At 48.8% G+C, this 57,671-nt stretch carries 53 protein-coding genes and 3 tRNA genes (1 of these 56 running past the window's edge); 14 read left to right on the forward strand and 42 right to left on the reverse strand.

Annotated elements, in window-relative coordinates; translation table 11 throughout:
* Nucleotides 1-256: 256 nt before the first annotated feature.
* The 3 genes from Q0698_RS04780 to Q0698_RS04790 all read right to left on the reverse strand — a co-directional run bounded on the left by Q0698_RS04780 (nucleotide 257) and on the right by Q0698_RS04790 (nucleotide 3,883).
* Nucleotides 257-754, reverse strand: coding sequence for a DUF6702 family protein (locus tag Q0698_RS04780; RefSeq protein WP_298634262.1), 498 nt, complete (start codon nucleotides 752-754; stop codon nucleotides 257-259).
* Between the two features lie 49 nt (nucleotides 755-803).
* The gene (locus tag Q0698_RS04785) at nucleotides 804-3,227 is read right to left on the reverse strand and encodes a M1 family metallopeptidase (protein WP_298634264.1); all 2,424 of its coding nucleotides are present in this window, start codon (nucleotides 3,225-3,227) and stop codon (nucleotides 804-806) included.
* A 92-nt stretch (nucleotides 3,228-3,319) separates the two neighbouring features.
* Nucleotides 3,320-3,883 carry a hypothetical protein gene (locus Q0698_RS04790; protein ID WP_298634266.1) on the reverse strand — a complete coding sequence of 188 codons (564 nt, stop codon included), beginning with the start codon at nucleotides 3,881-3,883 and terminating at the stop codon, nucleotides 3,320-3,322.
* Between the two features lie 238 nt (nucleotides 3,884-4,121).
* On the opposite strand from Q0698_RS04790, the gene Q0698_RS04795 reads away from it, so the two are divergent.
* From Q0698_RS04795 to dapE, 3 genes are read left to right on the forward strand one after another with little or no spacing between them, the layout of a single operon-like run.
* A complete protein-coding gene (locus Q0698_RS04795) occupies nucleotides 4,122-4,469 on the forward strand; it encodes an ArsC/Spx/MgsR family protein (RefSeq protein ID WP_298634267.1) in 348 nt (115 codons plus the stop codon).
* Between the two features lie 16 nt (nucleotides 4,470-4,485).
* Nucleotides 4,486-5,496: a DapH/DapD/GlmU-related protein gene (locus Q0698_RS04800; protein ID WP_298634269.1), complete on the forward strand. Its 1,011-nt coding sequence runs from the start codon at nucleotides 4,486-4,488 to the stop codon at nucleotides 5,494-5,496.
* Nucleotides 5,497-5,510: 14 nt separating this feature from the next.
* Nucleotides 5,511-6,638, forward strand: a complete 1,128-nt coding sequence (gene dapE, locus Q0698_RS04805) for a succinyl-diaminopimelate desuccinylase (RefSeq protein ID WP_298634270.1) — start codon at nucleotides 5,511-5,513, stop codon at nucleotides 6,636-6,638.
* Here the strand turns inward: dapE and Q0698_RS04810 are convergent.
* The 11 genes from Q0698_RS04810 to Q0698_RS04860 form a co-directional block, all read right to left on the reverse strand.
* Complete coding sequence (locus Q0698_RS04810) at nucleotides 6,616-7,395, reverse strand: class I SAM-dependent methyltransferase (protein WP_298634272.1); 780 nt, start codon at nucleotides 7,393-7,395, stop codon at nucleotides 6,616-6,618. The two genes, dapE and Q0698_RS04810, sit on opposite strands and share 23 nt — an antisense overlap.
* A 170-nt stretch (nucleotides 7,396-7,565) precedes the next feature.
* Nucleotides 7,566-8,330 carry an MBL fold metallo-hydrolase gene (locus tag Q0698_RS04815; RefSeq protein WP_298634274.1) on the reverse strand — a complete coding sequence of 255 codons (765 nt, stop codon included), beginning with the start codon at nucleotides 8,328-8,330 and terminating at the stop codon, nucleotides 7,566-7,568.
* Nucleotides 8,331-8,333: 3 nt separating this feature from the next.
* Nucleotides 8,334-9,386 (reverse strand): outer membrane protein assembly factor BamC, encoded by a 1,053-nt coding sequence (bamC, locus tag Q0698_RS04820; RefSeq protein ID WP_298634276.1) that lies wholly within the window; start codon nucleotides 9,384-9,386, stop codon nucleotides 8,334-8,336.
* Nucleotides 9,387-9,407: 21 nt separating this feature from the next.
* Nucleotides 9,408-10,286, reverse strand: a complete 879-nt coding sequence (gene dapA / locus Q0698_RS04825; protein WP_298634278.1) for a 4-hydroxy-tetrahydrodipicolinate synthase — start codon at nucleotides 10,284-10,286, stop codon at nucleotides 9,408-9,410.
* Nucleotides 10,287-10,364: 78 nt separating this feature from the next.
* Nucleotides 10,365-11,402 (reverse strand): aldo/keto reductase, encoded by a 1,038-nt coding sequence (locus Q0698_RS04830; protein WP_298634280.1) that lies wholly within the window; start codon nucleotides 11,400-11,402, stop codon nucleotides 10,365-10,367.
* Nucleotides 11,403-11,406: 4 nt separating this feature from the next.
* Nucleotides 11,407-11,814, reverse strand: coding sequence for a lactoylglutathione lyase (gene gloA / locus Q0698_RS04835; RefSeq protein ID WP_298634282.1), 408 nt, complete (start codon nucleotides 11,812-11,814; stop codon nucleotides 11,407-11,409).
* 9 nt (nucleotides 11,815-11,823) lie between these two features.
* Nucleotides 11,824-12,699 (reverse strand): MBL fold metallo-hydrolase, encoded by an 876-nt coding sequence (locus Q0698_RS04840; protein WP_298634284.1) that lies wholly within the window; start codon nucleotides 12,697-12,699, stop codon nucleotides 11,824-11,826.
* The gene (gene fabV, locus Q0698_RS04845) at nucleotides 12,659-13,846 is read right to left on the reverse strand and encodes an enoyl-ACP reductase FabV (RefSeq protein ID WP_298634286.1); all 1,188 of its coding nucleotides are present in this window, start codon (nucleotides 13,844-13,846) and stop codon (nucleotides 12,659-12,661) included. The genes Q0698_RS04840 and fabV overlap by 41 nt, the downstream gene beginning before the upstream one ends.
* A gap of 156 nt (nucleotides 13,847-14,002) precedes the next feature.
* Complete coding sequence (locus tag Q0698_RS04850) at nucleotides 14,003-15,676, reverse strand: dihydrolipoyllysine-residue acetyltransferase (protein ID WP_298634288.1); 1,674 nt, start codon at nucleotides 15,674-15,676, stop codon at nucleotides 14,003-14,005.
* A gap of 14 nt (nucleotides 15,677-15,690) precedes the next feature.
* Nucleotides 15,691-18,345, reverse strand: coding sequence for a pyruvate dehydrogenase (acetyl-transferring), homodimeric type (aceE, locus tag Q0698_RS04855; protein WP_298634782.1), 2,655 nt, complete (start codon nucleotides 18,343-18,345; stop codon nucleotides 15,691-15,693).
* A 262-nt stretch (nucleotides 18,346-18,607) separates the two neighbouring features.
* The gene (locus tag Q0698_RS04860) at nucleotides 18,608-19,687 is read right to left on the reverse strand and encodes an AI-2E family transporter (protein WP_298634290.1); all 1,080 of its coding nucleotides are present in this window, start codon (nucleotides 19,685-19,687) and stop codon (nucleotides 18,608-18,610) included.
* A 370-nt stretch (nucleotides 19,688-20,057) separates the two neighbouring features.
* On the opposite strand from Q0698_RS04860, the gene Q0698_RS04865 reads away from it, so the two are divergent.
* The gene (locus tag Q0698_RS04865; protein WP_298634292.1) at nucleotides 20,058-21,527 is read left to right on the forward strand and encodes a M48 family metalloprotease; all 1,470 of its coding nucleotides are present in this window, start codon (nucleotides 20,058-20,060) and stop codon (nucleotides 21,525-21,527) included.
* Nucleotides 21,528-21,635: 108 nt separating this feature from the next.
* Here the strand turns inward: Q0698_RS04865 and nadA are convergent, their stop codons facing one another.
* From nadA to aspS, 16 genes are all read right to left on the reverse strand, one after another.
* On the reverse strand, nucleotides 21,636-22,673 hold the full coding sequence (gene nadA, locus Q0698_RS04870; RefSeq protein WP_298634294.1) for a quinolinate synthase NadA: 1,038 nt from the start codon (nucleotides 22,671-22,673) through the stop codon (nucleotides 21,636-21,638).
* A gap of 105 nt (nucleotides 22,674-22,778) precedes the next feature.
* A tRNA-Lys gene (locus Q0698_RS04875) sits at nucleotides 22,779-22,854 on the reverse strand.
* Between the two features lie 31 nt (nucleotides 22,855-22,885).
* Nucleotides 22,886-22,961: transfer RNA gene (locus Q0698_RS04880), tRNA-Lys, on the reverse strand.
* A gap of 33 nt (nucleotides 22,962-22,994) precedes the next feature.
* A tRNA-Lys gene (locus Q0698_RS04885) sits at nucleotides 22,995-23,070 on the reverse strand.
* A 135-nt stretch (nucleotides 23,071-23,205) separates the two neighbouring features.
* Entirely contained in the window at nucleotides 23,206-23,988 is a 783-nt protein-coding gene (locus tag Q0698_RS04890) for a tetratricopeptide repeat protein (RefSeq protein ID WP_298634297.1), read from the reverse strand.
* Nucleotides 23,989-24,002: 14 nt separating this feature from the next.
* Nucleotides 24,003-24,533 (reverse strand): OmpA family protein, encoded by a 531-nt coding sequence (locus Q0698_RS04895; RefSeq protein WP_298634299.1) that lies wholly within the window; start codon nucleotides 24,531-24,533, stop codon nucleotides 24,003-24,005.
* Nucleotides 24,534-24,589: 56 nt separating this feature from the next.
* Entirely contained in the window at nucleotides 24,590-25,885 is a 1,296-nt protein-coding gene (gene tolB, locus Q0698_RS04900; protein ID WP_298634301.1) for a Tol-Pal system beta propeller repeat protein TolB, read from the reverse strand.
* Entirely contained in the window at nucleotides 25,882-26,607 is a 726-nt protein-coding gene (locus Q0698_RS04905; RefSeq protein WP_298634303.1) for an energy transducer TonB, read from the reverse strand. The genes tolB and Q0698_RS04905 overlap by 4 nt, the downstream gene beginning before the upstream one ends.
* A 1-nt stretch (nucleotide 26,608) precedes the next feature.
* The gene (tolR, locus tag Q0698_RS04910) at nucleotides 26,609-27,022 is read right to left on the reverse strand and encodes a protein TolR (protein WP_298634305.1); all 414 of its coding nucleotides are present in this window, start codon (nucleotides 27,020-27,022) and stop codon (nucleotides 26,609-26,611) included.
* Nucleotides 27,022-27,708: a protein TolQ gene (gene tolQ / locus Q0698_RS04915; RefSeq protein WP_298634306.1), complete on the reverse strand. Its 687-nt coding sequence runs from the start codon at nucleotides 27,706-27,708 to the stop codon at nucleotides 27,022-27,024. Before tolQ ends, tolR begins: the two co-directional genes overlap by 1 nt.
* 11 nt (nucleotides 27,709-27,719) lie before the next feature.
* Nucleotides 27,720-28,121: a tol-pal system-associated acyl-CoA thioesterase gene (gene ybgC / locus Q0698_RS04920; protein ID WP_298634308.1), complete on the reverse strand. Its 402-nt coding sequence runs from the start codon at nucleotides 28,119-28,121 to the stop codon at nucleotides 27,720-27,722.
* Nucleotides 28,114-29,127, reverse strand: coding sequence for a Holliday junction branch migration DNA helicase RuvB (ruvB, locus tag Q0698_RS04925; RefSeq protein ID WP_298634310.1), 1,014 nt, complete (start codon nucleotides 29,125-29,127; stop codon nucleotides 28,114-28,116). The genes ybgC and ruvB overlap by 8 nt, the downstream gene beginning before the upstream one ends.
* Before the next feature lie 7 nt (nucleotides 29,128-29,134).
* Nucleotides 29,135-29,752 (reverse strand): Holliday junction branch migration protein RuvA, encoded by a 618-nt coding sequence (gene ruvA / locus Q0698_RS04930; protein WP_298634312.1) that lies wholly within the window; start codon nucleotides 29,750-29,752, stop codon nucleotides 29,135-29,137.
* A gap of 9 nt (nucleotides 29,753-29,761) precedes the next feature.
* Nucleotides 29,762-30,286, reverse strand: a complete 525-nt coding sequence (gene ruvC, locus Q0698_RS04935) for a crossover junction endodeoxyribonuclease RuvC (protein WP_298634314.1) — start codon at nucleotides 30,284-30,286, stop codon at nucleotides 29,762-29,764.
* Between the two features lie 105 nt (nucleotides 30,287-30,391).
* Nucleotides 30,392-31,123 (reverse strand): YebC/PmpR family DNA-binding transcriptional regulator, encoded by a 732-nt coding sequence (locus Q0698_RS04940; RefSeq protein WP_298634316.1) that lies wholly within the window; start codon nucleotides 31,121-31,123, stop codon nucleotides 30,392-30,394.
* A gap of 12 nt (nucleotides 31,124-31,135) precedes the next feature.
* Nucleotides 31,136-32,905: an aspartate--tRNA ligase gene (gene aspS, locus Q0698_RS04945; RefSeq protein ID WP_298634318.1), complete on the reverse strand. Its 1,770-nt coding sequence runs from the start codon at nucleotides 32,903-32,905 to the stop codon at nucleotides 31,136-31,138.
* A gap of 389 nt (nucleotides 32,906-33,294) precedes the next feature.
* Here aspS and Q0698_RS04950 point away from each other — a divergent pair, with 389 nt between their 5' ends.
* The 3 genes from Q0698_RS04950 (at nucleotide 33,295) to Q0698_RS04960 (ending at nucleotide 36,069) form a co-directional block, all read left to right on the forward strand.
* Nucleotides 33,295-35,019, forward strand: a complete 1,725-nt coding sequence (locus Q0698_RS04950; RefSeq protein WP_298634319.1) for a proline--tRNA ligase — start codon at nucleotides 33,295-33,297, stop codon at nucleotides 35,017-35,019.
* Nucleotides 35,020-35,113: 94 nt separating this feature from the next.
* Nucleotides 35,114-35,602, forward strand: coding sequence for a lytic transglycosylase domain-containing protein (locus Q0698_RS04955; RefSeq protein WP_298634321.1), 489 nt, complete (start codon nucleotides 35,114-35,116; stop codon nucleotides 35,600-35,602).
* Between the two features lie 80 nt (nucleotides 35,603-35,682).
* On the forward strand, nucleotides 35,683-36,069 hold the full coding sequence (locus Q0698_RS04960; protein WP_298634323.1) for a glutathione S-transferase N-terminal domain-containing protein: 387 nt from the start codon (nucleotides 35,683-35,685) through the stop codon (nucleotides 36,067-36,069).
* Between the two features lie 125 nt (nucleotides 36,070-36,194).
* Here the strand turns inward: Q0698_RS04960 and Q0698_RS04965 are convergent, their stop codons facing one another.
* Together Q0698_RS04965 and Q0698_RS04970 are read right to left on the reverse strand one after the other, a co-directional pair.
* Entirely contained in the window at nucleotides 36,195-37,055 is an 861-nt protein-coding gene (locus Q0698_RS04965; protein WP_298634325.1) for a universal stress protein, read from the reverse strand.
* Complete coding sequence (locus tag Q0698_RS04970) at nucleotides 37,055-38,545, reverse strand: SulP family inorganic anion transporter (protein WP_366140283.1); 1,491 nt, start codon at nucleotides 38,543-38,545, stop codon at nucleotides 37,055-37,057. Before Q0698_RS04970 ends, Q0698_RS04965 begins: the two co-directional genes overlap by 1 nt.
* A gap of 718 nt (nucleotides 38,546-39,263) precedes the next feature.
* Between Q0698_RS04970 and nrdA the strand changes: the two genes are divergently transcribed.
* Both nrdA and nrdB read left to right on the forward strand, forming a co-directional pair.
* Nucleotides 39,264-41,558, forward strand: a complete 2,295-nt coding sequence (gene nrdA / locus Q0698_RS04975; protein WP_298634329.1) for a class 1a ribonucleoside-diphosphate reductase subunit alpha — start codon at nucleotides 39,264-39,266, stop codon at nucleotides 41,556-41,558.
* A 36-nt stretch (nucleotides 41,559-41,594) separates the two neighbouring features.
* Nucleotides 41,595-42,725: a class Ia ribonucleoside-diphosphate reductase subunit beta gene (gene nrdB, locus Q0698_RS04980; protein WP_298634331.1), complete on the forward strand. Its 1,131-nt coding sequence runs from the start codon at nucleotides 41,595-41,597 to the stop codon at nucleotides 42,723-42,725.
* 87 nt (nucleotides 42,726-42,812) lie between these two features.
* On the opposite strand, the gene Q0698_RS04985 is transcribed toward nrdB, so the two are convergent.
* Genes Q0698_RS04985 through Q0698_RS05005 form a run of 5 tightly spaced genes read right to left on the reverse strand, consistent with a single transcriptional unit; the run spans nucleotide 42,813 to nucleotide 47,247 of the window.
* On the reverse strand, nucleotides 42,813-43,604 hold the full coding sequence (locus tag Q0698_RS04985; RefSeq protein WP_298634334.1) for a MetQ/NlpA family ABC transporter substrate-binding protein: 792 nt from the start codon (nucleotides 43,602-43,604) through the stop codon (nucleotides 42,813-42,815).
* 8 nt (nucleotides 43,605-43,612) lie between these two features.
* Complete coding sequence (locus tag Q0698_RS04990) at nucleotides 43,613-44,266, reverse strand: methionine ABC transporter permease (protein ID WP_298634336.1); 654 nt, start codon at nucleotides 44,264-44,266, stop codon at nucleotides 43,613-43,615.
* Nucleotides 44,256-45,293, reverse strand: coding sequence for a methionine ABC transporter ATP-binding protein (locus Q0698_RS04995; RefSeq protein ID WP_298634337.1), 1,038 nt, complete (start codon nucleotides 45,291-45,293; stop codon nucleotides 44,256-44,258). Before Q0698_RS04995 ends, Q0698_RS04990 begins: the two co-directional genes overlap by 11 nt.
* 57 nt (nucleotides 45,294-45,350) lie before the next feature.
* Nucleotides 45,351-46,553 carry an NAD(P)/FAD-dependent oxidoreductase gene (locus Q0698_RS05000; RefSeq protein ID WP_298634339.1) on the reverse strand — a complete coding sequence of 401 codons (1,203 nt, stop codon included), beginning with the start codon at nucleotides 46,551-46,553 and terminating at the stop codon, nucleotides 45,351-45,353.
* Nucleotides 46,554-46,593: 40 nt separating this feature from the next.
* Nucleotides 46,594-47,247 (reverse strand): Crp/Fnr family transcriptional regulator, encoded by a 654-nt coding sequence (locus tag Q0698_RS05005; RefSeq protein ID WP_298634341.1) that lies wholly within the window; start codon nucleotides 47,245-47,247, stop codon nucleotides 46,594-46,596.
* Nucleotides 47,248-47,327: 80 nt separating this feature from the next.
* Between Q0698_RS05005 and Q0698_RS05010 the strand changes: the two genes are divergently transcribed.
* The 5 genes from Q0698_RS05010 to Q0698_RS05030 all read left to right on the forward strand — a co-directional run bounded on the left by Q0698_RS05010 (nucleotide 47,328) and on the right by Q0698_RS05030 (nucleotide 50,973).
* On the forward strand, nucleotides 47,328-48,671 hold the full coding sequence (locus tag Q0698_RS05010) for an adenylate/guanylate cyclase domain-containing protein (RefSeq protein ID WP_298634343.1): 1,344 nt from the start codon (nucleotides 47,328-47,330) through the stop codon (nucleotides 48,669-48,671).
* 156 nt (nucleotides 48,672-48,827) lie between these two features.
* On the forward strand, nucleotides 48,828-49,835 hold the full coding sequence (locus Q0698_RS05015; RefSeq protein WP_298634345.1) for a tryptophan--tRNA ligase: 1,008 nt from the start codon (nucleotides 48,828-48,830) through the stop codon (nucleotides 49,833-49,835).
* 171 nt (nucleotides 49,836-50,006) lie between these two features.
* Nucleotides 50,007-50,420 carry a DUF4870 domain-containing protein gene (locus Q0698_RS05020; protein ID WP_298634347.1) on the forward strand — a complete coding sequence of 138 codons (414 nt, stop codon included), beginning with the start codon at nucleotides 50,007-50,009 and terminating at the stop codon, nucleotides 50,418-50,420.
* A 14-nt stretch (nucleotides 50,421-50,434) separates the two neighbouring features.
* Entirely contained in the window at nucleotides 50,435-50,647 is a 213-nt protein-coding gene (locus Q0698_RS05025) for a hypothetical protein (RefSeq protein WP_121877045.1), read from the forward strand.
* 2 nt (nucleotides 50,648-50,649) lie between these two features.
* The gene (locus Q0698_RS05030) at nucleotides 50,650-50,973 is read left to right on the forward strand and encodes a YbjQ family protein (RefSeq protein WP_298634351.1); all 324 of its coding nucleotides are present in this window, start codon (nucleotides 50,650-50,652) and stop codon (nucleotides 50,971-50,973) included.
* Here the strand turns inward: Q0698_RS05030 and Q0698_RS05035 are convergent.
* The 5 genes from Q0698_RS05035 to Q0698_RS05055 all read right to left on the reverse strand — a co-directional run.
* Nucleotides 50,951-51,952 carry an esterase-like activity of phytase family protein gene (locus Q0698_RS05035; protein ID WP_298634352.1) on the reverse strand — a complete coding sequence of 334 codons (1,002 nt, stop codon included), beginning with the start codon at nucleotides 51,950-51,952 and terminating at the stop codon, nucleotides 50,951-50,953. The two genes, Q0698_RS05030 and Q0698_RS05035, sit on opposite strands and share 23 nt — an antisense overlap.
* Before the next feature lie 137 nt (nucleotides 51,953-52,089).
* Complete coding sequence (rapA, locus tag Q0698_RS05040; RefSeq protein WP_298634354.1) at nucleotides 52,090-54,879, reverse strand: RNA polymerase-associated protein RapA; 2,790 nt, start codon at nucleotides 54,877-54,879, stop codon at nucleotides 52,090-52,092.
* 184 nt (nucleotides 54,880-55,063) lie between these two features.
* Entirely contained in the window at nucleotides 55,064-56,128 is a 1,065-nt protein-coding gene (locus Q0698_RS05045) for a DUF3524 domain-containing protein (protein WP_298634356.1), read from the reverse strand.
* Between the two features lie 4 nt (nucleotides 56,129-56,132).
* A complete protein-coding gene (locus tag Q0698_RS05050; protein WP_298634358.1) occupies nucleotides 56,133-57,440 on the reverse strand; it encodes a M18 family aminopeptidase in 1,308 nt (435 codons plus the stop codon).
* Nucleotides 57,441-57,459: 19 nt separating this feature from the next.
* Nucleotides 57,460-57,671, reverse strand: the 3' portion of a protein-coding gene (locus Q0698_RS05055; protein ID WP_298634360.1) for an alpha/beta hydrolase. 673 nt of this gene lie beyond the right edge of the window; only the last 212 of its 885 coding nucleotides appear in the window; its start codon lies off the right edge, out of view; it ends in the stop codon at nucleotides 57,460-57,462.

The following is a 57,671-nucleotide window of genomic DNA, read 5'->3' on the forward strand; positions in this document are numbered from 1 at the left end:
GCGACTATCTCTACAAGTACCCACACGTATTGTCTGATTGATTGTTAAAGAGCGTTGCTTCTCGTTCGAAGCGGATGTGAATTATACACATCTAAACTTCACTGTAAACCCTTGTTTTTAAAGTATTTTAAAATAACTAAAAAAAGGGTTTTAAGGCCGGCAATTGATTGCCTGTCTCCGTGAAAGTTGGCGCAGTATAACGACTCCTGAAACAATGTAAAGCACAGAAGAATAGTTAGTTTTGCCTACGTTAAACTTAATCTGCTTGGAGCTTTAACACAGCACGCTGCGTTTCCCGATTTAGGGTAGCGCTACTAAGTACTTTTTGCGCTTCAAGCGTGGTTACGGTATTCACTTGATCTGATTCGATCTCGATAAGCACCATCTGCTCTACGATCAATTCTTTCGGAGACAGCTCGGCTAAGCTAAATTGCTGATAGATCCAAACATAACGAATATCCGTTTCTGCACCCACCCATTCTAACTCCACCGTACCAAGCTCAGGTATCGCCACTCTAAAATTCGAATCGAGGTAGGCCTTTAACTCGGCATCGCTCACTGCAATATCAGTTCCACCATTAATGGCCACAGCAATATCGCGAATAAAGTACTTATGCACTACCTCTAGAACGCGTTCATTTTCATTCACACTAATCTCGGTCAGACCGAAGTGATATTGGTGCGCCTGCACATTAAGTGCTAGCAATAAAAAAGTTATGGCAATGATTAGGTTCTTCAATTTTAATTCTTCCATTAAAAAGGGAGCCTAAGCTCCCTTATAATCTAAATAGAGCACAACGACTTTATTCTTCGTTTGTGGTCTCTTCTTCGGACTCATCTTCATCAGTCTTCAATTCGGTAGCCCAATTCTCCATCATGTTGGGACTACGCTCGCGCTTGAAGAGCTGCAGACGCGATTCAACGATTTGACGGGGGTAGTGGTTATTCGCCACATCAATATCAGCGGTTTCCCAATGCGGATCAAGGACAACCTGAGTTAGGACTTTATCTGCTGGACGAACAAACATCTTAGAGACATTATTCGTATTACGTCGCCAAATTTCGGCCGGGATACGAACCTCTTCCTTCGAGCCGTCGTCATACTGCATTTCGATGATAAGCGGCATGACTAGCCCACCGACGTTACTAAAATCGATAACATAGACATTGTTATCGACCAACAGTAGATCGCGCTCCCAATCCTCTAGGCCTTCAACCAAGGAATTGTAGGAGTTACGATCAGCATTGGTAGTCGTAAAGCGATCATGCTCATTATAGAAGTCTAAAAGTTGATCCTGTTCTTCAACTTTACGCGGCATTCCATCATTACGCTGACGCGTAATCGACAGTGGTTCCTGCGCAAACTTAGCGCGAGAAAACTCTTCTTCTATATCTGGGTTACGCGTATCGATAGAAAAAGCACGGACGTTATCAACAGAGATATCTACCGCATCAGTAGTATAGAACCAACCGCGCCAGAACCAATCCAAATCAATTCCGGAAGCGTCTTCCATGGTACGGAAGAAGTCAGCAGGCATTGGGCGTTTGAACTTCCAACGCTCCGAATACTCGCGGAATGCGAAGTCGAACAACTCACGCCCCATGATGGTTTCGCGCAGAATATTCAACGCCGTAGCTGGCTTACCGTAAGCATTGTTACCAAACTGAAGAATTGACTCTGAGTTGGTCATAATTGGCACTTGGTTCGGCGAGCGCATGTAGTCAACGATCTGTCGGGCTTCACCACGTTGCTCATTCGCATCAATGGTATCTTCCCATGCCTGAAGGGCAAGGAATTCAACGTAGGTATTTAAGCCTTCGTCCATCCAAGTCCACTGACGTTCATCCGAGTTAACAATCATTGGATAGTAGTTGTGCCCAACCTCATGGATCACTACGCCAATCAAGAACCACTTAACACCTCGACTGTAGGTACGAGCCATAATTTCTTCCGGCGTGACAACGCCATCTTCCATCTCAGCTTCTTCGTCAATGACTGGACGAGGACCATTGAAGGTCATCATCGGGTATTCCATTCCGCCAACTGGGCCATTCACTGAGATCGAAACCGGATACGGGTAGTCGAAGGCGTACTTGTTATAGTGTTCCATGGTATGAATAATCGCTGCCGTTGAGTAACGATCAAAAATAGGCATACCTTCTTGCGGATAGTAGGACATAGCCATGGTATCGGTACCACCGCTCTTGTAGCCCTGCGCATCCCATACGAATTTACGGCTAGAGGCCCAAGCGAAGTCGCGAACATTCTCCGCTTCAAACTCCCAGGTTTTCGTATCCGTAGCACGAGAAGACTCATTCTCTAGCGCTTCTTCGAGGGTAACGATAAATACCGGACGATCTGCTGACTTCGCCTCAGTCAAACGACTGCGCTGCTCTGAAGTTAAGACATCCCGTGGATTCTGAAGCACTCCTGTGGAGGCAACAATGTGATCGGCGGGGGCCGTGATTTTCACATTGTAGTCGCCAAACTCGACCGCGAATTCGCCCGAACCTAGAAACTCTTTATTCTGCCAACCACTAACGTCGTTATAGGCCGCCATACGTGGGTACCATTGAGCGATTTCGTAGAGGTAGTTGTCATCGCGCTCAAAATATTCGTAACCACTGCGCCCGCCCAGAACTTTCTGTTCGAAGACGTTATAACTCCAGTCAATGCTGAACTCGATCTTTGACCCACTCTCCAACGGCGAATCCAGATCAATACGCATCATTGTGCCTACAATCGTATGTGACAGCGGATTGCCACGACGATCAGCGACCTTGGTTATCTTATAACCGCCATCAAAGGACTCTGACGCAAGGATATTACGCAGGCCATAATAGGAAAAGGTGTTGGGACCATCGCCCTCAGTATTCGTTGTGCGCACAAGGTTGGCGTTCGAATTTGGCTCAAAGCGATTTTGATCTAACTGTACCCATAGGTAAGCAAGGTCGTCCGGAGAGTTATTGCTATAGGTGATTGTTTCAGAACCAATGACTCTTTGGTTCTCATCATCTAAGGTCACCTCGATCGCATAGTCAGCCTGTTGCTGCCAGTATTCGTGCCCCGGTGCACCCGCTGCATTACGGTAGCTGTTGGGCGTAGGGAGCAATTCATCTAGTTGGCGAAATTTATCGCCGGTAACGCCTAGATTATCAGCGGCGAACAATTGCAATGGCAGCACCAGAGCGCCAATTACAATTGGAATTAAAGTCATTTTTTTCATACAAGTCTCGTAGAAATAGTTATTTACCGGCAATCGGCGACCACAATTTAGGGGGAGATTATGACGGTTTTACAGCCAAATAGGAAGTTGGCTTAGGAAATCGCGAGATACGAAAAAATACGGACTAATAGCGGAGTTTGAATAGACGAAGACTCAATTAACCAAAGGTCGGTATCCCAAAGCGATGGAGATAATGATAGCGCAGTTGTCGACATAGGATTAGCATCCGAACTAGAGGGAACCAACATAAACGCCCTACTGCTGTCCGAATCTTGGTGGCAGCTCGTGTCGAGATCAAAAATACCCTGTTGACCGCAGAGTACGTTAAGGTGACTAAGCGAACGCAAACTCTCAAAAGTATTGAATATCTGTGTTCGCAGAGCACTATCACTGCTTATCATCCAAATGTATCTCGCTTTAGACGAACGCTGCTGTGCAAGCTCCGATGGTGTTCGGTCCGTCAACACCACAACGCGCAATCTTGGCGTGTAATCCCCACATCTTTGAGACAGGCCACTCAATAACCCCTCAATAAAGGGCTGGGAAACGGCGTGAATAAGAAGATCGCTTTGACAGAGACTCCCCACTACGGCTTTTGCCAACCTTCTACCATCTAACGCACTCGCGTTGCTGCACATCTCCACCACAGTAGCCACTTTAGGCCCCGAGTGGAAAATTGAACCATTAATATTGGATATTTTGAATTGGTTATGCGGCACGCTTTAAACTTCTCAAATAAAGACATAATTTATATAAGTTAAACACCGTACAGAAAGTCTGTAAACTATTTTTAGCCCTATAGCCAAAACGACTAACGTTACAAACTTTCAGTCAATGTAAGCCAAACCAATCTACGATATAATTTCGACTTTTATTAAGGTAGCGAGATCATCCATGAAGCTTTGGGGAATTAAAAACTGCGATAGCGTAAGAAAAGCATTGAAGCGGCTTACGGAACTTGAACAGCCTACCACCTTTATTTGCCTTCGCAGTGAGGGTATCAACCGCGATACACTCAAACTGGCCATTGACCAGCTTGGAATTGAGAAAGTTGTTAATAAACGCTCAACCACCTGGAAGCAGCGCAGCGAGGAACAAAAAGCACGGCTATTAGCGGCCGACCTTGATGAAATTCTCGCGGAGCCTACAATTATCAAACGTCCATTGATTGAGTACCAAGGCAAATTTTACATCGGCACTGATGAATCACTAATCAATCAGATAACCAGCGCAACAGCTTAACTTTAAGAGATTAGATATGAATACGATATACGCTTACGGAATTGGCATCGCCACCAAAAACCAAGCTGGTGAGATTATTGAAGTTTTCTACCCACAACCGGTATTAACGCCTTGTCAGGAGGAACTTGACGAAATCAACGCGATCGGGCTTGCCGGTGGCACTAGCGTACTCAATGAATTTCAGTTGACCAGCCTCGCCGCTAGCGATTATTTGCCTATTGCTAGTCTAATTGAGAGTTTAAAAGACGCCCGTAGAACCATCGTATTAAGTATCGCTCAGCAAGATGTTGCTCCAACCGATGTTGGCACGGCATTTCTGAAGCTTCATCTCCTATCTCACCGTTTAGTAAAGCCACACGAAACCATTCTTGATGGTGTGTTCGGTATACTACATAACCTAGCATGGACTTCTGAGGGGCCCATTGAATTAAATGAGCTTCCAGCGCGACAGCTTCAAGCGCGCCTAGAGGGCCGAGCACTAAGCGTTAACTGTATCGACAAATTTCCGAAGATGACCGATTACGTCGTACCGAGCGGTGTTCGTATCGCGGACACCTCGCGCATTCGTCTTGGCGCTTATATCGGTGAGGGCACTACGGTTATGCACGAAGGCTTTGTTAACTTTAACGCCGGAACCGCCGGCCCTGCAATGATTGAAGGTCGAATTTCCGCCGGCGTATGGGTTGGCAGCCACTCTGATCTTGGCGGTGGTAGCTCAACGATGGGAACCCTATCGGGCGGCGGCAACATCGTCATCTCAGTTGGCGAGCACTGTCTTATTGGCGCTAACGCCGGCACGGGTATCCCTCTTGGCAATCATTGTACTATCGAAAGCGGGCTCTACATTACTGCTGGCACCAAGGTTCAACTCGTTAATGATGCTGGCAACCAGAGTGAAGTCATTAAAGCTAAGGAATTGGCTGGCAAAGATCATTTACTCTTCCGCCGCAATTCGCAGAGCGGTGCAGTGGAGTGCCACACCAATCTCAGTTCGATTGAACTCAACGATATGCTGCACAGCAATTAAACCTAGGGGTACCTATGACACCGACTATTGAGCTGTGCAAGCAGTTGATTGAACGTCCATCGGTTACGCCCGATGATGCAGGCTGCTTTCCACTAATCCTTGAGCGCCTTAAGGACTTCGACATCCAAGTGACTCGCCTGGACTGTGAGGACGTGGAAAATATTCTAATCACCATCGGCGACGAGGGCCCATTGCTTATATTTCTTGGTCATACGGATGTCGTCCCTACCGGGCCTGAATCCCAATGGCGCTACCCGCCCTTTGAACCAACGGAAGAAGGCGACCTATTATACGGTCGCGGTACCGCGGACATGAAAGGTAGTATTGCTGCATTCATCACCGCCACCGAACGATTCTTAATCGCTAAGCCGTCACTAAAGGCTCGCTTTGGCATCCTGCTGACTAGTGACGAGGAAGGTGCGGCTGACTATGGAATTCGTTATGTAGCACCAGAGCTCCAGCGCAGAGGTATCGATATTGACTACTGCTTAGTTGGCGAGCCTTCAAGTACCAATAAGCTTGGAGACATTATCAAAAACGGTCGTCGTGGCTCGCTCGGTGCCACCTTAAGAGTCATCGGCAAACAGGGCCATGTTGCCTATCCGCAACTTGCCGACAACCCTATTCACCGAGCAATGCAAGCATTGAGTGATCTCGTTGCTACTGAATGGGACCAGGGGAATGATTTCTTTCCACCAACCAGCTTTCAGATTTCTAATATTAACTCGGGCACGGGAGCGACAAACGTAATTCCGGGCGATTTAGAAGTGATTTGTAACTTCCGTTACTCAACAGAAACTACGGCTAATGAGCTTAAGACGCGTTTTGAAGCAGTCCTGAACGCAGCGCATTTGACCTACGAAATCACTTGGAAGTTGAATGGTGAGCCATTTTTAACCGCCGAAGGTGAATTAGTAGAGGCATGTATTAAAGGCGTTGAACGAGTTACCGGAAGTACACCCACACTATCTACCTCGGGCGGCACTTCTGACGGTCGATTTATTGCGCCTTTGGGTGCACAGGTGGTTGAATTAGGCCCATTAAATGCCACGATTCATCAGGTTGATGAGCATGTCAGCATGTCCGATCTCAACCAGCTAAGCGAGGTTTACGAAGATATTATTCGTCAACTGACGACTTGAACTTATCGGCTGCCATGGATCTCAGAGCATAAATATCGAAACGCCCAGATTTACCCGTTAGCGATTGACTGGGCTTTCGATCCGCTAAAAATGGCGCACCTTTAGGACGCTTTACCACAACTCGGTGTGTTGCAAATTCTAGGGCTTTAGCTAGGAGTAAGTCAGCATCTTCATCGGTACCAACCAACTGATGAAACGCTGCCATTTCCTTTTTTACCGCGGCAGATTTCTTCCGCTCAGGAAACATTGGATCAACATAAACCACTTCATATTGCTGCCCCACTAGTTCGGACGAATCTCCTCGGCGAAGACTAATTCTTCTGACTATGTTGCGACTATCAAGGCTGCTCTCCGCCCGCCTTAAACCATCAGCCAACAGGGCGTGAACAATGGGTTGACGCTCAACTAGCGTAACATCACAGCCGAGTGAAGCTAATACGAAACCATCCCTCCCTAGTCCTGCCGTCATATCTAACACACTGGGCAACACACGTGGCGACAGCGCACAGGCCTTAGCAACTGCCTGTCCAAATCCCCCACCGTGCTTAACCCGGTATTGCATGGCTCCGTTGTCGAAGTCGACTAAGACGTCGCCCTGTTGCTGGTTTGGAAAGTGCAGACTCAGTTGTCCGCTAGACCAACGAAGTGCGAGCTCATCATTACTTTCAGTGACCACTTGTAAATCGAGTTCGACTGCGAGTGAAGATATATCAGATTCTTCACCCGAGACACTAATCAAATGTCGAAGTACACTCACGCTGCCCCCAAGGTTACATATCCAAGTTATCTGTGTGAAAGCTTGTGGATAACTAGTCTCAACGGGAAACAAGACCAGTAACCAAGCCGATTCAACTGCAGTGTTTAATCCTCAACCACCTCGTCTCTCAGTTTGAGTGAATAAAAACAGCACCCGCCATTGAGGAAAATTTACGATGCTATTTCCCGCCAAGAAAAACCCTGCTTCTGACAGGCGACCTCTACCCTATTAATATTCGAAGTGAATGGTTCCAATAATGTCGTGACCAATTCAGGACAGTTGTTTTGTTCACTAATATGGCCTGCTACTAATAATTGTAATCGCTGATGATCCAACTGTTGTACAAATTCCAATGCCTGGTAGTTATTCAAGTGACCGAAGTCACCGCCGACGCGTCGCTTTAATGACGGTGGGTAGGAGCCTACATGAAGTCTCTCTGAACAGTGATTAAATTCAATGAGGAGGCCATCCAAATCACTTACAACCTGGGCGACATGAGCGGAAATACTGCCTAAGTCCGTAAGTACACCAAGTCTAAGCCCTAAGTACTCGAACACGAACTGAATAGGCTCTCGAGCGTCATGAGGAACGGCGACGGGATGAACTAACACATCGCCTATCGTGAGCGACGAATGACTACAGAGAAAATTTAATTGCGGTACATCGGCTTGCGGTTTTGCATACCACGTTCCTACCGAAGTGTAGACCGGCAGCTTATATCGTCTAGCAAGCTTAGAAACTCCACCAATATGATCGGAGTGTTCGTGAGTGACAAGAATGGCGGTAAGCGACGATAGTTCAAATGCCGCCTCGGCGGCACGGGCTTCGATGGTTTTAAGATTAAATCCGCAGTCAATCAAAAGCCGAGTTGTGCCGCACTCTACAATCGTGGCATTTCCTCGGCTTCCACTGCCCAACGAAGCTATTCGAATCACGGCTTAACGTAATTGGTTACGAGTTTTTTCGAGCACTTGACGTGCTAAATCCGATGCGATATCTGAACTTGAATTGGTGACCGAAATACTGACTACACTATCTGATTCTTGAACCACCAACTGAAGGTCAGTAACTGGAATAGTATCGCTGGAGCTAAACATGCTCGCAAAAAAACCACTTTCATGAACCGCACCATCAGGCTGCGGGTGGTATTGGATACTGATCGTTCCATCTTCACGGCTACGACTTACCACGGTCATATCTACCCCAGGAATCGATCCAAGTAGAGAGGCCCAAGCGCGATCGAAATCAACATCAAGCACTAACGCAGGCGGTGAAGCATTTGGTAACATCTTTGATTTCGGCTCACCACCGATTTGTTGGGCCAAGAGCGACACGGTTTCTGCATCGCTTTGAGATGCTAAAGCATTAGCAATTTCATCAACCATCCAAGATTCACGCGCATCATCGTCCGACAAGGTTGGCCACTGAACTAAAGACTCGTCCGCGTCTACTGCTTGACTACTATGTAACACACGTACCTCACTGGTCGACGCATGGTAGCCAGGCTCTACAAAGATCTTGAAACGATCTTTATTAGCTTCGTCATCATTGAATTTCAGCCAAACTGTTTCAATCTCTCCAGATTCTGGATTAGCCTCCACCACATCAATACCAGAGCTATTCATCCAAGCTCTGAGACGAGGCCAGACTGCTGAAGCTGAAACATTAATATTAATCCAACGACGATCGCCAAGACGCTGAATCTTGACCTTTTGAAGGTCTCGCTCAACGTTCAATGGTATCGGAGCTGGAATAATAAAGTCACCGTCTTCGTCTACTAAATCGACCTGTTTAGGAACTTCAGGCACTACAAATAGATCTCTAACACGCTCATCGCTATAGCCCTGAGGAACCTTGAGCGGCTCAATCGCGTTAGCAGTTTGATAATCTTCTCCCTTGTCACGGAAGTCATTTTCATAACCAAAGAAACTACAGCCAGACAGCAGAATAAGTGAACCTGCTAATGCGGAAGTTGATACTACTTTTATCATTATTTTTTAACTCCGAGCAGCTTAGTCAGTGCTTACTGCTTCTTTTAGTGCGCAGTTAACCGCGCCATGAAATTTTGAATCGAGAGTTGTAAGCGGCAAACGCATTGTAGCTTCGCAGCGCCCCAACTGACTTAAGGCCCATTTTACGGGAATTGGATTAGCTTCAACAAATAGATCGCGATGCAAGGACGACAACTTAGCGTCGACGGCCTTCGCCCCCTTGGCATCTCCTGCGAGTGCTAACTCACAGGCCTTAGACATTAATTTTGGTACAACGTTCGCTGTAACTGAAATATCACCCTTAGCACCCGCCAAGATCAAATCTATCGCCGTAGCGTCGTCACCAGAATAGACAGCAAAGCCCTCCGGCACCGCCTTGACGAGCTGAGTACCACGGATCAAATCACCCGTGGCATCCTTGATGCCCACAATATTTTTGATAGCCGCTAAGCGCAGGGTGGTTTCGTTAGTCATGTCCACCGCTGTTCTGCCTGGAACATTATAAAGAATTAAATCGCCTGGGCAGGCCGCTGCGATGGCTTCATAATGTTGAAACAAGCCTTCCTGAGTTGGTTTGTTGTAGTAAGGAGTTACCAACAGACACGCAGCGACACCAAATTCCTGAGCACGCGAAGTGAGGTGGATCGCCTCGCGAGTGGAATTTGCACCCGTACCGGCAATAATAGGAATTCGAGCGCCAATACGATCTTGGCAAAAACGAATCACCTCAAGGTGCTCAGTCACGGCAAGCGTTGCTGATTCTCCTGTTGTGCCGGCAACCACCAAACAATGAGTGCCTTCGGCCTCATGCCAGTCTACCAGCGCTGCGAGTGCTTTATAATCTACATCTCCGCTTGCTGTCATTGGGGTTACTAGGGCAACCATACTGCCACTAATCATCAAGAAGCTCCTACACTACTTTCATTCAACGAGACATCATAATTTTAAGCTCGACTAATAACAAGGTACGAACGGTTATTAAGGTGATGGATTTGGATTATTCATGTGGATACTTTCGATAGCTTGAAGCTGCTCAGGGCTAAGTGTCAACTCGCAGGCTTTAAGATTATCTTCTAACTGCGACAGTGTTGTTGCGCCAATGATATTACTCGTTAGGAATGGGCGAGACATTACGAACGCCTGAGCGAGCTCTAAAAGACTCATCCCCCAACTGCTAGCGAGCTGATAATACGCTTCAATAGCCTTTAAACCTCGCTCGCTTTCATAGCGACCCATCCTGCCAAACAGCTCCTTTCGGGAATTTTTGGGGAGCTCACCGTTACGATATTTACCTGTTAAGTAGCCTTGCGCTAACGGCGAGTATGCTAACAGGCCAACCTTCGACCTCATTGAAAATTCCGCCAATCCCTGCTCAAAGGTCCGATTGACCAAGCTATAGGCGTTCTGGATCGACACGATAGGTTGGCGATTACTGAGCCCTGCGAGTCGAAGTGCCTCGTGGACTCCCCAGGCTGTTTCGTTAGAAACACCAATATGACGAACCTTTCCTTCATCGACCAATTCGTATAGTGCTGATAACGTTTCAGCAAGCGCTACCTCATCACTCTTCACTTCACTAAAACGATTCGCAGAGCCGAAGAGAGGTACTCTCCTATCCGGCCAGTGTAATTGATAAAGATCAACGTAGTCCGTTTGTAATCGAGCAAGGCTACCCGCTATTGCTTGGCGAATATGGTTCCGACTCAGTCGGCTTTCCTCTCCACGAAACCAATCCATGCTACTTCGGCCAACAACTTTGGTCGCTAGTACGATCTTCTCACGGCACCCACGCGATTTTATCCAATTACCGATGATCGTCTCAGTGGAGCCCTGAGTCTCAGCTTTTGGGGGAATGGAATAGAGCTCGGCCGTATCAAAGAAATTAACCTGTGCAGCCCGTGCAGCATCCATTTGCTCGAACGCTTCAGCTTCGGAATTTTGCTCGCCGAAGGTCATCGTACCCAGACAAACCTTTGACACCTTCAGGTCCGTTACACCAAGTTGGTTGTAATGCATAATATTATCCGATGGAGTTCGCCATTTGATCGCGCTGAATAAGCTCAATCTTATACCCGTCAGGGTCCTCAACAAATGCAATGTGGGTGGTCCCGCCCAATACGGGTCCAGGCTCTCGAACAACATTGGCGCCAGCAGTTTTGAGCTCACCAGCTAATGCATAGATATCAGGATGAGCAATCGCTAAGTGGCCAAAGGCTGTGCCCAATTCGTATTCTTCAACACCCCAGTTATAGGTCAGTTCGATGACCGCTGCGCCTTCAGATTCCTCCCCGTAGCCAACAAATGCCAACGTATACTTGTAAGCTTCATTATCGCTTTTTCGCAATAGCTTCATCCCAAGCACTTCCGTATAGAAAGCGATTGATCGATCTAAGTTGCCCACGCGAATCATGGTGTGAAGTAACTGCATAGTTTTCTCCTAATTTAAGCGCCAAGTATCCGAACCTAACAGCCAATGTTCACCGTCTTGCTTACGGGCCCGACCATCCTCACACAATTTAATAAGATGTGCCTCAAGGGATAGTTTAGCAATAGGTAAAAGCATTGGATTAATATCATCATAGACCCGATCAAGAATCTGGTCGAGCGTAGACCACTGTTCAGACAACGTACTCAGTACCTTTCGCTCTCGTGTCATTCGATGACTGATTAAACGTTCTATCTCGAGTTTTGGTTCAATGATGACATCGCCGTGACCAGGCCCAATAGCTTCCATAGGATATTGCAGCAAGGCACTTAAACTCGCCATATAACTGCCCATATGACCAGCAGGCGGAATGATGACCACCGTTGAGCCATTCATCATGTGATCACCAACAAACATCATTTGTGATTCCAGATGATAGAAGCAGAGATGATTCGCGACATGCCCAGGGGTTGCGACCGCAGTCAGCGTAACTCCTGGCACTTCGAAATCACTTAACTTGGTAACGGGAATTAACGGTAAGGCACTTAGCTCTTGATGACCGTCGTCTGGGGTGAGTGTCATGCCTAAAACGGGGGCGCCACTAAGCTCTCTCAGCGCAGCAGCACCCGCTGCGTGATCACGATGAGTGTGAGTCAGGGCAATGAATGCGATCTGTTTATTACAAGCAAGGTAAAGCGATTCGAGATGCCCTGGATGATTTGGACCGGGGTCAATAACAACAAAGGGTCCTTTTCCAAGGACCCATGTATTCGTGCCAGGCCCTGTCATGGGACCTGGATTAGGCGCGGTGAAACACCGCACCCATTCGCCGTGCTGCGGTTGCGGTTTAACCAAGGCGGATATCCGCAAGTGGGCTGACGTCGGCATCGTAATCAACACCGTCAACTTCAAAACCGAAGAGGCGGAGGAACTCGGCCTTATAACCTAGATAATCACTAATTTCCTTGAGGTTATCGGTGGTTACCTTCGCCCAAAGCGCTTCAACCTCCTGCTGAACATGAGGGGTCAATTCCAATTCATCAACGCGATAGCGGTCTTCATCGTCTGTACGCGGGGCTTCGTTATAAAGACACTCAGTGAAGAGGCGATAAACCTGCTCTATACAGCCCTCATGAGTACCTTCTTCTTTCATAATCTTGAACAACAGGGCCAGATAAAGCGGCATAATTGGAATTGCCGAGCTCGCTTGAGTAACCACCGCTTTCAACACGCTGACGTGCGCTGTTGCGCCGATGTTACTATGCTGTTCCGTGATTTCTTTTGCTGCTCGGTCCAAATCTTTTTTCGCCGCGCCAATGGTGCCATGCCAATAAATATCCCAGGTGACACGTTCACCAAGGTAGGTATACGCAGTGGTCTTCGCATTGTCAGCCAGCACACCCGCGTCAGCTAATTCCGTCATCCAGCGCTGCCAATCATCGCCACCCATTACCGCAACGGTCTGATCAATTTCTTCCTGTGACGCTTCGTCTAGCGAAAATTCAGTGATTAGATCCTTATTGGTATCGACACCTTGCTTAGTCACGGACTGGCCAATTGGCTTTAGTACCGAATTAAATATCTCGCCGGTGTCTGGATGTTGGCGGCGCGGCGCGGCGAGCGAATAGACGACTAGATCGACTTGGCCGAAGTCCTCTTTAATGGCTGCGATAACATCAGCCTTCATTTGATTAGAGAAAGCGTCACCATTAAAAGAGCGAGCGTATAGGCCCTCTTCTTCTGCAACTTTATGGAATGCCGCGGTGTTATACCACCCTGCTGTTGCCGTGCGTTTTTCCGATGGTTCCTTCTCAAAGAAAACCCCCATCGTTTTCGCTCCAGCACCGAACGCCGCACTAATTCGCGATGCCATTCCATAGCCAGTCGATGAGCCCAGAACTAGAACGCGCTTTGGCATATCGTCGATAGAACCCTGAGTTTTTACATAGGCAATTTGATCACGGATGTTTTTTTCGCAGCCCGCAGGATGAGCATTGGTGCAGATAAAACCGCGAGTCTTAGCTTTAATAATCATAATTTGAATCTCTCGTACTAATACATAATGAGCGCATTATACACAAAGCATTGCGCACGTGACTAGCAAGTCACTCATACTTACCACGCAATAAAAAAGCGAGGTGCAATCGCAACCTCGCTTCTTAGCTAACTCGTTGGACCTAAACCGCGTTAATTAGTTCAAGATCAAACGTCTTACATCACTGAGTTCAGCGACGATGGTAGTCATAAATCGCCCGGCATCACCACCATTGATAGCACAGTGATCATAACTGAGCGCCAACGGTAACATCTGACGAGGAATGAACTCTGAACCATTCCAAACCGGCTTAATCTGCGCCTTCGACACCCCGAGGATGCCCACTTCCGGCGTGTTTACGATAGGTGTGAACCCAGTTCCACCCATCGCTCCCAAGCTTGATACCGTGAAGCAACCGCCCTGCATTTCGTTCGGTTTAAGCTTGCCATCGCGCGCTTTAATCGACAATTCAATTACATCCGCTGCAATCTCCCAAAGACCCTTTTTATCGGCATCTTTGATAACTGGAACAACGAGACCACGGGGTGTATCAACCGCCATACCTACGTTTACATAGCTCTTAGTGATACGATTTTCCATCGCGGCATCGAGAGACGAATTAAACTTAGGATTTTGCGACAGTGCTGAGGCAACCGCTTTGATCAAGAAGGCCACTGGAGTGACCTTCACACCGCGCTTTTCACCTTCAGCTTTCAGCGACTTACGGAATTCTTCTAAATCCGTAATATCAGCATCATCGAATTGAGTGACGTGCGGTACGTTCAACCAAGAACGCTGCATGTTGAGTGCCGTCAGCCGATCAATCTTGCTAAGCGGCTCCACGGCAACGTCACCAAACTTGGCAAAATCAACAGTTGGGCGCGGTGGAATACCGGTAGCCCCTTCCGTTAACGATGCTCCCGCTGAACCACCTTGAGAGATTTGCTTCATGGCATTCTTCACGAAGTCATGGAGATCATCTTTTAAAATTCGACCGCGCGGCCCTGTTGGCGAGATCAAAGTAAGATCAACACCTAATTCACGAGCAAGCTTTCGGACGGCTGGTCCAGCATGAGAATCTCGATTTGACGTGCCGGCGCCAGTTGCTGCGGGCGGTAATTTAGCCGCTACGGGTGCAGGAACATTACGCACTTCTTTAGTTGCCGAGCTCGCAGCCACAGGAGTTACTGCAGTGGCTTCAGGTTCCTCTACAGATTCTTCCGCAGCAGCGCCACCCTCTACCTGCAGGGAGCCAATGACCTCGCCTTCATTAACCTTGCCTCCTTCGGTCACAGAAAAGGCAATGATCTTACCTGAGTGCTCCGCGGGAATCTCCATTGAGGCCTTGTCAGTTTCAAGGACGATTAACGAATCACCTTCGCTAACTTCATCACCCACGGCAACACAAACTTCAATAACGTCAACGCCGTCGGCTCCGCCTAGATCAGGCACTACGATATCAAGGGTTGCGCTAGCTGAGGCGCTAGCGGGAGCTGTCGCTGCTACTGGCGCCACCTCGACCTCCGCAGGAGCTTCCTCAACCGCTGAAGCGACTTCTGCTTCTGCTTCAGGTGCAGATTGGGTTGCTTCGGCTGAGGTTTCGATGTCAACGCAGATATCGCCCTCGTTCACCTTCGCGCCTTCAGCAACGTGGATAGCTTTAATCACCCCTGCCACCGTGGAAGGAACATCAAGCGACGCCTTGTCGGTTTCAACGACGATAAGTGAATCTTCAATTTCTACGGTATCACCTACTGCTACGCAGAGTTCGATAACGTCGACGCTATCAGCGCCACCTAAGTCAGGGATTAGAACCTGTTCAATTGCCATTGATATGCCCTCCCTTAAACCGTAGTTGGATCAATTTTGTCGGCGTCAATGCCGTAACGCTTCATTGCATCTTTCACAACAGAAGCCTTGATGTCGCCTTGCTTCGCTAGACGATCAAGCGCAGCAACTACGATAAACCAACGATCAACTTCAAAGAACTTACGCAATTTAGCGCGCGTATCAGAGCGACCAAAGCCATCGGTACCTAAGGCGGTGAATTCACGTGGAATAAACTGCCCTAACTGATCGCTGTAGAGTTTCATATAGTCCGTTGCCGCAACCACTGGGCCACGCTCAGAATCAAGTTGCTGAGTAATCCACGGCTGCTGTTGCTTCTTAGCAGTTGGATGTAATCGATTATGACGTTCACATGCCAAACCATCACGACGCAGTTCGTTTGCCGAAGTCATTGACCAAACCGTGACGTCAACATCAAATTCGCTACGCAGTAGGATAGCGGCTTCACGAACTTCGCGAAGAATAGCGCCGGAACCCATTAACTGAACAGCAAGTTTCTGCTTTCCTGTTTCCTGCTCAAGACGATACAAACCTTTGATAATACCTTCTTCACAGTCAGCTGGCATCTCAGGCTGTGCCCAGTTCTCGTTCATCGTAGTGATGTAGTAGAACTTACTTTCCTGCAACTCGTACATGCGATGCATACCGTCACGAATAATTACCGCTAATTCGTAAGCATAGGTTGGATCATAGCTAATGCAGTTAGGAATCGTCGCGGCTTGCAAATGACTGTGTCCATCTTGATGCTGCAGACCCTCACCATTCAATGTTGTTCGGCCCGATGTTGCACCGATCAGGAATCCACGTGCTTGCGAATCACCCGCTGCCCACGCCAAGTCGCCGATGCGCTGGAAGCCGAACATTGAGTAGTAAATGTAGAACGGCACCATTGGGTAACCGTGAGTAGAGTAGCTCGTAGCGGCTGCCAGCCATGCTGACATAGCACCTGCTTCGTTAATACCTTCCTCTAGAATCTGACCCTTTTCATCTTCTTTGTAGAACATGATTTGATCTTTATCATGCGGGGTATAGCGCTGACCGACCGACGAATAAATCCCGACCTGGCGGAATAAACCTTCCATTCCAAAGGTACGAGCTTCATCCGGCACAATTGGCACAATTCGCTTACCAATGGCCTTGTCCTTTATCAAGGTAGATAAAGCACGCACAAACGCCATCGTGGTGGAAATTTCGCGCTCTCCACTTCCCTTAGTTAGATTGCTAAAGGCTGACAATTCAGGGGTTGGGAGCGTTTCGACCTTATGTAGACGCTGAGGCAGCGTACCGCCAAGCTCTTCACGACGCTTATTCATATAGACCATTTCTGGGCTATCAGGCGCTGGGCGATAATAAGGAACGGACTCAATCTCTGCATCGCTTAGTGGGATGTCGAAACGATCACGGAAGTTACGAAGATCTTCGATAGAAAGCTTCTTAACCGAGTGGGTATCATTCATCGACTCACCACTACCACCCATGCCGTAACCTTTCACGGTTTGAGCAAGGATCACCGTTGGTTGATCCTTAGTTGCCACGGCTTGTGCATACGCAGCGTATACTTTGTAAGGATCGTGACCACCACGGTTTAAATACATAATATCTTTATCAGATAGATGCTCAACCATCTCTAGGAGTTCAGGGTACTTACCAAAGAAGTGCTCACGAGTGTACGCGCCACCATTGTTTTTGTAGTTCTGTAACTCACCGTCACAAACCTCATCCATACGCTTCTGCAGAAGACCTTTATCATCAGCTGCTAGAAGTGGATCCCAGTGGCGACCCCATACGACTTTGATAACGTTCCAGCCTGCTCCACGGAACACACCTTCAAGTTCTTGAATGATCTTGCCGTTACCGCGAACCGGGCCATCTAGGCGCTGCAGGTTACAGTTGATAACAAAGTTCAAGTTATCTAGCTTCTCGCGACCAGCCAGTGAAATACAACCCAACGTTTCTGGCTCATCACACTCACCATCACCAAGATACGCCCAAACCTGGCGATCACCGTGATCAACTAATCCGCGCTTGGATTGGTATTTCATTAGGTGCGCTTGATAGATAGCCTGAAGTGGCCCCAAGCCCATAGAAACGGTAGGGAACTGCCAATAGTCAGGCATCAACCAAGGGTGCGGGTACGACGATAGACCATTGCCATCCACCTCACGGCGGAAGTTATCTAACTGAGATTCGTCCAAGCGCCCTTCAAGGAAAGAACGTGCATACATGCCCGGCGAACTATGACCCTGAACGAAGATCAGATCGCCCATGCGCTCACCTTCATTACCACGGAAGAAATAGTTGAAGCCCACATCGTAAAGTGTTGCCGCCGATGAGAACGACGCAATGTGGCCACCAAGCCCTTCATCATTGTCGTTCGAACGCATTACCATCGCCAAAGCATTCCAGCGAATGAGCGAGCGGATTCGACGTTCGATGAACACATCACCAGGCATCTTAAGCTCTTCGTCCAAAGGAATAGAGTTACGGTAAGGCGTTGTAACCGCCTGAGGCATCTTGATGCCCTGGCCAAAAGCACGATTTGAGAGCTGCTTTAGGACATATGCTGCTCGGCCACGGCCGCTACTTTGCAGCATTGAATCAAATGCATCCAACCACTCTTGGGTTTCGATTGGATCTAGGTCTTCTTGAATTGACATTCAGATGTCTCCTTGAAACGAAACGACTAGCAATGAAGCATAGTCACGACAACTAGCTTTCTCTCAGAAATTGAGGAAATTGCTATCAATTTATTATTGGTAGTATTTTTTCACAGAATAGTGAATATGCAAAATTAGATATCAAACAAAGTGGCTACAGCCCAGTAAATACGTATCATGGCTTTTTCGACTACCGTATATGACCGGGCATTCATGTAAGTTTTCTACAAAAATTCACGAAACGCGTGAATTAAAGTTAGCTGGATTCTTTCGTTGTCTGCTTTGCCATAGACGGCCACGAGTTGATCAACGCTTTAATAAGGGTGGCTAGAGGTATGGCAAAAAACACCCCCCAGACTCCCCAAAGACCACCGAAAATCAGAACGGCGGCGATAATGCCGACAGGGTGAATCTTGACGGCCTCGGAAAACAAAAGCGGTACAAGAACATTACCATCTAAAAACTGAATAATGGAATAGGAAACGAAAAGAACAAGGAGCTCTGTTGACACACCCCATTGGAAATAGCCCACTAACATCACGGGAAGTGTCACTACAGCAGCTCCTAAGAACGGAATAATGACCGAAACTCCTACTAAGAATCCCAGTAGCGCAGCATAACTCAACCCAAGTACGCTAAAGGTTATAAAACTAACCATTCCGACTACAACAATTTCAACGACCTTGCCGCGAGCGTAATTACCACATTGAGCAATAAACTCACCCCAAATACTGGTAAGACGAGAACGTCGGCTAGGGAGAAACCCCTCGAACCATGTTCCGATAGCACTTTGATCTCGCAACATGAAAAACACTAATATTGGCACCAACACGAGATAAATTGCTACCGTCATCACCCCTTGCAACCCACTGACGCTATAGGCGAGCGCCTTCTGAGTCAACTTCCCTACTTCTCCTGATGCCGATGAAAACATCTCATCAAGATGTGTTCTCGATAGATATTGAGGGTATTGCTCACTCAGGTGAATTGCCCCGGTCTGTAACTCACCCACTATGGCGGGCGCAGCATTAAACAGCGAGCTCAACTGCCGCCAGATTTCAGGAAAGAGGACGAAGACCAAGCTAACCATAACACCCACAAAAGCCGCATAGACGATGTAGACTGCGTATCCTCTAGCGAGACCCAGTTTGGTTAAGAGCTTAACAAAGCTATCTAACAGAAAGCTAATAACGACCGCCGCTAACAACGGCGCGATGAAGGAGCCTAGATAGGACATGATGACAATAGCTAGCAAAAGCAGCGCCACAATAGTCAATGCTTCTTCTTCAGCAAAAACACGATCGAACCAGGATTTTATATGGCCTACGAATGACATGAGTTATTTTCCGTCTTTAGAGTTAAATGTAGCGTCAACGCTACTCTTTCAATAGTCGTTATCTGTTCTAGGGCAAGACAATAACGGTAGGCATCAGAACACGATGCATCATCACCGAACTCGAATTCAACAGCAAGCTCTGTTTGCAGAGACTGTAGCCTCCTTTTAAAATACAAGAGAGCAAGCGGACAGCTATACTGTGATAAGTCGAAATACCTTTTATCCATCCAGATACTGAACCTTTAAGCGGATTAATTGTCGGACTTTAACCACTTCTTGAATTGAAGTCGACTTTTGCACGCTTCGACACTTAACGAAACCGCTCCATTTAGGTTACAGTGTAGTTGGACCATAGAACTGCGAGATCTTTGTGAAACTATTTTTTAAACCCGTCATTGCAAGTGTGTTAATGACGCACGCCCTCGGCCTCTCAACGTCAGCGCTAGCTCAGCCAAATGAGCTGCAGATTCCCGATATCGGAAGTACTGCTGGCGCTATGATGTCGGAGCGGCAAGAGCGCGCGCTTGGACAAGCGTGGCTGCGTATGTTTCGAGCGCAAGCTCCTACCGTTGAGGATCCACTGTTAGTTAACTACACCACCAATTTACTCGAAGATCTTTCTGGCACTAGCGACTATGGTCGTCGTCCGCTAGATCTAGTCATTGTCGATAGCACGAGCATCAACGCGTTCGCGGTCCCTGGCGGTGTCATTGGAGTAAATTCAGGGCTTTTCTTTTCAGCCCAGAGTGAGGGGCAGTTTGCTTCAGTATTAACCCACGAACTAGCTCATTTAAGCCAAAAGCACTTCCAGCGGCGGGTAGAACAACAGCAAGAGGCTGTTATTCCCATGGTTGCGATGCTACTTGGCAGCTTGGCCATCGCAGCTACGGCGGGCGGTGACGCCGGTATGGCCGCCATTATGGCAACACAGGCGGCAGCTCAGCAGAACGCTTTACGTTATTCGAGAGAAGCTGAGAGTGAAGCCGATCGCATAGGTATTTCGAATCTTGCCGCGGCAGGTTACAGCCCATTCGACATGCAAGATATGTTCGCTATTATGCAACGGCAAACTAGCAGCTTTGGTACCGCAGTCCCTGAATACCTGCGCACCCACCCAATGTCAGACCGTCGTGCATCCGATGCGGCTCTGCGCGCGCAACAGTATCCCATGATTATCGAAATAGATCGGTCGTACTACCATTTCATGCGAGCTCGAGCGTTTACTATTTCTACGCCAAACCCTCGTAGTTTAATAGCAAAGTTTGAACGTCAAATCACGGCAACCTCGGTTGACTCTGATGCGGCACGCTATGGGTTAGCACTGGTCTATTCAAAGGATAACGAGTATGAGCAAGCTGAGGAATTACTCAACCAAATCACTCGTACGAGTGAGCTGGAGGTAGTTATAGACTTGGCCTATGTGGAAATTCTGCGGGATCAATCACGCTTTGAAGAGGCGCAAACACTCATTGATCCACTTATGGCCCGCCATCCCGATCAATTCGCAGTTAGTTATGCCAATGCTCAAAACCTCTACGATCTTCGCCGTTTTCAACAGGCGATTATTGAGCTTGAATCACTCTCAGAGAGTAATCCCGAGCATAGTGAAGTTTGGTTTATGCTAGCTGAGACCTACGGATTAGCGGGTGATCTAGTGGGTGTTCACAAAGCAAGAGCGGAATGGTATACCCTCAACGGCGCTTTCTCCCAGGCAGTCCGGCAGCTTGGCTTTGCACGTGACCTGATGATCCAACAGGGCTATCATGTAATTGATATATCAAGAACCGAGGAGCGCATCCGACAAATTCGGGAACTTCAGGTTGAATCCGAGCGACTCTAAATAGGCACGTTCGCTAGCTCATCAAATTTGTAGTTATTGATTAAAAGGCCGAGTTACTTAACTCGGCCTTTTTCTTTACCCAATTTTTCTTGGCTTATTCGTAAACAACTACTTCATTGCCTTCGCAAAATCGAGCATTCTTTGCAGCGGCAACATCGCACGTTCACCAAGCGCGGCGTCCACAAAGATTTCGTTGTGCTCTTCCAATAGGACCTGTTCAATAGCATCCAGCTTGTTCATCGCCATCCATGGGCAATTTGCACAGGAGCGACACGTAGCTCCATTGCCTCCAGTAGGAGCGATGATCAACGTCTTTTCTGGCGCCAGTTGTTGCATCTTATAAAAGATACCTTGATCTGTGGCAACGATAAAACGCTCGTTTGGCATAGTCTGAGCCGCTTTGATAAGCTGTGAGGTTGAACCCACTGCGTCAGCGATTTCAACTACTGACAATGGCGACTCTGGATGGACTAGTACCGCCGCATCGGGATAGACCGACTTTAGATCCAGGATTCCCTTTGCCTTAAACTCTTCGTGAACGATACAGGCGCCATCCCACATGAGCATATCAGCACCCGTCTCGCGCTGAATGTAATTACCTAAGTGCTGATCCGGCCCCCAGATAATCTTTTCACCTTTCACATGTAAGCTTTCAACGATCTCGAGTGCTACCGACGAAGTCACTACCCAATCTGCCCGCGCCTTCACCGCTGCTGAGGTATTCGCATAGACTACAACCGTTCGCTCAGGGTGTTGATCGCAGAACGCAGAGAATTCATCAATGGGACAACCAATGTCCAGAGAACACGTCGCCTCAAGCTCAGGCATGTGAACGCGCTTATCCTGGGTGAGGATCTTGGCAGTCTCGCCCATGAATTTTACGCCTGCTATAATTAGGCGTTCCGCTTCATGATCCCGCCCAAACCGAGCCATTTCCAACGAATCTGATACACATCCCCCCGTCTCCTCGGCTAAGGCCTGGATAACCGGATCAGTGTAGTAATGAGCAATCAATACCGCATTCTTCTCTTTAAGCAGTGTTTTGATACGCTGCTTGGTGGCCAAATCCTTAGGACACTCGTCTTGTTCAACTTGGGTTGCAGCTAAGTGTGCCTGCACAAATTCTCGGGTAGCTTGGTTTGCCATATTGCTTCTTTCTGAATCAGTCGTTGTTGGATGGGCATTCTATCGCATAATCGAGTTATTCGACAAAAAAAATGCCGTTCACAGGGGTGAACGGCATTCATTATATGGTGGGTCGTGATGGATTCGAACCATCGACCAATTGGTTAAAAGCCAACTGCTCTACCAACTGAGCTAACGACCCAAGCGAAATACGCTTAGTTTCGAACTAAAAATGGTGGGTCGTGATGGATTCGAACCATCGACCAATTGGTTAAAAGCCAACTGCTCTACCAACTGAGCTAACGACCCGGCGACAACGCGCGGTTTTTCTAAAATGCTTGATGGTGGGTCGTGATGGATTCGAACCATCGACCAATTGGTTAAAAGCCAACTGCTCTACCAACTGAGCTAACGACCCAAGCGGCGCGTATGATAACCGCTACAAAAATAAAGGCAAGTCTTTTGCAGTAAAAAGCAGAAAAAATCGTCTACAGACAACTACTTACGCTTGTTTACGTTTTCGGAAATTTTCAAGCAGAACAACAAGTTTAGCTTAAAAATTTTGTTCGAGTGCGCGTTGGGCTAAAGTCGCTGCTTGCCCTGATCCCTCTGCTGCTCGAGTATAAAACGCTCGAGACTGGTCATACTGTTCTAACATAAAATAAACAGTACCCAGCTTGTATAACGCATCCTGCGCCTTGCGATGCTCTGGGAAGAAATTCACTACTGAGTTGAAACGTTCTCTCGCAATCTCTAACTCGCGGTCCGAAAGCGCGATCTCACCAAGCCAGTAATAAGCATTAGCAGTTAGATCTGATTCGGGGTAAGCCGACAAAAAGTCCGAGAAACGAACCTTTGCTTCAGCAAAATTCCGCTGACGTAAGAAACCATACGCTATATCGTAAGCTTCCTTAGCTTCATCGACTGAGCTGTCAGTAGCTGCGACTGCAGAGCCTGTGCCTGCTGTTAACGCTGTAGCGGCCTCTGTGGATGATGTCGAGTCCATCTCCACCACGCTTACGGCTCCAGCCTCTACCGCAGCTAAACGTTGGTCGATGCCCATAAAGTCATCGAAACGCTGCTGTTCTAGGCGACGGATTTGTTCGCTCTGTTCTTCAATGATTCCGCGTAGCATTTGCACTTCACTTTGCAGACGCTGCATCTGAATATAAAATTGCCCACTTGAATCAATGTTGGCTACAGCAGTGTCGACGACAGGTTCTTCGATTGGCACTTCACCAACGGATTCATCAATGGGGGCCTGCCCATACGCAAAAGGGGCTAGCGCAATAGCACCAACCCCAATCACGAATGAGCGCAAACATGTTGCGATCATAGTGTACCTACTTTTTATAGTTCGAGTACTGCGCGGCGATTCTTGCTCCACGCGTAGTCGTTAGAACCGTCAATAGCTGGAGACTCTTCGCCGTACGAAACTGCCTCTAATTGCGATGCTTCAACGCCTTGGCTAGCTAAGTAACCGATCACGACATTCGCGCGACGCTCGCCTAGAGAGATATTGTACTCACGGGTACCACGCTCATCGGTGTGGCCTTGAATTACTGCCTTCTCACCGCTCACTTTCAGGTAGTTAGCCCAAGCGTTTAGAGTATCGATAGACTCAGATTTAAGCTCAGCGTCATCGAAATCGAAGAATACCGTATCGCCGAAGTTCGTCACGTCCATTTTAGCTGAATCAATTTGAGCTTGACGCTCTTCAGCTGCGATCTGCTCCGAAGTCTTCTCTACCACTTGCTGTTGCTGTGCTGCTGCAGCAGCTGCTGCTGCCGCGGCTTCATCATCCTGAGTTGAAGTACAACCTACTGTCAAAGCGACAGCAAACATCACACCAGAAAGTTTCGTTAAAGATTTAATCGCCATGTTTCACTCCTGTTTGGTTAGTTAGCACTAACTGTATAATAGACCAAATTAATTGTTTAGTTTTGTAGTACCGGAGACCATGCTGGTTCGCGTATATCACCAGCAGTTCCGGGGAGTTTCACGCGAACTCCACCGTCAATTGCTACCGTTGATAGAATCCCCTTATCCCCATCTCGTGTAGCATACATCACTACTCGGCCGTTTGGAGCAATCGTAGGTGATTCATCCAAAGATGTCTCGGTAAGTACATGTACTCGTCGAGTTGCCAAGTCTTGCGCCGCGATCTTAAAAACACCATTTTCTCGGTGCACCATCACCAGATATTTCCCATCTGGAGATATGCGTCCACGGGCATTGTAATCTCCTGTAAAGGTTAAGCGCTCTAGGCGACCTGAATCAAGTAAAATCTTGTATATTTGTGGTCTACCACCTCGATTTGAGGTAAAGATCAATGAATTATTGTCGATCCACGCAGGTTCGGTATCAATTGCATAATGATGCGTGACCCTATCGAGCCTCTTAGTAGCTACATCCAGCAGGTAGATCTCAGGATCACCGTCCTTCGACAGCACAATGGCTAATTTAGAGCCATCTGGAGACCAAGCCGGTGCACTATTTAAACCCACATAGTTCGTAAGTTGAGTCAACTCTCCAGTCAACAGGTTTTGACGATACACTCCAGGACGGCCACCATCGAAGGAAACAAAAGCCAACTCGCTACCGTCCGGTGACCAGGCCGGCGACATAATAGGGTCACGTGATCGCATGACAGTCCGTTCACGATGGCCGTCTTGATCCGCCACGACAAGACGGAAGATGTGGTCACCGGTAGTATCTCGTTCTGCACGAATATAAGCGAGCTTCGTGCGAAATATGCCAGAAAAACCGGTCAGCTGTTCATAAATACGATTCGCTAACTCATGGCCCATGTCACGGAGATCACCTTGGCTACGCTCAATTTCGCCTGAAAGTACTAATCGACCGGCCGTCACATCATATAATGCAAAGTCGAGCGCAACACGATCGCCGCGTGGCGACATATTACCGATCACCAGATACTGTGTTCGAAGCTTACGCCAATCCGGAATATTAACCTCAGATGGAAGCGCTGGATACGCCAACATGTCAGTGCGACTGACTGGAGAGAACTCACCTGTCCGAATTAAATCATCACTCACAACTTGAGCTACGTCGTCAGCTAATGGATAACTCCCACTCCATCCAAACGGCGAAACTGCCACACGAGTGGGATCATCTAGGCCGCGGGTAATTTCCACGATAAGGTCGGAATTTGCTGCGACCTTTGAACTCACTAATACCAAGATAAATACAAGCACTCGGCTTAACGTCATTTTAAATCCTCCGGCCTAAATAGCGCCAATTTATTGCGATAGTTTTTATTGAAGAATGGAGCTCCGAAATCCATTAGAAAGCTGTAGGGCGCGCCTTGCTCAATTGCGCTAATGGCAGAGCGATCAAATGCCACATCGCCGCTTGATTCTACGACTGTTGCCGCAAGCACTTCGCCATTGGGGAGAAACTGCACTCGGACAAGGACCTCCATTCCATTGCGAGCACTGGGTGGTCGAGACCACTTTGCACCCACTTGCAGCTGAAATTTTGCATCTAAAACCTGAATCTGGGACATTTCGATTTCCGCCTCACTTTCAGCCTGACGGACTTCATCTTCCTGCTCCAACAAGCTATCGAATGAGAGTTCATCGACAAGTGGCTGACGTCGTTGAGGTTGAGTGCGAACAACTTCCGGAACGGGCTCGACTTCAGCCTCTTCAACCGGCTCTTCAATTACAGCGGGAGTTGACGTCACCGGAGCTGGCCGCGATTCTTGAGGTTGCGGCTGGCGAGTAGGTTGAGAGCTAGGCTGAATAGCTCGTTCGGGCTCAGCCTGCGGTTGTGGTGTATTAACGAGCGTTGCGGTAATCTGCTTTATCGGCTGCGATATCTGATAGTCGATACTCTGTGTCCAGCCCCATCCTAGAAAAAGCGCAATCAAAGCATGTAAGCCAACTGCGAATACAATACTGGCCCATCGATCACTAGTTCTGCCTAACATTTCAACTACGCGGTTCCGTCATAAGTCCAACACTTGAAGCGCCAGCAGCTTCTAAGGCGGCCATTGCTTCAATTACCGCTCCGTAGGCTACTGCCTTGTCTCCCTGAACCATCACTCTTATATTGGGGTTAGCACGAATCACTTTACTAACCTGTTCTCGAAGTTCGTCCGCAGAAATCTCTTTGTCTTGTTCACCAATATTAATCCGATAGCTACCATCAGCTAATACCGCCAAGATGAGTACCTCATCTTCCTTAGCCTCTTCGGAGAGCTGCGCATTGGCTTCTGGGAGATCAACGATAATTTCCTGCATGGCGAGGGGAGCCGTCACCATGAAAATAATCAATAAGACCAACATAACATCAATATACGGAACCACATTGATTTCTGCGACTAATCGACGACGCCGAGCCATCAGCTTTTCTCCGCCTGTTTTCGCGAGGTCAACAGCTGACGATGGAGTAAACTTGAGAACTCCTCCGCAAAGGTATCGTGGCGATTAATGTGACGTTCCATCTTCGCAGCATAACGGTTGTAAGCCATAACTGCTGGAATAGCCGCAAACAAACCCATAGCTGTAGCAATCAATGCTTCGGAAATTCCTGGAGCAACAGCAGCCAGCGTTGCCTGGCTTGAATCGGACAGGCCTCGAAATGAATTCATAATCCCCCAAACCGTACCAAATAGACCGATATAAGGGCTCGTTGACGCTACGCTCGCTAAGAATGGTAATTGCGTTTCCAAGCGGTCTTCTTCACGATTTTTCGCAATACGCATCGCTCGGCTGACACCATTAGTAATATCATCGATTCGTGTTGCGTCAGCTCGAAGTCTCGCAAACTCATTAAATCCCGCAACGAAAATGGCCTCCATACCCACAGGTACATTAGCTTGATCAGAGGTTATCTCTGCATAGATCTTTCCGAGATCATCACCCGACCAGAACCGATTTTCGAAACTCTCGTCACTCTCAGCGAGTGCTTTAAAGTAACTCCAGCGCTGATAGATAAGAACCCAAGATGCAACGGAGGCAACTACCAAGGTGAGCATCACCATTTGCACAAGAAGACTGGCGCCACCAATCAGCCCCAAAAATGACATATCTGATTCCACTATTTAACCTCTTCTTTTAATCGTGTGTATAACTCGCCATTGAGGCGTGTTGGCTTCATAGTTTGACCATGTACCGAAGCCACTTTGACTACTCCAGAACACAATAGTTCGCCGTTACGCGTCACCGTTTGCTCGAAGACCACGGTGACACGTCCCAGCTCAATCGGGCGAGCAGTGACAACAATCGTATCATCAAGCCTAGCGGGAGCTTTATAGTCCACTTCAACACGATGGACTACAAACATACTGTCGTCCCACATCGCCGTTTTATTAAAACCGAGTGAACGCATAAACTCAGTACGCGCGCGCTCCATGAATTTAAGATAATTGACGTAGTAGACAATGCCACCCGCGTCAGTATCTTCGATATATATACGAAATTCAGTGCTTGTACTAGCCATTTGCACCCAACCAAGGCTTACCGAAGTGTTGATATGCCAAACGAGTCGCAATTCGACCGCGCGGAGTTCGCGTTATGTAACCCTGCTGAATAAGGTAAGGTTCAATGACATCCTCAATGGTATCTCTTTCTTCACTAATTGCTGCCGCAAGGCTGTCTACACCTACCGGCCCACCATCAAACTTTTCGATCAAAGCCAAAAGCAGCCGGCGATCCATAGTGTCGAAGCCAGCTTGATCCACTTTTAAGGTATCGAGGGCGTCTTGAGCAGCGGCTTTAGTCGCAACGCCCTCGTGCCGAACCTCTGCAAAGTCACGAACACGTCGTAATAATCTATTCGCAATTCGTGGGGTGCCTCGCGAACGCTTAGCAATTTCATTAGCCCCTGAATCATCAATTGGCAGTTCAAAAATTCCAGCTGCTCGGGTGACAATTTGCTGAAGCTCACTTTCAGAATAAAACTCCAGGCGCTGAACGATACCGAATCGATCGCGCAATGGTGAGGTTAGCAAGCCTGCTCGAGTTGTCGCGCCCACCAGTGTAAAGTTAGGCAAGTCTAACTTGATAGAGCGCGCTGCAGGTCCCTCGCCGATCATAATATCTAACTGAAAATCTTCCATCGCTGGATAAAGGATTTCCTCTACCACTGGTCCAAGTCGATGAATTTCGTCAATAAACAGCACATCGCCGGCTTCAAGATTCGTCATAATGGCGGCTAGATCGCCCGGTTTCTCAAGAACTGGCCCAGAGGTTGAATGCAACTGACCGTTCATCTCCGCCGCGATAATCATTGCTAAGGTCGTCTTTCCTAATCCCGGCGGCCCAAAGATAAGCGTGTGATCAAGGCACTCAGCACGAGCAGTTGCGGCCTGCATAAAAATCGACATTTGATCGCGCACCGCCGTTTGACCAATATAGTCATTGAGGCTGCCAGGGCGAATACCCTGTTCGCTCAGTTTTTCGCTAGCAGAAGCTTCCGGCGCAACGAATCGATCCACTTCAATCATATCAACCTCACTTGCTCAGCGTTTTCAATGCAGCGCGGATCAAATCCTGACTGCGGCTGTAATCACCTAGTTTCCATGCGGCCGAAACCATCTTTTCGGCATCTGACTTCTTATACCCTAAAGCAATTAATGCGCCTTCTGCTTCCTCTATCATGGTATCACCTGAAACGCTTTGCGCGGTACTTGATACACTGACCTTCGTGGCTCCATCGGCGGAAGCAAAGGCAGCTAATTTGTCGCGTAATTCGATAATTAAGCGCTCCGCAGTCTTCTTGCCAACACCCGGTATCTTTACTAACCGAGCAACTTGGTTTTCATTGACGCTTCGAATGAGCTCATCCGTCGTTAACGTCGACATCATGGCAATGGCCATCTTAGGGCCGACACCATTAACCTTAATCAACGTTCGAAAAAAGTCTCGTGATTTGCCATCGTAGAAACCAAATAACAACTGAGCATCTTCTCGAACAACAAAATGACAATATAGCTGAACTTGACTACCTAATTCGGGTAACTCATAAAAGGTGGTCATAGGCACTTCAATTTCGTAGCCCAAACCGCCAGCCTCTACGACCACCGTTGGTGCTGACTTTAACAGGAGCTCACCACGAATCAATGCAATCATTTATTACCTCTAGTTCCGAAGACGGCCACGACTAAATCGCCCCGCGCCAGTGGATGCGACAACACCCGTATTAAAATGAACGTGACAAAGCGCCACCGCTAAGGCATCCGCTGCATCTTCCTGGGGTCGACCAGGCAGCTTAAGCTGACGAGCTACCATGTGCTGAACACTTGTTTTGTCGGCATTACCGCTACCCGCCACAATCTGCTTTACTTTTCTGGCCTCGTATTCGAAAACCGGCAAACTCTGCTGCCCTGCAGCCACCATTATAGCTCCACGAGCATGCCCTAGCTTCAACGCTGACATAGCGTTTTTACTCATAAAAATATCCTCAACGGCGACCTCATTAGGTTGGTATTCTGACATGACCGTAACAAGGGATTCGAATAGGATATTGAGTCGCTCAGCGAGCGGCGCATCGGTAGGTAGTTTAACCACGCCGCTACCAACGTAAACGGGCTTCCGACCATCAAGGCGGATAACGCCAAAACCTGTTTTACGTGACCCAGGGTCAATGCCCAAGATAATCGACATAACTGTTTATTTATCCAGTTCTTATTGTTATTTGAAGTGTACCACAGACAAAAAAAAGGTCGACCTCTAGGCCGACCTTTTCAGTGAACCAATGACCTCGTGGATTCAGGCATCCTCGAGCTGGCTAAAATCAGCATTACTATAGACGTTCTGAACATCATCGAGATCTTCCAACGCATCAATCATTGCCAGCACCTTCTCGGCCGCCTCCGCATCCAGCTCAACCTGAGTAGCTGGTACCATCTCAACGTCGGCCGAAGCAATACTCAGACCTGCCAGCTGCAGGGCTTCGCGAACAGCGAGTAGTTCAGTCCAATCACAACTTACTTCAATGGCATCTTCAACCAGCTCTACATCGTCAGCACCGTGCTCTAATGCAAGTTCCATGACTGCATCTTCGTCGGTACTGGTGACCCAAATCTTACCCTGGCGAGAAAATAAATAGGCTACCGAGCCATCAGTGCCCAAACTACCACCTCGTTTGGAGAAGCAATGGCGAACTTCAGCAACGGTTCGGTTGCGATTATCCGTCATCGTCTCAACAAGCACGGCAACGCCACCTGGCGCATAACCTTCGTAGCGAATTTCATCGTAATTATCGCCCTCGGCATTACCCGCACCGCGAGCAATCGCCTTGTCGATCGTATCGCGCTTCATATTTGCGCCGAGCGCTTTGTCTACTGCGGCACGAAGACGAGGATTGTCGTCCGGTATTGGCCCACCTGCGCGCGCCGCAACAACTAGCTCACGAATCAGCTTAGTAAATACCTTTCCTCGCTTGGCATCTTGCGCCGCCTTGCGATGGCGAATGTTCGCCCACTTACTATGACCGGCCAAAGCTTACCTCCGTTACTCGGACTCAGCTAGACGAAGGCGAATGCTCAATTCCTTGAGCTGATCGTTATCAACCGCCCCCGGTGCATCGGTCATCACACAGGCTGCAGTCTGAGTCTTCGGGAAGGCAATCACATCGCGGATGGATGATGAATCGGTCATCAGCATAATGATACGATCCAAGCCGAAGGCTAGACCGCCATGTGGCGGCGCACCATACTGAAGTGCATCAAGTAAGAAACCAAACTTCTCACGCTGCTCTTCGTCGGAAATACCTAACAGCTTGAATACCGCTGCCTGCATGGTTTGATCGTGAATACGAATGGATCCACCACCTAATTCACAGCCATTTAGTACCATATCGTAGGCACGCGACAACGCTGATTCTGGGTTAGCCATGAGCTCTTCAGGCGAACAGGCTGGCGCGGTAAATGGATGGTGCAATGCCGTAAGACCGTGTTCAGTTTCCTCGAACATTGGGAAATCAACTACCCACATTGGCGCCCACTGACAGGTATACAAATTAAGGTCTTCACCTAACTTACAACGCAGTGCGCCCAGCGCCTCGGAGACTACCTTTGCGGTATCAGATCCGAAGAAAATAAGATCTCCAGTTTCAGCACCTACGCGCTCTAGGATGGCCTTACGTGTATCAAGGTCAAGGAACTTAACGATGGGCGACTGCAAACCGCCGTCCAAATCATCAACGTCATTAACTTTTATGTACGCTAGGCCACGAGCACCATAGATGGATACAAACTTGGTGTAGTCGTCAATCTGCTTCCGTGTTAACAGGCTGTTACCTTTTGGTAATTTCAGTGCGGTAACTCGTCCTTTAGGATCATTTGCTGGGCCTGAGAACACTTTGAAATCAACGCTCGCCATAATATCTTTGATTTCCACTAGCTCGAGAGGGATACGAAGATCTGGCTTATCGGAACCATATTTATCCATCGCCTCAGCAAAAGGCATACGCGGGAAATCACCGAGTTCAACGTTTAAGTGCTTGTTAAACAACCCTTTAATCATGTCCTCGGTAATCGACATAATCTGTTCTTCATCCAGGAATGAAGTTTCGATATCAATCTGAGTAAATTCAGGCTGACGATCAGCACGTAAGTCTTCATCGCGGAAACATTTGGCGATTTGATAGTAACGATCCATTCCCGACACCATCAGCAGCTGTTTGAATAGCTGCGGCGACTGTGGGAGTGCGAAAAACTTACCTTCGTGAGTTCGCGATGGGACTAAGTAATCGCGCGCACCCTCAGGGGTGGCACGAGTTAGAATTGGCGTCTCGATGTCGAGGAAGCCTTCGTCATCTAGATAGTTACGAATATCGGTAGTCACCTTCGAACGAAGCTGCAGATTACGAGCAATTTCCGGGCGACGAAGGTCAAGGTAGCGGTACTTCAGACGAACATCTTCGCCCACATTGGTATAACCGTCTAACTGGAATGGAACTGGCGCCGAAGCGTTAAGAATTTCAACCTGATAACCGTAAACCTCGATTTCGCCTGTTGCCATATTGCTATTGACGAGCCCTGCATCGCGAGCACGAACCTTACCGGTAACCTTCAATACATACTCGGCACGAACCTTATCCGCGGTGGCAAAATGTTCGCCAGCGTCAGGATCAATCACTACCTGAGCGATACCATCCCGATCGCGAAGATCGATAAAAATAACACCACCATGATCTCGACGGCTATCTACCCAACCGCACAGAGTAACTTCTTGGTCTACATGTTCTTTGCGGAGCTCACCGCAGTATATTGTTCGCATTACGACATTCCCAACTCATGGTTAGCGAACTCTGTTGAGGCAGAGTGCGCCGGATAACTAAAATAGTGACGGGTGAATTATACCTGTCATACGTGCTATTTCCGCTAGGGGCTGGTTGAGCTCATACAGGGCGAAAACAGGCGCCAGTTCATGGCGAACGGCGACTTTTAACTCAAGCGCTTTTTGGGCTGGAGCAAACCGATTATAAACCGCAGGGGGTTTGCGATAGCACAGTGAAACTTCACCACCATCGCACGGGTCGAGAACTATATCATAGACAAGCTACGCCGATAACATTAATCCATGCATTTTTTCCGCTTTTTACCTACAATAGCGGCTAATCAGATTTACGAATCAAAACCCATTGCGAACCAGCGAGAGATTTATTCATGCGCGCCAGTCAGTTCCTACTATCAACGCTAAAAGAAACCCCGGCCGATGCCGAGGTGATCAGCCATCAACTTATGCTTCGTGCTGGCCTCATTCGCCGCCTCGCTAGCGGTTTGTATAACTGGACTCCAACAGGTATTCGCGTACTAAGAAAAGTTGAGCAAGTGGTCCGTGACGAGATGACTAAAGCGGGTGCCATGGAAATGCTAATGCCGGTGGTTCAACCCGCCGAACTCTGGAACGAGTCCGGCCGCTGGGAGCAGTATGGGCCGGAACTGGCTCGCCTTAAGGATCGTCATGGTCGTGAGTTCTGCCTAGGGCCTACACATGAAGAGGTCGTTACCGACTTTGTTCGCAACGAAATCAGCTCCTACAAGCAACTGCCACTTAGTCTGTTTCAAATTCAGACCAAATTCCGCGATGAGATCCGTCCGCGATTCGGCGTGATGCGTTCACGTGAATTTATCATGAAGGACGCCTACTCCTTCCACGCCAACCAAGAGAGCTTGCAACAGACCTACGAAGCGATGTATCAAGCTTACAGCAATATCTTCTCGCGCCTCGGCCTGAACTTCCGTGCGGTACTCGCCGACACAGGTTCCATTGGCGGCAGCGCCTCGCACGAATTCCATGTCTTAGCGGGATCGGGTGAAGATGACATTGCCTTCTCTGACAGCTCTGACTTCGCGGCTAATGTAGAACTTGCCGAGGCCTTAGCGATTGGTGAAAGAGCCGCTGCCGCTGCAGCCCTTGACAAGATCGCCACCCCGGGCGCGCGCTCGGTTGACGATGTGGCCCAGCAGCTCAATTGCCAGCCCGCTGAGATTGCAAAAACACTGATTGTTCAAGGTACTCACGATGAAGACGGCAATTATAGCTTCGTCGCACTCGTCCTCCGCGGTGATCATACCTTGAACGAATTAAAGGCTGAAAAGCATTCAGCGGTTCATGCTCCGCTAACCTTCGCAACGGAAGAGGAAGTCCTCGCCGCCACGGGCGCAAATCCGGGATCAGTCGGACCGATTGAACTAACGCTAACCGTCCTTTGTGATCGCTCTGCCGACCGTATGAGCAACTTCTACTGTGGCGCGAATGAAAATGGCCATCACTTAGCCAATGTTAATTGGGACCGCGATGTTAACGCAGCAGAAGTAGTTGACCTTCGCAATGTTGAAGCGGGCGACCCAAGCCCCTGTGGTGAAGGTAAAATCGTTGTCAAACGAGGTATTGAAGTAGGCCATATCTTCCAGCTGGGAGACAAATATTCGCAAGCCCTCAATTGCTCGGTACTAAATGAAAACGGCAAGGACCAAGTAGTGACCATGGGTTGCTACGGTATTGGCATCACCCGTGTTGTGGCGTCAGCGATTGAGCAAAACTACGATGATAACGGCATTAAATGGCCAGCCGCGCTAGCACCTTTCCAGGTGGCGATCGCTCCGATTAATTATCACAAGAGTGAGAAGGTGGCAGCTGTCTGTGATGAGCTGTACCAACAACTCACGGCAGCGGGCGTTGAAGTACTGCTAATGGATGCCGAAAAGGCTCGCTTGGGCGGCATTCTGGCCGACATCGAATTAGTAGGCATCACTCATCGAGTCGTCATCGGTGACCGCGGTTTGGATTCTGGTGAAATAGAATATCGCCATCGCCACGCTAGCGAAAATGAGTCCCTAGCTGCTGATAATTTATTGACCGAATTGCTTACCCGTGTCAACGGCTAGCAAGCTCTCCTTAGTAATAGCTCTATGGATCGGTGCATTCGCGATTTCAGCCAATGCATCCGAGCCCTCCCTATCTCCCAGTGATCGCGAGCAAATGCATAAGGCGATTATTACGGAGCTTCCTCACCTTGACCCGCTAGCAATTGAACTCTGGCTAGTCACCGCCCTCCCGCTGGTTGAACGCTATAATGATTCGGACGCCGAGGAAATTCTGCAGAACGTTCTCGTGGCCGCACATGCTAATGATGTTCCACCAGATTTAGTGCTCGCCATTATGGAGATTGAATCGCACTTCGACCGCTTTGCGATTAGTCGTGTTGGCGCATTGGGTATTATGCAGATCATGCCATTCTGGATTGATGAGATTGGCGCACCCGGTGATAACTTGATGCAGATTGAAACTAATATTCGCTACGGCTGCGCCATCCTTCGCCACTACCTCGATAAACATGATGATTCTTGGCATCTGGCACTTGCTGCCTACAATGGCTCAAGTGGTCGGTTCACCTACAGTGAAAAAGTGATGAATGTATGGAGTCTTCGCTGGAAATATACGCGCTTAGCGGATGAGCCAACACCCTGAACGCTAACGCTCGACATCCGCGAAGTTAGTCGTTAAGATGCGCCACTTTCATACTTGTTAAATTGTGTAAAAGGTTGTTCATGGCTGCTGTAAGATTCATTCTCGGGCGTATTATCCTTATCATTGATTTTTTAACCCGCCCTAAAAAACCAGTACTTAGTAATGAAGAACTTACTAAATATGCGGCAATTACCGCTCCTTTGGCCCTCTACGAATTTCCAACCTGTCCGTTCTGTGTCAAGGTCAAGCGCCACTTTCGTCGCCGTGGACTCGATATTGAATTACGTAATGCCAAGAAGGACATTGTTTATCGTAAACAATTAGCCGAAGATGGCGGCAAGTTGAAGGCACCCTGCCTGCGTATTAAAGCGGCAGACGGAAGCCATACCTGGCTATACGAGTCCGACGACATCATTGCTTATGTAGATAGCTTAATCAACATCGAACCAACGGCTGAAGCGCTCTGATTTAACAGCGCTTCGCAGCGTTGCGCTTAGACACACCGAGAGTATAAAAAAACGGCGTTGCCCATAGGCGACGCCGTTTTATTTCCAGAGCTAGTTGATCTTCAATAGCTGTTAATTGACTAACTCTAGCGTAATAGTAGTAATGGCTTAGCGGTGTTCTCCAACACCTTTGCGGTAACACTTCCCCACAAAAAGTCGCGTAATCGGCCATGACTAAAAGCCCCCATCACTGTCAAATCCACCTTATATTCCGATTGTAAGCGACCTATCGAGGCAGCGATATCATCGGAAACACGGTGTGAAGTCATCGCAACCGAGGCTGCCTCTAAGGTATTTTTAGCCTTTTCAAGTGGCCTAATACTCGCCTCTTCAGAGCCTGCAAAGACAACATGACAATGCAGAGACTTGAGTAGCGGGCTCGAGACCACCATCTGCAACGCTTTGTCCGCTGCTTCACTGCCATCGTAGGCTAGCAAGATACTCTTTGGCTCCTGAAAGGGTTGATTAACGACTAACATCGGTCGATGCAGGCTTCGGAGTACCGATTCGATCTTATGCCCCACCCCACCTTGACCATCAGCGTGAGATTCACCCCGTATGCCGAGAACCAACACTCGAGTTTCATCCTCAAGGTCGATCAGATTTTCTGCGAGAGATCCATGACGTTGGCGCCACGAAACCTGAACCGCAGACTTAGATTCAACGCGTTCCTTCGCCGCATCAAGAATCATCTTTCCCTGGCGCATGAGAAGCTTAGCGCGCTGAGCCTCAACCTGCGTCAACTCATCTAAGAGTTCCCGCTGAGCACCCAACCCAATACTTCCCGATAAATCAGCGACCGCAGGAGTTTTTGCTTGATCAATGGTATGCAATAGCTGCAGCGGTACATCAACCGCTGCAGCAATCCAGGTGGCGTAGTCCACGACGGAGGTCGCACTCTGCGATCCGTCGACACATGCTAATACCTTTTGTTGAGTGCTTCCCATTAATGCCCTCCCATGATTTTGTCGATTTCCTCAGGCTTATCATGCACGCCAAAACGATCAATGATCGTTCGGCTCGCCGCGTTCAAGCCAATCACTTCTACTTCAGCACCTTCGCGACGGAATTTCAATACCGCTTTATCTAAGGCGCCAACTGCAGAAATATCCCAGAAATGGGCCTGCGTCAGATCGATAATGACTCGTTCGCGAACGTCTTTAAAGTTGAAGTATTCTACGAAGCGCGTAGACGAATTGAAGAAAACCTGACCGTGAAATTCATATCGAACCTCCAGGCCATCTTCGGAAGTTTGCGTCTTGCAGTACATGAAGTGCGAAATTTTATTGGCGAAAAAGAGTGAGGCCAATAGTACTCCAACAAATACACCAATCGCTAAGTTGTGCGTCATAACTACTACGGTCACTGTCGCGATCATCACAATATTGGTCGACATGGGATGAGACTTTAGGTCAACGATGGACTGCCAACTAAAGGTACCTATCGACACCATGATCATGACTGCCACCAAAGCAGCCATAGGAATCTGCGATACCCAGTCACTCAAGAAAACCACCATGGTTAAGAGGACCGCACCTGCTACAAAAGTAGACAAGCGTCCTCTACCGCCAGATTTGACGTTAATCACCGACTGACCAATCATCGCACAACCCGCCATGCCGCCCAGAAAGCCAGTGGCAATATTGGCAATACCCTGACCTTTACACTCGCGGTTCTTATCACTTTCAGTGTCCGTAAAGTCATCAATAATCGTAGCCGTCATCAACGACTCTAATAGACCAACAACCGCCATTGCTGCGGCATAGGGGAAAATAATCTGCAGAGTTTCTAGATTCAGTGGCACATCAGGGAACAAGAATATTGGTAGCGTATCGGGCAAGTCACCCATATCCCCGACAGTACGAATATCTAAACCAACAACCATGGCAAAGGCAGTACACGCAAGAATACAGACCAACGGCGAAGGAATGATTTTGCCCACAACCGGAACATAGGGGAAAAGGTAGATAATACCTAAACCTACTGCCGTCATAGCATAAACATGCCAGGTCACATTAGTCAGCTCAGGAAGCTGAGCCATGAAGATCAAGATGGCCAACGCATTCACAAAGCCCGTTACCACGGAGCGCGAGACAAAGCTCATCAATTGCCCAAGCTTTAAATAGCCCGCCACAATTTGTAATAGCCCAGTCAGCAGCGTTGCCGCAAACAAATATTCAAGTCCATGCTCCTTGACCAGCGTCACCATCAATAACGCCATCGCGCCAGTAGCCGCCGAGATCATTCCTGGTCGCCCGCCCACAATAGCAATCACTACGGCGATCGAGAACGAAGCATAGAGACCAACCTTAGGGTCAACACCAGCAATAATAGAAAAGGCAATTGCCTCTGGGATGAGCGCTAGCGCCACAACGATACCCGCTAGCACGTCACCGCGGATGTTGCCCAGCCAATCTGAGCGAGTAGAAGAAAGAATCATGATAATCCAATTGTTTAAGCGAAAAAGATAACTCCGCCAAGCTTAGTCCAGAATGACTTTGTCGGAGGAGAATAAGGCCCGTTAAAAATGGCGAGAACCTTAACAGGTTGCGGGTAGACCCTCAACCAATCCTAAGCAAATTCGACACATAGTAAGCTGAAGCGAAAAATACTCACTTCGTTCAACCAAAATTTATCGAATTTAGTATCCCCGAGTAGGACTCATCGAACTCTTCTCCAGTTCAGGTTGAATTGCTGTGGGTTAACCGTGCAAAACGCAGATTTCATTACGACAAGCTAAGTTAGTTTGCACTAACTTCGCCCCCAAACACCAAAGCTAAAAGAGCGTGATATTGATCACATTGCGGTAGCAGCTCAGATAGAAAAATCAAGAAAAAAAATACACTTTATTTTTAGTATTTTGATTGACCTTAAGCAACGGCAGTAGCACTATATCTAGTAATGAATTTGCAGTAACACACCACATGTGGTGGTTGCGAATCATACAGTCACTACTACCGTTTCACCCAGAATCACTGGAAAACATTGACTTACAGGCCATTTTGGCACCGTCAAGCTCAATGAGAACATCGCCAGTTTCACGGAAGAAACAAGACCAGACATCAGCTCAGGCTTATAACAATTAACGATTGCTGAGTGCCGATAAAAATACCGTTATTTGCGGCAGACAATCGATCAAACAAGGAGACAACGAAGTGAACCAGGCGACGTTGCTAATTACCAAACGAAGTGGCCGTACCGAGCCCATCGACTTAGAGAAGATCCACCGCGTCCTAAATTGGGCTGCCAACGGTCTAGAGGGCATTTCGGTGTCTCAGGTTGAGCTCAATGCCCAGCTGCAGTTCTACAATGGTATCACCACGAGTGAGATCCATGAGACGCTAATTAAATCGGCAGCGGACCTCATCTCTGCAGAAACACCTGATTATCAGTACTTCGCTGCGCGCTTGAATATCTTCCATCTGCGTAAGAAGGCTTACAACCAGTTTGAGCCGCCGCATCTTCGCTGCCAGGTAAAGCGATTGGTTGATATGAATCGCTACGACAAGCACTTGCTTGAAGACTACAGCTACGATGATTACGAGCAAATGAACAGCTGGATCGATCATAGCCGTGATCTCAACTTTGCCTATGCTGCCGTTAAACAGCTTGAAGGTAAATATCTGGTTCAGGATCGTGTTAGCGGAGAGTACTTCGAAAGCCCGCAGTTCCTTTATATGCTTGTGGGCGCGGCACTTTTCGCCAAATACCCGGAAGAGACTCGTTTAGACTTCGTTCGTCGCTTCTACGATGCAGCCTCCCTATTCAAGCTGTCGCTACCTACACCTATCATGTCAGGGGTTCGCACCCCAACTCGACAGTTCAGTAGCTGTGTTCTCATTGAAAGTGACGACTCGCTTGATTCAATCAACGCCTCAGCCACGGCGATTGTTCGCTACGTCAGTCAGCGCGCAGGGATTGGCATCAACGCCGGCCGAATTCGCGCCATTGGTAGTAAGATTCGTAGCGGTGAAGCGTTCCACACCGGCTGTGTGCCATTTTATAAGTACTTCCAAGCGGCAGTTAAATCCTGTTCTCAGGGTGGTGTGCGAGGTGGCGCTGCGACGCTTTTCTACCCGCTTTGGCACCTAGAAGTTGAAGACCTACTGGTACTCAAGAACAACCGTGGTGTTGAAGAAAACCGAGTCCGCCACTTGGACTATGGTGTTCAGCTAAACAAAACCATGTATCAGCGTCTGATCAAAAATGGCCACATCACGCTCTTTAGCCCTGATGAAGTGCCGGACCTCTACGATGCCTTCTTTAGCGACCAAGACGAATTCGAACGCCTCTACACTACCTATGAACAGGCGCAGAACATTCGCAAAAAGACGGTTAAAGCGGTGGATCTGTTCGCTACCCTTATGCAGGAGCGCGCCTCAACTGGACGAATCTACATCCAGAATGTTGACCACTGTAATACTCACAGCCCATTCAACCCTTATAAAGCGCCTATCCGCCAATCTAATTTGTGTCTTGAGATTGCGCTACCCACTAAGCCGTTGAATGACATCAATGACCCTGAGGGTGAAATTGCACTGTGTACTCTAGCAGCGTTTAACTTGGGCGAAATTGATGACCTCAATGAGCTAGATGAGCTGGCTGAACTCATCGTTCGCGCGCTGGATAGCCTCCTGGATTACCAGAACTACCCGGTTAAGGCAGCGGAAAATTCAAGCCTTCGTCGTCGTACATTGGGCATTGGCGTCATCAACTATGCCTACTACTTGGCGAAGAACAATGCACGCTACTCCGATGGTTCAGGGCTTGGTCTAACCCACCGAACCTTTGAAGCTATCCAGTACTACTTGCTGAAGGCCTCAAACACGCTAGCTAAAGAATTTGGCGCCTGTGAAGCATTCGGCGATACGACTTACTCAGAAGGAATTATGCCTATCGACTCTCACAAAGCTGAGGTAGATAAGTACTGTGGCGAGCCACTATTCCTAGATTGGGATTCACTGCGTAGTGAAATTGTTGAGCACGGACTTCGTAACTCTACGTTGAGTGCCTTGATGCCGAGTGAGACCTCTTCGCAGATCTCCAACGCAACCAACGGCATCGAGCCACCGCGTGGCTTAGTGAGTGTTAAATCATCTAAGGATGGTGTGTTGAAGCAGGTTCTACCCGAGTTGCACCGCCTCAAGGATCAGTACGAACTACTTTGGCAGATCCCAAATAACACCGGTTATCTGCAGCTAGTGGGCGTCATGCAGAAGTTTGTCGATCAGGCAATTTCCGCCAATACCAACTATGACCCAAGTAAGTACAAAGATAGTAAGGTGCCTATGCAGCAGCTATTCGGTGATTTACTACTGGCTTATAAGAACGGCCTCAAGACCCTGTATTACCACAACACCCGCGATGGTGCTGAAGAGAAATACCAGGACACAGCGGAAGTTCATATCGCTGAAGAGGAAGGCTGTGAAGGAGGTGCTTGCAAGATCTAATGATCTTAGCAAGCCCTCCATACAAGGAGAATATCAATGAACTACACCAGTTTTAACAAGAAGAAATTTGATGCATTTTCGCAGCCGATGTTCCTCGGCGAGAACGTCAACGTAGCGCGCTACGACCAGCAGCGCTACCCGATGTTTGAGCGTTTGATTGAAAAGCAGCTGTCTTTTTTCTGGCGCCCGGAGGAGATTGATGTCTCGAAGGACAGTAAGGATTTCAGCAAGCTACCTGACCACGAACGTCATATTTTCTTGAGTAACCTCAAATATCAAACATTACTAGATAGTATTCAGGGCCGTTCACCAAACGTCGTATTGCTACCTTTGGTATCGCTACCTGAGCTTGAAACTTGGATTGAGACCTGGGCGTTTAGCGAAACGATTCACTCGCGCTCATACACCCATATTATTCGTAACATCATGCCTGACCCGTCGGTGATCTTTGATGACATCGTTGATAATGAGGCAATCATCTCTCGTGCTAACAGCGTGACCGACTACTACGATGACTTACTCGAGTACTCGCAGGTCTACCTCCACCACGGCGAGGGAACCCATACTCTCAACGGTAAAGAAGTCACGATTTCTAAGCGCGAGCTTAAGAAGAAGATTTTCTTGACGATCGTATCGGTTAACGTATTGGAAGCGATTCGCTTCTACTGCTCGTTCGCCTGTAGTTTTGCGTTTGCTGAACGTGCCATCATGGAAGGTAATGCTAAGATCATTCGCCTTATCGCCCGCGATGAAGCGCTGCACCTTAGCGGCACGCAGTTCATGATCAACCAGATGGCTAACGGCGCAGATGATCCAGAATTTGCCGAAATCGCACTAGAGACACGTAACGAAGTCATAGCGATCTTCCGTGAAGCGGCAGAGCAGGAAATGGAGTGGGCTGATTACCTGTTCAAGGACGGCTCAATGATTGGCCTGAACAAAGACATCTTAGTGCAATACATTGAATTCATCACCGACAGTCGACTTCGTGATGTCGGCTATCCTGAGCTTTATGGCCGCTCAAGTAACCCGCTTCCTTGGATGGATTCTTGGTTACGAAGTGATTCGGTTCAGGTTGCACCGCAGGAGACAGAAATCACCTCTTACCTTGTTGGCGCAATCGACAGTAAAGTTGACATCGATTCATTCGCCGATATGGAGCTATAAGTTAGCTCCATAATACCGTCCTTTCAACTCAATACTAACACCCGGCGATCGACTGCAAGGGCATGAGTTGAAGGGACGCGTCCTATCTTACCAGCCGGCGACCGCCGCACCCTTAAACAACTCTTCAGCCTTCTCAATCACTTCCGATGTTTGATAGCTTTGCACCAGCTGTGCAATACGTGGATCCGAAGCGTTATCGATACGTGACACGATTAAGTTTACATAGGGGCTCTCTTTGTTCTCAACCACCAGCGCATCACGGGTAGGAATTAACCCTGAAGGAACCGAGTAAGTACTGTTGATAAAAGCAATGGCCACGTCATCTAAGCTACGCGGCAACTGTGCCGCATCCAGTTCGATAAACTCCAGATTAAGTGGATTGGAAATAACATTTGAGGGAGTTGCTTCTAAATTGGTTGCGTCATCCAAGCCAATATAGCCTTCCTGATCCAACAACAGCAGCGCGCGCGCCTCATTAGTTGGATCATTCGGAATCGCGACCTTGTCACCCGGTTTTAGATCCTCAAGCTTCGTAAGCGTTTTAGAGTAGCCACCAATAGGATAGACAAACGTGGCCGCCACCTTTTGCAGCGCAAAATTTCGATCGCTGATCATACTATTGAGATAAGGTTCGTGCTGAAAAGCGTTTAAATCCAGTGAGCCGTCCGCGAGTGCGACATTCGGTGAGATGTAGTCAGAGAATTCGATCAATTCAACTTCCAAATCAAAATCTGCCAATGCCTTATCGGCCGCGACTTTCATAAGGTCCGCTTCCGGGCCGGCCATCACACCAACCCGAAGGCGATCCGAACCACTATCGCTACAGGCGAACAAATTAACCAACAAGACCGGTAACGCCAACAGTTTCAAAAATTTCATAACACGTCCTATTTTTTATCTACTCGACGAACAAGATAATCGCCGAAACTTTGAATAACCTGAACCATGATAACTAAGACTACTACCGTGGCGAGCATCAACGGCCCATCAAAACGTTGATAACCATAGCGAATGCCTAGGTCTCCCAGACCTCCTCCTCCAATCGCACCGGCCATAGCCGAGTAGCTCACTAACGTTACCAAGGTTAACGTTATGCCGTGGATCAACCCTGGCATCGCCTCAGGCAAAAGCACTTTGATAACAATTTGCAATGGGCTAGCGCCCATGGACTGAGCGGCCTCAATAATACCGCTTGGTACCTCTGCGATAGCACCTTCTACGATGCGAGCAACAAAGGGGATTGCCCCCAGTGTTAACGGAACAATAGCTGCCGAGGTACCAATAGAGGTGCCAATAATGATTCGCGTTAAGGGAATAATCGCCACCAGGAGAATAATAAAGGGAACTGAACGCGCCGCATTGACAATTGCCCCAACACTTCGATTAACTAGACGATTCTCGAGCAGTTTGTGTTCTCGCGTTAGGTAGAGGATTACTCCTAATGGGATGCCCACCAAGGCACTCAGTAATCCGGATACGCCAACCATGTAGAGGGTATCAATGACCGCAGGCCCAAGGAGGTGAAAATTTTCATACCACATAGCCAAGCACCTCCACGGTTACGTTCGCTTCATCTTTCAATCGTCTAATTGCTCTACTAACATTCTCGTCTGTGCCGCTTAACTGCGCAGTAAGGAAACCCATCGTTTGACCATTAAGCAGCTCTAATGAGCTTTGCATAATACTAAGGTCTACCTCACAATCCCGACTTACCTGACTGATAAGCGGCGTTGACGCATTCCCGCCAAGAAAAGAGATGCGAATAATGGGTTCATCGTTACCCGAGGATGCTCGCTGTAATTTCGCTTCGATAGCCTCTGGAAGCTTCTCATGGAGTGCGCTCTTCACAAACTCGCGCGCTAAATCAGTCTTTGGGTGAACGAAGAAGGAGGGCACATCATTCTCCTCCACAATTTTACCATCGGAAATAATCGCCACCCGATCACACACCGACTTAACCACTTCCATTTCATGGGTAATCAAGAGAATAGTGATTCCCAACTCGCGATTGATGTCTCGCAGCAGGGCCAAAATAGACTGGGTAGTATGTGGGTCCAAAGCACTGGTGGCCTCATCGCAGAGCAGAACCTTAGGCTTCGCCGCTAAAGCACGAGCAATGGCCACCCGCTGCTTTTGTCCACCAGAAAGCTGGCTGGGGTATTGGTTTGTCTTGGTCGATAGTCCAGTCAGTGTTAGTAGCGGCTCAACCGCCGCGTTAATTTCCTCGGTCGACGCGCCCTGAAGCTCTAAGGGGAACGCGATGTTATCGTACACTGTACGTGAGCTAAGGAGATTAAAATGTTGAAAAATCATCCCTATCTCGCGACGAGCCAAACGCAAGCCCTTTTCACCCAATGCCGTTAAATCGGTACCATCTACTACTACGGATCCAGTGGTGACACTCTCGAGGCCGTTAACACAGCGAATGAGCGTGCTTTTACCGGCTCCCGACGAGCCAATAACGCCCATAATGCAGCCTGCCGGTACCGTTAGGTTGACATCATCGAGTGCGGAAATCTGTTGCTGACCTACCGAGAAGGTCTTACTGACATTGACTAACTCTATCATGCGGTCTTAAAACCTAATTTTAAAAGAGTCGAAGCCTATATTCTTTGCGGCCTAGGGTCAATCCGAAGAGCCCGCAAGCTCAGTGTGAATAGCGCTAGCACAGGCCACGGCTGAAGCCCATGCCCACTGGAAGTTGAAACCACCGAGGTGCCCAGTGACGTCCAACACTTCGCCCACGAAGTACAGGCCAGGTTGGCACTTACTTTCAAGGGATTTGGAGCTGACTTCATCCACATTCACGCCACCTAGAGTCACTTCTGCTGTGCGATAGCCCTCGGTGCCTGAAGGGCGCAGCGGCCACGCATTAAGAGACTCAGCCAACTGACTGATATCGTCATTTGAGAGCGATGCCATGGTTCGAGATAAGTCAAAGATGCCGTCGAAGGCTTCGGTGATTGCCTTAGTCCAATGATTTACGAGCAGCGTCTTCAGCTGCTTCTTAGGTGCTTCACTGCGCAGTGAGGTTAACCATTCACTCGCGTCAATATCCGGTAGCAGGTTGAGGGTGAGCACATCACCCGCGTCCCAGTAGGAGGAAATTTGGAGAATGGCTGGACCGCTTAACCCCCGATGGGTAAACAGCACACCGCCGCGAAAACTCGTATCACCAACACTCGCCACGGCATCAATTGAACTACCCGATAAACTGGCAAAGAGCGTTTTATGTTGATCGCTAAAGGTGAAAGGCACCAAGCCCGCGCGTCGGGGTTGAAGCGAGTGCCCAAACTGCTCGGCAATTTCGTAGCCAAAACCCGTGGCTCCTAGAGTAGGAATCGATAATCCGCCCGTAGCAATCACTAGTTTTTTAGCTTTGATGTTACCCAGGGTTGAAGCAAGCTGATAACCCTGTTCTGTTGTCGAGACCTGACTAATGGAGCAATTCATGTGCAGCTCGGCACCGGCCCTATCTAACTCTTCCAGTAACATTTCTAGGATAGCTTTGGCTTTGCCGTCGCAGAAGAGTTGGCCCAACTCCTTTTCGTGGTAGCCAATACCGTGCTTATCGACTAACTGAATAAAGTCCCATTGGGTATAGCGCGAGAGCGCACTCTTACAAAAATGTGGGTTTTGAGATAGGAAACGATCGGGTTCAACGTAATAGTTAGTAAAGTTACAGCGCCCACCGCCGGACATCAGAATTTTCTTACCCGGTTTATTGGCGTGATCCACCAATAGAACTTTATGGCCGAAGTTAGCAGCGGTGATAGCGGCCATTAAACCCGCCGCGCCTGCGCCGATTACCAACACATCACAGTGCATTATGTTTGCGTCCTAGTAGGCACCCAAGGTACCAAAAAGATTAAAAGCGCTCTGGAAGTTTTTTCAATAGGGTGACATGACGATTTTCTACCGAGATGTACTCTCCCATGACGAGCTCCTTAAGAATACGCGCAATCATCTCACGCGACGACCCCACACGGTCAGCAATATCCTGCTGCGTCAGACGGTCGGCAATATACCTCAGGCCATCGGTATCAGCCGGTCCAGCCATTCCCTCGAGGACATGACGTACACGCGAATAGACGTCCTGCAGTGCGAGTCCGCGAATTTTATCGGTCATCCGACGAATGTGCTGAGTCAGTGAGGAGATTAAACGCTGCGCCATCTTTGGCTCATTCTCCAACCAACGGGCGAAATCATCTTTGCTTAGGAATAACAGATCGGTATTTTCCATTGCCATGACGGTAGCCGACCGAGGCTCACCATCGAGCAAACTCAACTCGCCAACGGCGTCGCCAGCTTGCTGAATGTTGAGGATAAACTCTTTATGTTCTTGGGCCACATAGACCTTAAGACGCCCCTTCTGGATAAGATACAGCCCAGTAGCGTCATCGCCTTCGCTAAAGAGATTCTCGCCGGCGAGCAACCGCTGTCGCTTTAGCATGCCGCGTAATTGTTCAAGAGCTTCGGCCGGTAAGCCGCTGAATAGTTCAACTTGTGAGAGCGTTGTCATGTTTAAACCAACTTTGTTTTAGGATTTACGATAAGCCTACGTTACAATAAACGGTAATAATCACAAAAGCTATGGTACTGATGTCTTCTTTTGACGTATTACCCAGCGCGCTTGCTGCCGCGCATTACTACTTTTGTGCCGCCAATGAGCAAGAGTTAGCCCAACAATTCACTGAGCTCTGGCGCACTCAACAACTCGAGGCCCTGCATCGTGCCATCGAAAGTGCGCTTAACCCTAATGAAAGCACGCCAAAAGACGTTCACTATATCGCGGCACTTCAGGAACTCAAGAATCTTCAGGTTCACCTGCATAGTTTACGCTTCGAAAAGCTCAAGGCGACCGATAACAAAGGTCATATTCTAGTAGTCAGCCCGGATGAACCTATTCGCAAACAGGTGTGTCGTCCACTAGAACGCATTGGCCACCACCTTAAGATAGCCAGTTCCGAGCGCTCAACCTATGATGCGCTGGCTCGCCAGCATTCAGAGCTCATACTCATTGACCTCGCGGTGGATAACTTCCGCGGACTACAACTACTGCGAAAGCTCAAGGCTGACCCACAGTATAGTAATCTCCCGGTTATTCTCTTCGCTAAATCACCCAATACCGATATTGCCGCCGAAGCGATTTCGAGTGGTGCCTACGACTTTCTGTCCAAACCCTTTCAGGGCGCTATGTTCAACGCCCGCATTGCCGCGGCACTGAATAATAGTCAACAGCGCGAGCTGGAGGATTTCGAGAACCGTCAGGCCGAGCGAAAGCACCAACTGATGCATCAGTTAGCGGGCCGCTTTCTCAATCACGCGGTAGTGGATACGCTATTAAGTCAGCCTCAGGGAACTGACCTAGGTGGTGAGCTCCGAGAAGTCACTCTCCTTATGTGTGATATGCGAGGCTTTACCACTATTGCTGACTCCCTTGAACCGCAACAGGTGGTGACGCTGCTCAACCACTATCTGGGCGCCATGACCGAGGTCGTCCACGAACACGGCGGCATCGTGAATGAATTTGAAGGTGACTCCCTACTCGCCCTCTTCAATGCTCCACTCCAGTTACATGAACATACCGTTTCCGCCCTGCGCTGCGCCGTAGCCATGCAGCAAGCTATTCATGAGGTGAACGAAAAGAACGCGCGAGATCAGCTGCCTAATATTGGCATTGGTATTGGTGTCGTTCGTGGCGAAGTGGTAGTCGGCAATATGGGCAGCGAGCGACGGACTAAATACGGCGTCGTTGGGAGTCCCGTTAACTTAGCGGCCCGACTGCAGTCTGCGGCGGCGGCGGGAGAAATTGTAGCACTCGCTTCACAGCTGGGCGAGGGTGCCGGCGGCGCGAGAATTCTCCGAACTCAGAAAGTTCTGCCTAAGGGTTTTTTGAATGAAGTGGAAGTAGCGGTATTGGTGGCGCCGGATGTTGAGGCCTAGCTAACCTCGAAGACTAACTGTCAACTGAAACTAACTATCTGCTAGCTTAGAGATAAATCCTATCCCGTTCTAATTCACCCCAACTCGCTAGTCAGCCACCGCCATCACAGGTAGAATAGCGCTCTAAATGACAATCAAGAGAAGTAGCTTAGTATCATGAGCAAACATACTGTATTAACGGGAATCACCACTACCGGCACGCCACACTTGGGAAATTATGTGGGCGCCATTCGCCCTGCTATTGAAGCCAGCAAGCAGGCCGACGTAGATTCCTTCTATTTCATGGCGGATTTCCACGCGCTGATCAAGTGCCAGGACCCCGAAGCCATTGCCCTCTCCTCCAAAGAGATTGCCGCTACCTGGCTGGCTCTGGGCTTGGATACCGATAACGCCACCTTCTATCGTCAATCGGATATCCCAGAAATTCCCGAGCTAACTTGGGTATTAAACTGCCTTACGGCTAAAGGCCTAATGAATCGTGCTCACGCCTATAAAGCTGCGGTGCAAAGCAATCTTGATGAAGGGCTTGATGCGGACGCGGCTGTTACCATGGGACTATTCTCCTACCCGGTGCTGATGGCGGCCGACATCCTAATGTTTAACGCCCACAAAGTACCCGTTGGCAAAGATCAAATTCAGCATGTTGAAATGGCCCGTGATGTGGCTGCGCGCTTTAACCATCATTACGGTGAGACTTTCACGCTGCCAGAGGCTGTAGTGGGCGATAACGTTGCGGTACTGCAAGGTCTAGATGGCCGGAAGATGTCAAAGAGTTACGGCAACACTATTCCACTTTTCCTCACCGAGAAGAAACTCAAAAAGCACATCAATAAAATTAAGACCAATCTGCTAGAACCTGGCGAGCCTAAAGATCCAGATACTTCTACGGTGTTCCAGATTTGGGAAGCCTTTGCCACGCCATCACAAACCGCTGATATGCGTAAAGCCTTTGCTGAGGGTATTGCCTGGGGCGAAGCCAAAAAGCAGCTGTTTGAACTGGTGAACGAAGAAATCTCCGACGCGCGAACCCGCTATGAAGAGATCTTGGCGGATCCAAGCTACATTGAAGCGGAGCTTCTTAAGGGCGCAGAAAAAGCCAGAGCTCACGCTACGCCGCTACTGGACAAAGTCCGTAAGGCAGTGGGTATTCGCAGCTACCGCTAGTATTGCCCCGCAAAATTAGCAGTCACCACAGAGCTTATTCGTTCTGGCTAACGCCAATAACGATTAAGCTTTTTTTTCGCCCAGCCATCTTAAGCGAGACTATTAAATCGAAAACATTTGACACAGATGTTAAGTTTAATTAACATTAGACAAAGCATAAGGAGAGCTGTCATGGATAACACAAACGAGACAACTACAGAAACAACGTTAGAAGCTACGGAAAACGCTCCCGTGTCACCCACCGAGCAGGAACGATCAGTCGGTGCCCTAGCGCACTTACTCACGCTTACTGGTTTTATCATTCCGCTAGGTGGATTAATCGCTCCATTGATTGTTTATTTAGTGAAAAAGGACGAATCTAGCTTCGTTGCAGCGCAAGCGCTCGAGGCGATTAACTTCCAGATCACGCTATTTATTGCAACGCTGATCTGTATCGCCTTGGTGTTTACCTTAATCGGTATTCCGTTCGCGGTATTGGGTCTACTCACCCTGGTCATCGCGGATGTGGTATTGGTCATTATTGCAGCGGTTAAGGTGAGTGACGGTAAAGAGTTCCGCTACCCCTACTGTATTCGTATTCTTTAAGGCGGGAGGTCAACATGGATAAGTTTGAGAAAGTTGGTTACAGCGCCCTCGCTGTGTTGGCAATCATCTATTTGAGCGCACTGCTTATTGGTTTGATTGCCGCTTTCCCACTGGGCCTAATTGGTTTCATTGGCCTGATTGGCGTTGGCGCGCTCTTTATTAAGGTAGTCAAAGAGCGTTTAGCCAGCAAAGAGGATGATTACTACTCGAAGAACGTGGAGAAATAATTATGATCATAACCACTCAAGACCAACTCGTTGGTTACCGTATTGTCGATACCTTGGGCTTAGTTCGCGGTAACACCATTCGAGCTCGCCACGTAGGTAATGACATTTTGGCCGGACTGCGCTCAATTGTTGGCGGGGAAATTACCGAGTATACCAAGATGATGGCTGAATCCCGCGAGCAGGCACTCGATAGAATGACGGACGAAGCTCAGCAATTAGGCGCCAATGCTATTGTCGCGATGCGCTTAACAACCTCTCCAGTAATGCAAGGGTCCGCAGAGCTGCTAGCCTACGGCACCGCCGTTAGAGTAGAAAAAGAGAGCTGAAATCTAGGCGAATGATTTGCGTGCGCTGGTGCGAGCTAAAGTTATTATCACTTATTAGCACCAGTCGCCCGTAAGAATCAATCACCGCGCCTTCAATATTATCACTATCAATTCCTAACTCCGCTAGTTCAAACCAACGTTGTTTATTCACCGTACTCGGTACTTCCTCTGCGTTAACTAACTCAAACACAAAGAAGACGATTTTATTCCCTACACCAGGTTCGTAGTGCCTTTCTACCGCGAAGAAATAGCTTGGCGGTGTGGCAGTTTCTAGTGTTTCCAAGCCAATCTGATCAGCACTTGGCGGCTTCTCCTGACGCACTAACGGCGGTAACACACCCAGCGCCACCAACCCTCGATCAACCTTTTCCGACACTTCATCCAATGGATAATATCCTCTGATGACCGCATCCCCAGTAGCGGTGTTAATCGCCACCAACGGAGTGAGTAAATGTCGATCTATAGGATAATTCAGTGGCGGCTTTTCCAATGCGGTTAACAGCGAGCCATCGGCAATCCGCGTTAAAGCCTCAAAGGTTCCGTTAGACACCAGCTCTAAATCCGCCAATTCAGGAGGCAGGAGGATTGATTCGCTTACCCTGCCCTGGTGGTCGATATGAAAGAGGAATTGATCAGGGTTTTCTACGGTTAGTTCAGCACTCATCCACCAGCCCGAAGATGAAGTCTCCAAGCCCTCACCATCTAGCTGCATAGCACTCATCGGCTCACCTGACGGGTGAATTAAGGGGAGCGGCTGTTCCCAGCTCAGCTCATCACCGCTAAAGCAGAAGCGAAAAATTGACGGTTTGTCTCGCGCGTCACTTACCGCTGCATAACAATCGCCGTCTGAATAGGACAATCCAGATAGCCCACCCAATCGCTCGCCATGAATCTCCTGTTCATGATCAAATTCATGGTACTCAATAGCAAGGGAAGATAGCGGCGGAGTTAACACCAACGCGGTGAGTAAGCTCAACATTCGGGCGGCCTCAGTTAATCAATCAACTTAAACTCATCTAAACGTATTTTCGTCGTAAAGGCTAGCCTGCTGAGTACCTCGTTCGACGTGAACGAAGTACTGCTTGAGGCATTAGGAGAGAACGATAATCGTAGCGATTAGGTCGCTAGGACAAAACGTACGCTATCAAGACGAGCATCAATGGCATTGATTGCATTAACCACGCCATCGCGTTGCGCTATTAATGCATCCACTTCGTCCTGGCGAATACTTGGGTTTCGTAACCGCAGCGATTCGAGACGTTCAATTTCCTGATTGAAAAAATCTTCCGCATCGTAGGCGGCATCCACACACTCGGCACTAATATCCGCTTCAGCGAATTCACCGGCAACCTTAATCATTCGTTTTAGCTGCGGTGTCAGTTTTTCAACCACCGCTTGAACAGGCTTTCTGTCTAGCTTAATGCGATGTTCATCGATGGATTCAGAGCTGACTGGGTCACTCCATACCTCGCCATTCTTCAGTACTACACGAAGTGGCTGCATGGGTGCAAAGCGAGCAACCTGCAACGCCTTCGGCGCCACATGGAGTGGTTTGAAGAAGCATTCAAGCAGAATAGTACCGGCTGCGACATCCGGGTGTTTAACCACCGCGGCCTGGGCAGTCCCGTAATCGCCGCTCGTAAGCAGCTCAATGAACTCAATCACTAGCGGGTGTTCCCAGGTTAACCACTCTACATCCTCGCGCGCGAGGGCTATTTCACGGTCGAAGGTACCGGAGAGCCCCTCCGGAGTGAGTGATGAGAGCTGCTCGATCATTCGGTGGCCCGTGGGGCGAATGAGGTAGATGCGCTCAGACAGCTTCTCACTTTCAATCCCAAAGCGGTCAAACGCATCGAGTAACCAGAGCTCTAGTTCTGGGTCATCGTCCTGCTCGTCCACCTCATCCACTACCTTCTGCGCTTGCTCTGGTTGGTGCGATGACCGTTCAAGCAGGCAATCACGGCCATCCGCTAAGCGCTCGCGAACTGCTTCCGCCTCACGCTGAAGATCTTCAATCAACCCACTTTCTAGATCCATCGGATCATTCAGCAGTGCCGAAATTTCATCGTGCTTGGACTGGAAAACAATACCGTTAGCGGCCGAGGTACTGACGAATGCCGACAGCCCTTCATCGTAAACATTGAATAGTGCCTCGCCGGCAGAACACTCAAAATATGGCACATGGACGGTAACGCGACGAGATTGACCAATACGGTCCAAGCGTCCAATACGTTGTTCTAACAGGTCGGGATGGCCGGGTAAATCAAACATCACCAAATGACAAGCGAACTGGAAGTTACGCCCTTCACTGCCTATTTCAGAGCACAGAAGAACTTGTGCGCCATCCTCTTCATCAGCGAACCAAGCAGCCGCCCTATCGCGGTTAATTAAGCTGAGCCCTTCGTGGAAAGCTCCCGCGCGAACGCCATGTCTTAGAGTTAACCAGGATTCCAACTCTTCAACCGTTTCACGATGCTGAGCAATCACTAGCACCTTCTCTCGCTTGTGCGTCTTCAGGAAGTCGAGTAACCACTGGCTACGAGGGTCCGACTCGATCCATCCTTCACCCAATTGCTTTTCGGGTGTTAACCCAGCAAAGCCCGTCAGCGCCTCTGGAGGAAGCTGATCGCCGTTTAGTGGATAACTTTCTAAGGTTCGACCCGGCAGTAGGTCAGCAATCACTTTACGCGTGTTGCGGAACATCACTCGCCCAGTACCGTGACGGTCGAGCAGCGTGTCGTACAACCAATCCAAACGCTCCTGCCCCTGATGTTGGTTCAGGGCGGTGAGCTCATCCTCACTTAAAATTACCTTCAAGGCCTCAAAGCTTGGTTCGTCGCCACCTTCAAGCGCTTTGAGAATTTCATTCACCTGACGGAACTGTTGTTCTTCACGCTGCCACTCGGCGAAACTTCCATAGCGCGCCGGATCAAGCAAGCGCAGTCGGCCGAAGTGACTTTCCTCACCCATCTGTTCAGGTGTCGCGGTTAACAGCAACAGTCCTCGTGCTTGAATGGTCAACTGCTCTACGCAGCTGTATTCCCAAGGACTGCCTTCTTCCTGCCATTCAATATGATGGGCTTCGTCAACAACCAATAAATCCCAGTCCACGGCAAGGGCCGCCTGAAGATGATCCAAATCACCGGAGATTAAAGATAGAGGACAAAGTACCTGCTGTGCGCCAAGGAACGGATTTTCATCAGTATCAGCGAACGAGGACTCATCAATGATGCTAAACATCAAGTTAAAGCGACGACGCATCTCTACCAACCACTGATGCACAAGCGAGTCAGGCACTAAAATCAGGACTCGACTGGCTCGCCCCGTTAATAATTGCTGATGAATAATCAAACCCGCTTCAATGGTTTTACCCAAGCCAACTTCATCGGCCAACAGCACCCTTGGGGCGTGGCGCTGACTAAGTGAGTGAGCGATATGTAACTGGTGGCGTACAGGCGTAACCCGCGGCCCAACAAGACCTCGAACGGGAGATTCCTCTATCTTGGGGAGCATTTGGGAAACGTCACGACGCATTCGGAACCAGCTAGCACGATCCCAGCGACCGCGCATTAGACGCTCCATACTTGGAAAACGGGTGGTACCGGAAATGATCTGCGTTTCAACTACCGAGCGATCAGTACTCAGGTGGTAGATACAAATACCATTGTCGTCATCAACATCGGTGACACTTGCGGTCTCACCTTCGCCGTATTCAACCACGTCACCAACCTCGAAGCGAACCCGGCTTAGCGGCGCGTCGTTCATCGTATAGGTTCGATCTTCACCGCTGGTTGGGAAGAAGATACGCACGCGGCGATTCTCGGCTTCAACCACCATACCAAGCCCTAATTCTGGCTCGCTATCACTAACCCAGCGCTGTCCCGCTGTAAAACTCTGACGACTCAATGTACTCTCTCCGCGATCAAGGGTTGCGGCGGCGTATACTAAAGAAATTCTCTCGAATAACAATCACTAAAACCGCTGCGTTCATCAAAGGAAGCTCCTGCTAATAGATTAGCGCCTTGAACATCGCTTCGCTGAGTTTTTTTCGGCTTATCTCAAGCGGTTAATAGGCGAAACTTTCCAACGACTAAAGGCTAAAGATTTCAAGGTAAGCGGGCGCCAACGTCACCGCCGATAAACATGATACATCAGCATTTTCACGTGGCCTCATAAGCACCTCAATGGCCGCTTCCGCTTCTTCCTCTGATGGCTGCGCTGAGGACTGATGACATTGCTGTGCAAACCACTCGGGGTAGGCCAATCTAGCTGGAGCGATTACACTGCAACCGGCCGCTGCGCCCTCTAACAAACTCAAACCCTGAAAGTCGTGGATTGCTGTGGATAGCACATGGGTCGCGCCCGCTAATAAATCTAAGTAATCCTGACGTTCGCCCATATAGCCAATCTGCCCCAGGTACCGGGAGCCTTCGTATTTGGTAAGTAACTGTTGTAGCGCATCGGGGACACGGCGAAATCGCTGACCCACAATATGTAAGGTGAAATCAAACTGTTTCTGTACCAAGGTATCGACCAACAGCGCCAGGCGGTCTGGCCCTTTGTCATACTCCCAGCGATGATTCCAAACAATACTTGGCGGCGCATCGGCTGATTCATCCCTACGAAATGCATCGCTGGCGATGGGTACCGGCAAAACATGTGCTTTAGCCAGCAAACTGTCTATCATTTCCGGGGAGCTGAAGTCAGGTAATTTCTTAAAGAGACGCTTCGCACCCTGGCGAAAACTAGCCAGATTAAATTGCGAATTGAATAGGATGGTATCTGCCGATAGCGCTGAGTAGATGGAGGTAAGCTGTTGATCAACCAACCCCTTGCGCTCAACACTATTTGGATAAGCAAACTGATTCTCGTGAAAGTAACACACCCACGGAAGGGTCGAATACTGGGGGAAAAAGCCGCGTAGCGCCGCCATATCAACCATAGAAGTTGCCACAACCATGGTGGGCTCAAAGGCCTCAATTTGCGCTCTATAATGCGTCGCAAAAGCCAGTGATGAACCGCGGGTTCGCCAACTGAAATGGCGTGGCGGCAGCGACAACTCAAGCCATTGTGCTTGAGGAAGGATCTGCCTTAACTGCTGGCACCAATAGGCGTGAGACGCCGCATGGTAGCCAGAGAGAAGAAGAATTCGCACCGAATCAGCGGGCGGCGCCGGGTGCGTTCTTCATCATATAAAAGGCTTTTAGTACCGCAACGAGGTTGAAGGAGTCCATACTACCTGCAAGCTCTCGGATCGAGTGCATCGCAAAAGTCGGGACGCCGACGTCTATGGTCTTAACGCCTAGTTCGGCTGCTGTGATGGGGCCAATGGTTGAGCCGCAGCCCATATCGGCGCGGGTAACAAAGGCCTGACAGGCTACACCCGCGTCAGCGCAGAGCATCCTAAATTGAGCCGATGTCTCACTTGTGGTTGCATAACGCTGATTCGCGTTGATCTTAATGACCGGACCTTGATTTAACAGAGGACCATGGTTGTTGTCATGCTTATTAACATAGTTGGGGTGGATCCCATGGGCATTGTCCACCGAGATCATCATTGATCTGTCTAGCACGCGGGCCACCGACTCATCATCACCCAACCAGCGACGCAATAAGCTCTCTAGCATTGGACCCTGAGCGCCCGTGGCAGACATTGAGCCAACTTCCTCATGATCGGTAGCAATTAACACTGTCGAGACGTCAGTACCCGACGCGATCATAGCTTCCAAGCCAATATAGCAAGACAGCAAATTATCCAGGCGAGCACTGGCGATAAAGTCTTTATTAATCCCCACCAGGCCAGCGCGTTGGACATCGTAGAAGCTTAGCTCGTGATCGAGAATACTATCTATTTGGAGGTCTGAGTAATTGGCTTCAATGTAGTTCAGCAGGAGAGCATTGAGCGTTGGCTTATGGTCATCATCACACTGGCCCAGAACTGGAGCCATTTCCTCCTGAGGATTAGGAGCACCTTTGTTATTCGCCTCGCGATCAAGGTGAATGGCCAAATTTGGGATTATCGCAATGGGGTCCTCGAAGTTCACGAGCACATTTTTCAACTTTCCATGAACATCACGAATGGTTACGCGCCCAGCAAGACTAAGATCCCTATCCATCCAAGGAGCGCGAAGTACGCCACCATAAACTTCTACACCTAGCTGCCAATAGCCCTTTGAGTAAATGTCCGGCTGCGGTTTCACCTTGAGGTTCGGCGAGTCTGTGTGTGCTCCCACCATACGGATGCCCGTTTCAACCTCATCTGACAGCCCCTTTACGAAGGCGATAATTGAGGCATCATTACGAGTTATATAATAGCGACCACCACGAACAAGATTCCATTCATCGCCTTCGTGAAGACGGGTAAAACCGGCATCGCTGAGGGCATTAGCCATATTCTCAACAGCATGAAACGGCGTTGGTGAAGCGGCTAAAAAATTAAGTAGACCACGGTTGAAAGTGTCGATCATCACATCCTCTTGGCTCAATCTAGCCCTTGTTATTATCGTAGAGAGAAAGCATTTTTTGTGCGATTCGTTCGGGCGTTTCCTGCATAAAACAATGCCCCCCAGATTCGCGATATAGTTCCATCTTAGCGTTAAGCTGAGCAACTTCAAGTATTGCTCGCTGCTGGAAGGGGTAAGTTTGATCTCCGTAGAGCACATCCACGGGTACTGTAATCTTTCTCACTGCAGGTCGAA

Source organism: uncultured Umboniibacter sp. (assembly GCF_947497555.1).
GTDB lineage: Bacteria > Pseudomonadota > Gammaproteobacteria > Pseudomonadales > DSM-25080 > Umboniibacter.

What these genes read in the sequence shown, in the direction of transcription:
- Q0698_RS04905 (WP_298634303.1), bottom strand. Translation starts at nt 26,607, where the DNA reads ATGTTAGGCAGAACTAGTGATCGATGGGCCAGTATTGTATTCGCAGTT.
- gloA (WP_298634282.1), bottom strand. Translation starts at nt 11,814, where the DNA reads ATGCAGTTACTTCACACCATGATTCGCGTGGGCAACTTAGATCGATCA.
- Q0698_RS04795 (WP_298634267.1), top strand. Translation starts at nt 4,122, where the DNA reads ATGAAGCTTTGGGGAATTAAAAACTGCGATAGCGTAAGAAAAGCATTG.
- ruvB (WP_298634310.1), bottom strand. Translation starts at nt 29,127, where the DNA reads ATGATTGAAGTGGATCGATTCGTTGCGCCGGAAGCTTCTGCTAGCGAA.
- Q0698_RS04840 (WP_298634284.1), bottom strand. Translation starts at nt 12,699, where the DNA reads ATGCCGACGTCAGCCCACTTGCGGATATCCGCCTTGGTTAAACCGCAA.
- Q0698_RS05000 (WP_298634339.1), bottom strand. Translation starts at nt 46,553, where the DNA reads ATGCACTGTGATGTGTTGGTAATCGGCGCAGGCGCGGCGGGTTTAATG.
- Q0698_RS04890 (WP_298634297.1), bottom strand. Translation starts at nt 23,988, where the DNA reads ATGATCGCAACATGTTTGCGCTCATTCGTGATTGGGGTTGGTGCTATT.
- dapE (WP_298634270.1), top strand. Translation starts at nt 5,511, where the DNA reads ATGACACCGACTATTGAGCTGTGCAAGCAGTTGATTGAACGTCCATCG.
- Q0698_RS05030 (WP_298634351.1), top strand. Translation starts at nt 50,650, where the DNA reads ATGATCATAACCACTCAAGACCAACTCGTTGGTTACCGTATTGTCGAT.
- Q0698_RS05035 (WP_298634352.1), bottom strand. Translation starts at nt 51,952, where the DNA reads ATGTTGAGCTTACTCACCGCGTTGGTGTTAACTCCGCCGCTATCTTCC.
- dapA (WP_298634278.1), bottom strand. Translation starts at nt 10,286, where the DNA reads ATGATTAGTGGCAGTATGGTTGCCCTAGTAACCCCAATGACAGCAAGC.
- Q0698_RS04990 (WP_298634336.1), bottom strand. Translation starts at nt 44,266, where the DNA reads ATGTGGTATGAAAATTTTCACCTCCTTGGGCCTGCGGTCATTGATACC.
- ybgC (WP_298634308.1), bottom strand. Translation starts at nt 28,121, where the DNA reads ATGGCTAGTACAAGCACTGAATTTCGTATATATATCGAAGATACTGAC.
- Q0698_RS04800 (WP_298634269.1), top strand. Translation starts at nt 4,486, where the DNA reads ATGAATACGATATACGCTTACGGAATTGGCATCGCCACCAAAAACCAA.
- Q0698_RS04950 (WP_298634319.1), top strand. Translation starts at nt 33,295, where the DNA reads ATGCGCGCCAGTCAGTTCCTACTATCAACGCTAAAAGAAACCCCGGCC.
- Q0698_RS04780 (WP_298634262.1), bottom strand. Translation starts at nt 754, where the DNA reads ATGGAAGAATTAAAATTGAAGAACCTAATCATTGCCATAACTTTTTTA.
- Q0698_RS04985 (WP_298634334.1), bottom strand. Translation starts at nt 43,604, where the DNA reads ATGAAATTTTTGAAACTGTTGGCGTTACCGGTCTTGTTGGTTAATTTG.
- bamC (WP_298634276.1), bottom strand. Translation starts at nt 9,386, where the DNA reads ATGATAAAAGTAGTATCAACTTCCGCATTAGCAGGTTCACTTATTCTG.
- Q0698_RS04955 (WP_298634321.1), top strand. Translation starts at nt 35,114, where the DNA reads ATGCATAAGGCGATTATTACGGAGCTTCCTCACCTTGACCCGCTAGCA.
- Q0698_RS05025 (WP_121877045.1), top strand. Translation starts at nt 50,435, where the DNA reads ATGGATAAGTTTGAGAAAGTTGGTTACAGCGCCCTCGCTGTGTTGGCA.
- Q0698_RS04850 (WP_298634288.1), bottom strand. Translation starts at nt 15,676, where the DNA reads ATGGCAATTGAACAGGTTCTAATCCCTGACTTAGGTGGCGCTGATAGC.
- Q0698_RS04995 (WP_298634337.1), bottom strand. Translation starts at nt 45,293, where the DNA reads ATGATAGAGTTAGTCAATGTCAGTAAGACCTTCTCGGTAGGTCAGCAA.
- Q0698_RS04860 (WP_298634290.1), bottom strand. Translation starts at nt 19,687, where the DNA reads ATGTCATTCGTAGGCCATATAAAATCCTGGTTCGATCGTGTTTTTGCT.
- tolQ (WP_298634306.1), bottom strand. Translation starts at nt 27,708, where the DNA reads ATGTCATTTTTGGGGCTGATTGGTGGCGCCAGTCTTCTTGTGCAAATG.
- Q0698_RS05015 (WP_298634345.1), top strand. Translation starts at nt 48,828, where the DNA reads ATGAGCAAACATACTGTATTAACGGGAATCACCACTACCGGCACGCCA.
- nadA (WP_298634294.1), bottom strand. Translation starts at nt 22,673, where the DNA reads ATGGCAAACCAAGCTACCCGAGAATTTGTGCAGGCACACTTAGCTGCA.
- fabV (WP_298634286.1), bottom strand. Translation starts at nt 13,846, where the DNA reads ATGATTATTAAAGCTAAGACTCGCGGTTTTATCTGCACCAATGCTCAT.
- tolB (WP_298634301.1), bottom strand. Translation starts at nt 25,885, where the DNA reads ATGACGTTAAGCCGAGTGCTTGTATTTATCTTGGTATTAGTGAGTTCA.
- Q0698_RS04830 (WP_298634280.1), bottom strand. Translation starts at nt 11,402, where the DNA reads ATGCATTACAACCAACTTGGTGTAACGGACCTGAAGGTGTCAAAGGTT.
- Q0698_RS05010 (WP_298634343.1), top strand. Translation starts at nt 47,328, where the DNA reads ATGTCTTCTTTTGACGTATTACCCAGCGCGCTTGCTGCCGCGCATTAC.
- tolR (WP_298634305.1), bottom strand. Translation starts at nt 27,022, where the DNA reads ATGGCTCGGCGTCGTCGATTAGTCGCAGAAATCAATGTGGTTCCGTAT.
- Q0698_RS05020 (WP_298634347.1), top strand. Translation starts at nt 50,007, where the DNA reads ATGGATAACACAAACGAGACAACTACAGAAACAACGTTAGAAGCTACG.
- Q0698_RS04965 (WP_298634325.1), bottom strand. Translation starts at nt 37,055, where the DNA reads ATGGGAAGCACTCAACAAAAGGTATTAGCATGTGTCGACGGATCGCAG.
- nrdB (WP_298634331.1), top strand. Translation starts at nt 41,595, where the DNA reads ATGAACTACACCAGTTTTAACAAGAAGAAATTTGATGCATTTTCGCAG.
- Q0698_RS04895 (WP_298634299.1), bottom strand. Translation starts at nt 24,533, where the DNA reads ATGGCGATTAAATCTTTAACGAAACTTTCTGGTGTGATGTTTGCTGTC.
- aspS (WP_298634318.1), bottom strand. Translation starts at nt 32,905, where the DNA reads ATGCGAACAATATACTGCGGTGAGCTCCGCAAAGAACATGTAGACCAA.
- Q0698_RS05050 (WP_298634358.1), bottom strand. Translation starts at nt 57,440, where the DNA reads ATGATCGACACTTTCAACCGTGGTCTACTTAATTTTTTAGCCGCTTCA.
- ruvC (WP_298634314.1), bottom strand. Translation starts at nt 30,286, where the DNA reads ATGTCGATTATCTTGGGCATTGACCCTGGGTCACGTAAAACAGGTTTT.
- ruvA (WP_298634312.1), bottom strand. Translation starts at nt 29,752, where the DNA reads ATGATTGCATTGATTCGTGGTGAGCTCCTGTTAAAGTCAGCACCAACG.
- Q0698_RS04960 (WP_298634323.1), top strand. Translation starts at nt 35,683, where the DNA reads ATGGCTGCTGTAAGATTCATTCTCGGGCGTATTATCCTTATCATTGAT.
- Q0698_RS04785 (WP_298634264.1), bottom strand. Translation starts at nt 3,227, where the DNA reads ATGAAAAAAATGACTTTAATTCCAATTGTAATTGGCGCTCTGGTGCTG.
- Q0698_RS05005 (WP_298634341.1), bottom strand. Translation starts at nt 47,247, where the DNA reads ATGACAACGCTCTCACAAGTTGAACTATTCAGCGGCTTACCGGCCGAA.